General features: G+C 54.4%; 63 protein-coding genes and 1 riboswitch (2 of these 64 running past the window's edge). Of the genes, 54 read left to right on the top strand and 9 right to left on the bottom strand.

Going from position 1 to position 55499, the window contains the following annotated elements; translation table 11 throughout:
* Positions 1-656, bottom strand: partial view of a LysR family transcriptional regulator gene (locus J2Z18_RS08065; protein ID WP_007132016.1) — the 5' portion only. It extends 247 nt beyond the left edge of the window; the window shows 656 of its 903 coding nt (coding positions 1-656); it begins with the start codon at positions 654-656; the stop codon falls past the left edge of the window.
* A gap of 410 nt (positions 657-1066) precedes the next feature.
* Here J2Z18_RS08065 and J2Z18_RS08060 point away from each other — a divergent pair, with 410 nt between their 5' ends.
* Together J2Z18_RS08060 and J2Z18_RS08055 are read left to right on the top strand one after the other, a co-directional pair.
* The gene (locus J2Z18_RS08060; RefSeq protein WP_007132017.1) at positions 1067-1525 is read left to right on the top strand and encodes a chemotaxis protein CheX; all 459 of its coding nucleotides are present in this window, start codon (positions 1067-1069) and stop codon (positions 1523-1525) included.
* 100 nt (positions 1526-1625) lie between these two features.
* On the top strand, positions 1626-2399 hold the full coding sequence (locus J2Z18_RS08055) for an SDR family NAD(P)-dependent oxidoreductase (protein WP_210094552.1): 774 nt from the start codon (positions 1626-1628) through the stop codon (positions 2397-2399).
* Between the two features lie 8 nt (positions 2400-2407).
* Here J2Z18_RS08055 and J2Z18_RS08050 read toward each other — a convergent pair whose 3' ends face one another.
* Positions 2408-3241: a nucleotidyltransferase domain-containing protein gene (locus J2Z18_RS08050; RefSeq protein WP_007132019.1), complete on the bottom strand. Its 834-nt coding sequence runs from the start codon at positions 3239-3241 to the stop codon at positions 2408-2410.
* A gap of 192 nt (positions 3242-3433) precedes the next feature.
* Here J2Z18_RS08050 and J2Z18_RS08045 point away from each other — a divergent pair, with 192 nt between their 5' ends.
* The 3 genes from J2Z18_RS08045 (at position 3434) to J2Z18_RS08035 (ending at position 6892) form a co-directional block, all read left to right on the top strand.
* Positions 3434-4777: a DEAD/DEAH box helicase gene (locus J2Z18_RS08045; RefSeq protein WP_007132020.1), complete on the top strand. Its 1344-nt coding sequence runs from the start codon at positions 3434-3436 to the stop codon at positions 4775-4777.
* 145 nt (positions 4778-4922) lie between these two features.
* The gene (locus J2Z18_RS08040; protein ID WP_007132021.1) at positions 4923-5675 is read left to right on the top strand and encodes an ABC transporter ATP-binding protein; all 753 of its coding nucleotides are present in this window, start codon (positions 4923-4925) and stop codon (positions 5673-5675) included.
* Positions 5672-6892 (top strand): ABC transporter permease, encoded by a 1221-nt coding sequence (locus J2Z18_RS08035; protein ID WP_210094551.1) that lies wholly within the window; start codon positions 5672-5674, stop codon positions 6890-6892. Before J2Z18_RS08040 ends, J2Z18_RS08035 begins: the two co-directional genes overlap by 4 nt.
* Positions 6893-7077: 185 nt before the next feature.
* On the opposite strand, the gene J2Z18_RS08030 is transcribed toward J2Z18_RS08035, so the two are convergent.
* The 3 genes from J2Z18_RS08030 to J2Z18_RS08020 form a co-directional block, all read right to left on the bottom strand.
* Entirely contained in the window at positions 7078-7203 is a 126-nt protein-coding gene (locus tag J2Z18_RS08030; RefSeq protein WP_077568058.1) for a sporulation protein YjcZ, read from the bottom strand.
* 132 nt (positions 7204-7335) lie between these two features.
* A complete protein-coding gene (locus J2Z18_RS08025) occupies positions 7336-8634 on the bottom strand; it encodes an aminotransferase class I/II-fold pyridoxal phosphate-dependent enzyme (RefSeq protein WP_007132023.1) in 1299 nt (432 codons plus the stop codon).
* 127 nt (positions 8635-8761) lie between these two features.
* Positions 8762-9376 (bottom strand): pyridoxamine 5'-phosphate oxidase family protein, encoded by a 615-nt coding sequence (locus J2Z18_RS08020; RefSeq protein WP_007132024.1) that lies wholly within the window; start codon positions 9374-9376, stop codon positions 8762-8764.
* Positions 9377-9499: 123 nt separating this feature from the next.
* Between J2Z18_RS08020 and pdxR the strand changes: the two genes are divergently transcribed.
* The 4 genes from pdxR to J2Z18_RS08005 all read left to right on the top strand — a co-directional run bounded on the left by pdxR (position 9500) and on the right by J2Z18_RS08005 (position 13299).
* Positions 9500-10996, top strand: a complete 1497-nt coding sequence (gene pdxR, locus J2Z18_RS08015; protein WP_210094550.1) for a MocR-like pyridoxine biosynthesis transcription factor PdxR — start codon at positions 9500-9502, stop codon at positions 10994-10996.
* Between the two features lie 23 nt (positions 10997-11019).
* Positions 11020-11805, top strand: coding sequence for a helix-turn-helix domain-containing protein (locus J2Z18_RS08010; RefSeq protein ID WP_007132026.1), 786 nt, complete (start codon positions 11020-11022; stop codon positions 11803-11805).
* Positions 11806-11941: 136 nt separating this feature from the next.
* Positions 11942-12064, top strand: coding sequence for a hypothetical protein (locus J2Z18_RS30760; protein WP_260842860.1), 123 nt, complete (start codon positions 11942-11944; stop codon positions 12062-12064).
* A 383-nt stretch (positions 12065-12447) separates the two neighbouring features.
* Positions 12448-13299: an SDR family oxidoreductase gene (locus tag J2Z18_RS08005; protein WP_210094549.1), complete on the top strand. Its 852-nt coding sequence runs from the start codon at positions 12448-12450 to the stop codon at positions 13297-13299.
* 79 nt (positions 13300-13378) lie between these two features.
* Here the strand turns inward: J2Z18_RS08005 and asd are convergent, their stop codons facing one another.
* Entirely contained in the window at positions 13379-14224 is an 846-nt protein-coding gene (gene asd / locus J2Z18_RS08000; protein WP_210094548.1) for an archaetidylserine decarboxylase, read from the bottom strand.
* Positions 14225-14391: 167 nt separating this feature from the next.
* A riboswitch (TPP riboswitch) is annotated at positions 14392-14504 on the top strand.
* A gap of 107 nt (positions 14505-14611) precedes the next feature.
* Between asd and J2Z18_RS07995 the strand changes: the two genes are divergently transcribed.
* From J2Z18_RS07995 to J2Z18_RS07950, 10 genes are all read left to right on the top strand, one after another.
* The gene (locus J2Z18_RS07995) at positions 14612-15232 is read left to right on the top strand and encodes an ECF transporter S component (protein ID WP_232239292.1); all 621 of its coding nucleotides are present in this window, start codon (positions 14612-14614) and stop codon (positions 15230-15232) included.
* On the top strand, positions 15225-17021 hold the full coding sequence (locus J2Z18_RS07990) for an ABC transporter ATP-binding protein (protein WP_210094547.1): 1797 nt from the start codon (positions 15225-15227) through the stop codon (positions 17019-17021). Before J2Z18_RS07995 ends, J2Z18_RS07990 begins: the two co-directional genes overlap by 8 nt.
* Positions 17018-17824 carry an energy-coupling factor transporter transmembrane component T family protein gene (locus J2Z18_RS07985; RefSeq protein WP_210094546.1) on the top strand — a complete coding sequence of 269 codons (807 nt, stop codon included), beginning with the start codon at positions 17018-17020 and terminating at the stop codon, positions 17822-17824. The genes J2Z18_RS07990 and J2Z18_RS07985 overlap by 4 nt, the downstream gene beginning before the upstream one ends.
* 471 nt (positions 17825-18295) lie before the next feature.
* Positions 18296-18865 carry a TetR/AcrR family transcriptional regulator gene (locus J2Z18_RS07980; protein ID WP_210094545.1) on the top strand — a complete coding sequence of 190 codons (570 nt, stop codon included), beginning with the start codon at positions 18296-18298 and terminating at the stop codon, positions 18863-18865.
* A 4-nt stretch (positions 18866-18869) separates the two neighbouring features.
* The gene (locus J2Z18_RS07975; protein ID WP_007132033.1) at positions 18870-19238 is read left to right on the top strand and encodes a DMT family transporter; all 369 of its coding nucleotides are present in this window, start codon (positions 18870-18872) and stop codon (positions 19236-19238) included.
* Positions 19239-19363: 125 nt separating this feature from the next.
* On the top strand, positions 19364-19960 hold the full coding sequence (locus J2Z18_RS07970; RefSeq protein ID WP_210094544.1) for a LysE family translocator: 597 nt from the start codon (positions 19364-19366) through the stop codon (positions 19958-19960).
* A gap of 6 nt (positions 19961-19966) precedes the next feature.
* Positions 19967-20809, top strand: coding sequence for an AraC family transcriptional regulator (locus J2Z18_RS07965; protein WP_245255886.1), 843 nt, complete (start codon positions 19967-19969; stop codon positions 20807-20809).
* Positions 20810-21075: 266 nt separating this feature from the next.
* The gene (locus J2Z18_RS07960) at positions 21076-21813 is read left to right on the top strand and encodes a hypothetical protein (RefSeq protein ID WP_210094543.1); all 738 of its coding nucleotides are present in this window, start codon (positions 21076-21078) and stop codon (positions 21811-21813) included.
* Between the two features lie 414 nt (positions 21814-22227).
* Positions 22228-22647 (top strand): YvaD family protein, encoded by a 420-nt coding sequence (locus J2Z18_RS07955; protein ID WP_210094542.1) that lies wholly within the window; start codon positions 22228-22230, stop codon positions 22645-22647.
* Positions 22644-23204, top strand: a complete 561-nt coding sequence (locus J2Z18_RS07950) for a TetR/AcrR family transcriptional regulator (protein ID WP_210094541.1) — start codon at positions 22644-22646, stop codon at positions 23202-23204. Before J2Z18_RS07955 ends, J2Z18_RS07950 begins: the two co-directional genes overlap by 4 nt.
* Positions 23205-23384: 180 nt before the next feature.
* Here J2Z18_RS07950 and J2Z18_RS07945 read toward each other — a convergent pair whose 3' ends face one another.
* A complete protein-coding gene (locus tag J2Z18_RS07945; RefSeq protein ID WP_210094540.1) occupies positions 23385-23810 on the bottom strand; it encodes an ImmA/IrrE family metallo-endopeptidase in 426 nt (141 codons plus the stop codon).
* Between the two features lie 76 nt (positions 23811-23886).
* Entirely contained in the window at positions 23887-24327 is a 441-nt protein-coding gene (gene relB / locus J2Z18_RS07940; protein WP_245255885.1) for a type II toxin-antitoxin system RelB family anti-toxin, read from the bottom strand.
* A gap of 277 nt (positions 24328-24604) precedes the next feature.
* Between relB and J2Z18_RS07935 the strand changes: the two genes are divergently transcribed.
* The 35 genes from J2Z18_RS07935 (at position 24605) to J2Z18_RS07770 (ending at position 55051) form a co-directional block, all read left to right on the top strand.
* Positions 24605-25114 carry an ArpU family phage packaging/lysis transcriptional regulator gene (locus J2Z18_RS07935; protein ID WP_210094538.1) on the top strand — a complete coding sequence of 170 codons (510 nt, stop codon included), beginning with the start codon at positions 24605-24607 and terminating at the stop codon, positions 25112-25114.
* An 822-nt stretch (positions 25115-25936) separates the two neighbouring features.
* Positions 25937-26791 carry a hypothetical protein gene (locus J2Z18_RS07930; protein WP_210094592.1) on the top strand — a complete coding sequence of 285 codons (855 nt, stop codon included), beginning with the start codon at positions 25937-25939 and terminating at the stop codon, positions 26789-26791.
* Between the two features lie 12 nt (positions 26792-26803).
* Positions 26804-27013, top strand: coding sequence for a YqzN/YkzM domain-containing protein (locus J2Z18_RS07925; protein ID WP_210094537.1), 210 nt, complete (start codon positions 26804-26806; stop codon positions 27011-27013).
* A gap of 2 nt (positions 27014-27015) precedes the next feature.
* Positions 27016-28485 (top strand): phage tail sheath family protein, encoded by a 1470-nt coding sequence (locus J2Z18_RS07920; protein ID WP_210094536.1) that lies wholly within the window; start codon positions 27016-27018, stop codon positions 28483-28485.
* 154 nt (positions 28486-28639) lie between these two features.
* Positions 28640-29047, top strand: coding sequence for a phage tail tube protein (locus J2Z18_RS07915; protein ID WP_007132045.1), 408 nt, complete (start codon positions 28640-28642; stop codon positions 29045-29047).
* 174 nt (positions 29048-29221) lie between these two features.
* Complete coding sequence (locus tag J2Z18_RS07910) at positions 29222-29656, top strand: phage tail assembly chaperone (protein WP_210094535.1); 435 nt, start codon at positions 29222-29224, stop codon at positions 29654-29656.
* A 23-nt stretch (positions 29657-29679) separates the two neighbouring features.
* Positions 29680-29814, top strand: a complete 135-nt coding sequence (locus J2Z18_RS30755; protein ID WP_260842859.1) for a hypothetical protein — start codon at positions 29680-29682, stop codon at positions 29812-29814.
* 14 nt (positions 29815-29828) lie between these two features.
* Positions 29829-31610, top strand: a complete 1782-nt coding sequence (locus J2Z18_RS07905) for a hypothetical protein (protein WP_210094534.1) — start codon at positions 29829-29831, stop codon at positions 31608-31610.
* A gap of 64 nt (positions 31611-31674) precedes the next feature.
* Entirely contained in the window at positions 31675-32310 is a 636-nt protein-coding gene (locus J2Z18_RS07900) for a LysM peptidoglycan-binding domain-containing protein (protein WP_210094533.1), read from the top strand.
* The gene (locus tag J2Z18_RS07895) at positions 32307-33284 is read left to right on the top strand and encodes an XkdQ/YqbQ family protein (protein WP_210094532.1); all 978 of its coding nucleotides are present in this window, start codon (positions 32307-32309) and stop codon (positions 33282-33284) included. Before J2Z18_RS07900 ends, J2Z18_RS07895 begins: the two co-directional genes overlap by 4 nt.
* Positions 33277-33666 (top strand): hypothetical protein, encoded by a 390-nt coding sequence (locus J2Z18_RS07890; protein ID WP_007132050.1) that lies wholly within the window; start codon positions 33277-33279, stop codon positions 33664-33666. The genes J2Z18_RS07895 and J2Z18_RS07890 overlap by 8 nt, the downstream gene beginning before the upstream one ends.
* Positions 33659-34120 (top strand): DUF2634 domain-containing protein, encoded by a 462-nt coding sequence (locus J2Z18_RS07885; protein ID WP_007132051.1) that lies wholly within the window; start codon positions 33659-33661, stop codon positions 34118-34120. Before J2Z18_RS07890 ends, J2Z18_RS07885 begins: the two co-directional genes overlap by 8 nt.
* Complete coding sequence (locus tag J2Z18_RS07880) at positions 34120-35274, top strand: baseplate J/gp47 family protein (RefSeq protein ID WP_210094531.1); 1155 nt, start codon at positions 34120-34122, stop codon at positions 35272-35274. Before J2Z18_RS07885 ends, J2Z18_RS07880 begins: the two co-directional genes overlap by 1 nt.
* Positions 35267-35833 (top strand): YmfQ family protein, encoded by a 567-nt coding sequence (locus J2Z18_RS07875; protein WP_210094530.1) that lies wholly within the window; start codon positions 35267-35269, stop codon positions 35831-35833. The genes J2Z18_RS07880 and J2Z18_RS07875 overlap by 8 nt, the downstream gene beginning before the upstream one ends.
* 1 nt (position 35834) lies before the next feature.
* Positions 35835-36791, top strand: a complete 957-nt coding sequence (locus tag J2Z18_RS07870) for a phage tail protein (RefSeq protein WP_245255884.1) — start codon at positions 35835-35837, stop codon at positions 36789-36791.
* Between the two features lie 34 nt (positions 36792-36825).
* Entirely contained in the window at positions 36826-37263 is a 438-nt protein-coding gene (locus tag J2Z18_RS07865) for a phage tail terminator family protein (protein WP_210094529.1), read from the top strand.
* Positions 37260-37433 (top strand): hypothetical protein, encoded by a 174-nt coding sequence (locus J2Z18_RS07860; protein WP_210094528.1) that lies wholly within the window; start codon positions 37260-37262, stop codon positions 37431-37433. Before J2Z18_RS07865 ends, J2Z18_RS07860 begins: the two co-directional genes overlap by 4 nt.
* Positions 37434-38753, top strand: coding sequence for a phage tail sheath family protein (locus J2Z18_RS07855; protein ID WP_099478488.1), 1320 nt, complete (start codon positions 37434-37436; stop codon positions 38751-38753).
* Between the two features lies 1 nt (position 38754).
* On the top strand, positions 38755-39213 hold the full coding sequence (locus tag J2Z18_RS07850; RefSeq protein ID WP_007132058.1) for a phage tail tube protein: 459 nt from the start codon (positions 38755-38757) through the stop codon (positions 39211-39213).
* Between the two features lie 27 nt (positions 39214-39240).
* Positions 39241-39663, top strand: a complete 423-nt coding sequence (locus tag J2Z18_RS07845) for a phage tail assembly chaperone (protein WP_007132059.1) — start codon at positions 39241-39243, stop codon at positions 39661-39663.
* Positions 39664-39857: 194 nt separating this feature from the next.
* Positions 39858-41696 carry a phage tail family protein gene (locus J2Z18_RS07840; protein ID WP_210094527.1) on the top strand — a complete coding sequence of 613 codons (1839 nt, stop codon included), beginning with the start codon at positions 39858-39860 and terminating at the stop codon, positions 41694-41696.
* A 1-nt stretch (position 41697) separates the two neighbouring features.
* Positions 41698-42414 carry a LysM peptidoglycan-binding domain-containing protein gene (locus tag J2Z18_RS07835; protein ID WP_210094526.1) on the top strand — a complete coding sequence of 239 codons (717 nt, stop codon included), beginning with the start codon at positions 41698-41700 and terminating at the stop codon, positions 42412-42414.
* A gap of 13 nt (positions 42415-42427) precedes the next feature.
* A complete protein-coding gene (locus J2Z18_RS07830; RefSeq protein WP_210094525.1) occupies positions 42428-43393 on the top strand; it encodes an XkdQ/YqbQ family protein in 966 nt (321 codons plus the stop codon).
* Between the two features lie 6 nt (positions 43394-43399).
* Entirely contained in the window at positions 43400-43696 is a 297-nt protein-coding gene (locus J2Z18_RS07825) for a DUF2577 domain-containing protein (protein ID WP_210094590.1), read from the top strand.
* The gene (locus tag J2Z18_RS07820; protein ID WP_210094524.1) at positions 43693-44106 is read left to right on the top strand and encodes a DUF2634 domain-containing protein; all 414 of its coding nucleotides are present in this window, start codon (positions 43693-43695) and stop codon (positions 44104-44106) included. Before J2Z18_RS07825 ends, J2Z18_RS07820 begins: the two co-directional genes overlap by 4 nt.
* On the top strand, positions 44099-45157 hold the full coding sequence (locus J2Z18_RS07815) for a baseplate J/gp47 family protein (RefSeq protein WP_210094523.1): 1059 nt from the start codon (positions 44099-44101) through the stop codon (positions 45155-45157). Before J2Z18_RS07820 ends, J2Z18_RS07815 begins: the two co-directional genes overlap by 8 nt.
* The gene (locus J2Z18_RS07810; protein WP_210094522.1) at positions 45154-45699 is read left to right on the top strand and encodes a YmfQ family protein; all 546 of its coding nucleotides are present in this window, start codon (positions 45154-45156) and stop codon (positions 45697-45699) included. The genes J2Z18_RS07815 and J2Z18_RS07810 overlap by 4 nt, the downstream gene beginning before the upstream one ends.
* Positions 45700-48315 (top strand): hypothetical protein, encoded by a 2616-nt coding sequence (locus J2Z18_RS07805; protein WP_210094521.1) that lies wholly within the window; start codon positions 45700-45702, stop codon positions 48313-48315.
* 12 nt (positions 48316-48327) lie between these two features.
* Positions 48328-48951, top strand: coding sequence for a hypothetical protein (locus J2Z18_RS07800; protein ID WP_210094520.1), 624 nt, complete (start codon positions 48328-48330; stop codon positions 48949-48951).
* Complete coding sequence (locus tag J2Z18_RS07795; protein ID WP_210094519.1) at positions 48932-49069, top strand: XkdX family protein; 138 nt, start codon at positions 48932-48934, stop codon at positions 49067-49069. The genes J2Z18_RS07800 and J2Z18_RS07795 overlap by 20 nt, the downstream gene beginning before the upstream one ends.
* A gap of 502 nt (positions 49070-49571) precedes the next feature.
* A complete protein-coding gene (locus J2Z18_RS07790; protein WP_210094518.1) occupies positions 49572-50024 on the top strand; it encodes a phage holin family protein in 453 nt (150 codons plus the stop codon).
* Positions 50011-50796: a glycoside hydrolase family 73 protein gene (locus J2Z18_RS07785; protein ID WP_210094517.1), complete on the top strand. Its 786-nt coding sequence runs from the start codon at positions 50011-50013 to the stop codon at positions 50794-50796. The genes J2Z18_RS07790 and J2Z18_RS07785 overlap by 14 nt, the downstream gene beginning before the upstream one ends.
* A gap of 574 nt (positions 50797-51370) precedes the next feature.
* Complete coding sequence (locus J2Z18_RS07780; protein ID WP_210094516.1) at positions 51371-52786, top strand: deoxyguanosinetriphosphate triphosphohydrolase family protein; 1416 nt, start codon at positions 51371-51373, stop codon at positions 52784-52786.
* Positions 52787-52854: 68 nt separating this feature from the next.
* Positions 52855-53976 (top strand): MsnO8 family LLM class oxidoreductase, encoded by a 1122-nt coding sequence (locus J2Z18_RS07775; RefSeq protein ID WP_210094515.1) that lies wholly within the window; start codon positions 52855-52857, stop codon positions 53974-53976.
* Between the two features lie 97 nt (positions 53977-54073).
* Positions 54074-55051 carry a TRM11 family SAM-dependent methyltransferase gene (locus J2Z18_RS07770; RefSeq protein WP_276824930.1) on the top strand — a complete coding sequence of 326 codons (978 nt, stop codon included), beginning with the start codon at positions 54074-54076 and terminating at the stop codon, positions 55049-55051.
* A 180-nt stretch (positions 55052-55231) separates the two neighbouring features.
* Here the strand turns inward: J2Z18_RS07770 and J2Z18_RS07765 are convergent, their stop codons facing one another.
* Positions 55232-55499 carry the 3' portion of an MGMT family protein gene (locus tag J2Z18_RS07765; RefSeq protein ID WP_028405877.1) on the bottom strand. 44 nt of this gene lie beyond the right edge of the window, so only the last 268 of its 312 coding nucleotides appear in the window; its start codon lies off the right edge, out of view; the stop codon is at positions 55232-55234.

Below are 55499 nucleotides of genomic sequence, written 5' to 3'. Positions count from 1 at the left end.
TCCATGACCACCTGAGGATCGATGCCGTGCTTCTTCATGACGTCGTCGGCGAAACGGCGGCCAACGGTATCGCGCGATAGCAAAATAAGAGGCGTGCTGCCAAGCACATCGATGCTTGCTTTGGATAGTTTGGCCAGCGGGTGCTGAGGGGATACAACTAATTCAAACGTATCGTAGTACAGGATGGATGTGCTGAGGTTGGGATTGCGTTCGATCAAATAACCGATTCCGATGTCGATGAGACCATTCTCCACGCTATGGTAGATTTGTGAGGATGCCATGGATTGAATGGTTGTTTTAATGTGGGGGAACTGATCCTGGAAGTAGGAAAGAACCCGGGGCAGAATCTGAATGGCGATGGAAGTGGTCGTACCTAATTGAATATGCCCTTGAGGCGTCTGGTCTAGATCCGACAGCCGCTGCTTCAGCTCGTCCACGATGCTCAGAATTTGCTCGGCATGCTCCACGAACACCTGTCCACGGTCGGTTAACGTTACCGGTTGGCTCCGGTCTACCAGCACGGTTTTGAACTCTTCCTCCAAGCTCTTGATCTGAGCCGATACGGCCGGTTGTGTCAGATTAAGAAGCTCTCCGGCTTTGCGAAAGCTCATCGTTTTGGAGATGGTAATTAGCGTTTCCAATTGGCTGATGTTCATAGCCTTCCTCCTTACTTGATATGATTCTTCCGCTCGTAAATCCACGTGCAGCCCGCTTTATTTAAATTATAGGGTATTCTGCCTGAAGGAGCAATTGAGGCAGCATTCCGCTTGTGTCAGCTAAAAAGTTTCGAAATCCGGACATTTATTATTAAAAGATTGCGAATGCATCCGATAATAGTAAAGTAGACATAGCTTCAGGTGAGACCAAAGTACCTTTTAAGCGAATGGATGACCGAATGCGAAATCGACGTTATTACGATAGCTCCAAAGTTGGAAGAGCTGTTGGAATAGGGGGTTGTCGCTAATTTGTGATGATTTATTAAAGGGTATCCATTATAATGTTTAAATAAATCGTTGGGACTTTGGGACCCTGACCAACAACCCAGTGAAAGGGGCGAAAGTAAGGAATGAAAGCGGAAGTCATCAATCCTTTTTTAGAGTCCGCACGACATGTGATCGAGCAAGTCATACAGGTTTCACCTTCCACGGGGAATCTTGGGGTCAAGGAGATCGGATTTATCGAGAATCATATCTGGATCCAAATCGGAATGACAGGGCAAATGAACGGGGATATCGTATTTGGGATCCAGGAGAAGGTAGCGCTGCATATGGTATCGGCCATGATGGGCGGATATGTCATTACCGAAATGGACGAGATGGGACAGAGTGCGATATCAGAGCTGGGCAATATGATTAGCGGCAATGCCAGCATGATTTTGTCCAACCAAGGAGTAAGCGTTGATATTACGCCGCCGCGGGTGATTAAATCGGATCATGCCTCCGGCCTGTTTCAGAAAAAGGCGCTGTGCATTCCCCTCATGATGGAAGGCATCGGCGAACTGGATATTCAAGTCATGATTTCGTAAAATAAGACCAAGTGAGCCGCCGGGCTCCTGCAGAGCAATGCCGGGAAGCCGGCAGGCACTGGTAGGGAGCTCTAGCGGCAAAGGAAGGGATAACGAAATCATGCTCAAAAATAAAGTGATCGCGGTGACGGGCGCTTCCAGCGGCATCGGGGCCCTGATAGCCCAGCGGCTGTCCGACGAAGGCGCGGTCGTTATACTGGCCGGACGTTCGATGGAGCGTCTGCGGGAAGCCGGCAGCCGCTTGAAAGGACCCCATGAGCTGGTCGTCATGGACGTACAAGACCCCCATCAGGTGGATTCGGTGTTGAAAGAGGCATCCCGGAAGCACGGCAGAATCGATGTGCTGGTGAACAATGCCGGATACGGCAAGTTCGAGGCATTCCTGGATATGCCTGCCTCTGAATTTGAAGATATGATGGACGTCAATTATATGGGGATTGTACGGTGCACCCAGGCAGTCCTGCCGGGGATGCTGGAGCGAGGCGACGGGCAGATCGTCAATATCGCCTCGATGGCAGGGAAGATCGGTACTGCCAAATCCACTGCCTACTCTGCCACGAAGCATGCCGTATTGGGACTTAGCAATGCTCTGCGGCAGGAGCTGCGGCATACAGGCATCACCGTCTCGACCGTCAATCCGGGACCGATTGATACGCCGTTCTTCTCCTTGGCCGATCCTTCGGGCGGATACGTCAAAAATGTCGGCTGGCTTATGATGAAGCCGGAATATGTAGCCGAACAGGTCGTCAAGCTCATTATCAAACGCAAGGAAGAGCTCAATCTGCCAAGATTGGCCGCTGTCGGCATTCACTTATATCAGCTGTTTCCGAGATTTGCGGATCGTGTATCCCATCGGTGGATGAATCAGAAATAATCAACAGCCTACAGGCTTTCCGTCTCCGCGAGAATGTCGCGCAGCAGGCGGAGAGCTTGTTTCGTCTGCCCGGCATCCGCCGAGAGCAGGGTGATCGCCTGGTCCAGCCGTTCCTTGTAGCGATCCGGCTTGAGCGGGAAGGACTCGATCATGGCCACCGCGCGCTTCTCGTTAATGCAGTAGGTCTCATTCTTGGCGAACAGCACTTGATTCAAGCAGGCAATGCACCGGTAGACGTGGCCGGCAACGTAGGTGATGTCGTCTTTGGACGCGTTATCGTCCGCAAACATCAGGGAGAAGGATGCCTCGAAGGTGAAAAATCCGACGATGGCGCTCTTCAAAGCTTGAGGATAAGGCTTCGTCTTCGCCTGAAGCGTCTGAATGCGGTTATCCTTATCGGACAAAATGCGGCAAACAGACAGCTCACCCATATACATCACATTAAGGTAAGCGTGCGGATGCCCGGTCTGGTAATGGGCTGAAACCGATCCCTTCGTGCATTCCTCCACGATTCTGGACACGCGGTGAATATCGCGGAATAAGAAATCCACGTGGTACCCCTCGATCACTAACCAGCCGCCCCCGTTAACCCAGGCACCCCATTCCCCGAGCGAAGTGATAATGCCCTCGCGATGCTCGTCATCCAATTTTTTCGCCGCCTTCGCGATATGCTCGACCTGGAATCCCTCGGATTCATCATAATAAATGCCGATATCGATATCCGAATCCGGCCTTGCTGTCCCTTTGGCTCTGGATCCGCCAAGCACGACGCCGACAACGCCGGGCAGATGACGGAGTTCTTTCGTGATGTTATCAAGCAGTGCTTCGACCTTTGCAGTCATGGTAAATCTCCCCCCAGTCATATCCTTTTAATTCATTTTACACTAAAATCGGCAAATAACAGGTGGTTATGATAAAGCGAAGATTTTCTTCCCAAATGCTTGTCCGAAAGGTTGTATTTGGTGAGCGCCCGGTTTTGGCATATAATGAGAAGGAACGAATGAGACCCGATAAAATAAAGGATGGACGATCATATGACTTCAACTACGTTTCATACATTGGGAATAGCAGAGGATTTAACGGCAAGGCTCTCGGAATTCGGCATTGTGGCGCCGTCACCGGTTCAGGCCGAAGCCATTCCTCCGATCCTTGCGGGCAAGGACGTGCTTGCAACGTCCCAGACGGGAACCGGCAAGACGCTGGCTTACCTGCTTCCGATCCTTCAGGGCATCGACCCGGAGGTAAAGGCAGCACAGAAGCTGATTGTCGCTCCAACCCAGGAGCTGGCGATCCAGATCGTTAGAGAGGGCGAGCGTTATGGGGAGGCTCGCGGCATCGGCGTCATCGGATTAATCGGCGGCGCGGCGGCCAAGCGACAGATCGAGAAGCTGAAGCAGCATCCTCAGCTGATCGTCGGAACGCCGGGACGCATCCGGGAGCTGATCGAAATTCGCAAGCTCAAAATGCACCAGGTAACCACCATCGTCATTGACGAGGTGGATCAGGTGTTTCAGTCAGGCGGTGCGAGCGATGTGGAACGGATCCTGCGCAGCGCGCTGCGCGACCGTCAGCTCGTATTCCTATCGGCAACGGTCGGTCCTGAGACGGCCGAGCTGGCTAAGAAGGAAATGGATCAGCCGGTTGAGATCGGGATCGATCCGGAGCGCCGGACGCCGTCCGGTCTGGAGCATTATTATTTCGTATCCGAAGAACGGGACAAACTGGACATGCTTCGCCGGATCGTCCGCCATTACGATCCCGAACGGGCGCTCGTCTTTGTGAACGCCACGGAGGATCTGGCCGAGGTGGAAGCCAAGCTGAATTATCTCGGCTTGAATGCAGCCGCCTTGTACGGAGACGCCGACAAGCTGACTCGGAGCCGGGTCCTGAACGCATTCAGGGAAGGGCGGACGAAGCTGCTTGTAGCAAGTGACGTTGCTGCCCGTGGGCTGGATATCGAAGGTCTCGGCATGGTCATCAACTATGATCCGCCGATTGATGCCGAGCACTATACCCATCGTGCAGGACGGACAGGACGGATGGGGCGTAAGGGGCTTGCGATTACCCTTGTGACTGACCGGCAAACCTTCATTATGCGTAAGTTCAACCGCGAGCTGGGCATTTCGATCGAAGAGAGAGTCCTATACGGCGGGAAAATTCGCACGCCACGCTCCGCTTCGGAGCGGGACAGTGCCGGTCGTGGTTCCCATGCCGGCAATCGAGCGAACAAGCCGGCTGCCCGGAAGCCGGCGTCGATCAGCTCGAAGGGACGGGCAGGCAACGGCAAAGCGAACGGAGAACGTCCGAGCGAGAGGGAGCGCGACCGCAAGAACAAGGGTGCGCCGAAATGGCTGAAGAATAAACCGCCGCGGGGCTGACCTGCGGCACGGCTTATATTTATCCAATACGAATCCGTAGAATCGGCTTAGAGCCGGGCCAGGCCCGGTATCCTCAACTGGACGCACAAGCGCTCTGACCGAGGCAGGGTTCGGTGTTTTTTTAAGTAGAAGAGGTGATGTGGTAATGAGTGAGCAGCCGGTGTTGTCTGTTCAAGGATTAAGCGGCGGGTACAGCATAAACCGTCCGGTTCTGCATGATATCACGTTCCAGGTGCAGCCGGGGGAGATGGTCGGTCTGATCGGATTGAACGGGGCGGGGAAGAGCACGACGATGAAGCATATCCTCGGACTGATGAATCCGCAGAAGGGAGAGATTGAGGTCCAGGGCAAGCGCCGGACGGAGGACTCCGAGGCGTATCACAGTGCACTGGGCTTTGTTCCCGAATCCCCGCTTCTGTACGATGAGTTGACGGTACGCGAGCACTTGGAATTTACGGCCCGTTCCTACGGCGTTTCCCGCGAGGATTATGAATCGAGGGGGGAGCAGCTGGCGAGGCTGTTCCGGATGGAGGAGAAGATGGACAGCCTGTCAACGCATCTGTCCAAAGGGATGCGTCAAAAGGTGATGATCATGTGCGCATTCGTGGCCAGACCTTCCCTTTATATTATCGATGAGCCCTTCCTCGGGCTGGATCCGCTGGGGATCCGCTCCCTGCTCGATTTCATGCTGGAGCTAAAGGCTTCAGGCTCTTCCATCCTGTTAAGCTCGCATATCCTCTCCACCATCGAGAATTATTGCGACCGGTTTGTGGTGCTGCACCGCGGCAGCATTATTGCCCAAGGAACACTGGAGGAAATGCGGGAGCAAGCGGGAAGACCGGGCCTTCCGCTGGAGGAGCTGTTTAATGTATTGGTTCAAGGCGGTAGCGGCATATGAACTTGCGCGAGCTGTATGATAAACGGCGCGGCCAGTTCTGGGGCGATATCCTGCCCTATCTGGGTTATGTCATACAAAGCGGGGTCGCCGTCGTTACGCTGTTCTTGCTGATCGCGTTCGCGGCGTGGTATACGGCCTTTCTGCAGCATATTCCGCAGGGGCTCCCGATTCGCTGGATCATGCTGGTTATTTTGCTCCCGATCGTCATTAACAGCAGCGTACGCACGTATCTGCGCTCGGCGGACACCGTTTTTCTGCTGCCGCAGGAATCCCGAATGAGCACTTATTTTCGCAAAGGCTGGATTAGCGGTGTCGTGTACAAAATCATCGGTTTAGGCATCGTGCTCCTTATCTTATGGCCTCTGTACATACGCAGTGATACATCACCTAAGACGCTTCTGGTCACATTCCTGGTGCTGGTTGCCCTCAAGCTGCTCGCCAGTTACGGAAGCTGGAGGGAGCAGCTGATGGTGTCCCGTACCGCGGCAGGCGCTTACCGTTTACTGCGGTGGGCCGTTTCGGCGCTCGGCATTGCCGCTTGGCTGTGGCATCCGTCCGGGCGAAGCCTGATTTTTATTGCGCTGCTCGGTCTCGCGTATGGATTCGCTGTGCGCTTTCCTGTCCGGCACCTTGTCGCCTGGGAGCGGTTAATCGCCATTGAACGCAGACAGGCCGGACGGGTCATGCTGGTGCTGAGCTGGTTCGTGAATGTGCCGCAGCGCGAACAGCGCGTGCACGCCAGGAAATGGCTGTCGGGATGGGGAAGGGGCGTTCCATGGGGCAAGGACGAGGCCTACCGGTATTTGCTCGTCAAGAGCTTTGCCCGCAGCGATATCTTGGGCATTCTGGTGCGGGTCGGGCTACTGGGAGTGCTGCTCGTATGGCTCACCCGGGAGGACTGGGCTTCGGCAGCCGTATATTGGATCGGGCTCTTGATCATCGGACTGCAGCTGTCCGCCCTGCGCAAGCTTCATCCTGAATCATTCTGGCTGCATATTTACCCGCTCCCCGAGGGGACAAGGCGGGAGAGCGAGAACAAGCTGATCTTTCAGGTGCAGCTGTTCTGGGTCGTGCTGCTGTGGCTGCCGTTGATCCCGGCCGTTCCCGGAACGCCGGATCGGACGCTTCTCACGCTGGCAGGAGGGATCGCGCTGGTTCTTTTGTCCCGCTGGAACGCCGTGCGAAAGAACCGGCGAGCCGACGATGATGATGAATAGATAGGCGAAGATGATGATAAAGAGATAGACGAAGATGATGATAAATAGAGGAAGGCCGGGATGCATCCATCCCGGCCTTCCTCTATTGCTTTCGTATGAATAGTAGCCGTATCAGCAGCAGAAGCCGCAGTGTCCTTCGGGGTCGGACGACCTGTCATTATCCGTGCCGCCAGCTAGGAAGTGGCTTAGACCCAGAAAGAACGAGTGATGATAACGAGCAGGATAAAGAGAACCAGAATGGCTCCTACTCCGTATCCACCGCCATATCCGCCGTATCCGCCGCATCCTCTTACATCTTCAACTGCACCCATGTTCATTCCCCTTTCACTTAGTTGAATTGTAGTACATGGTATTGTATGTTGCAGGGGGGCTATGTGTATGGGCGAGCGTTTATTTATCACAGAAAGATGATCTGATGCAAAGCGGGACAAGGGTCTATCGGCTTAAGCCTGCTGCAAATCCTGAATTCCTTGGTAGATCAGGTCGAACAGATCCTCCAGGTACTCCTCTTCAATGCAGGAGAATGCAATCCGGAGATCCTCTTCGCCCAGGGCAATCGTCCCGACGCCGTATTGGCGGATCAGATGGGACCGAAGCGCTTCAGCCGATACCGTCTTCAGCTTCAGGCACATGAAGTATCCCGAGTTAAACGGATAGTATTCCCAGACATCACCGTATTTGCCGCTGTCGAGAATGGCCTTTACTTTATTGGCGCGTCCCTTCATGATGCTGAACTTCTCTTGCTTCTGCTCCTCGAATTCCGGAGCCTTCAGCGCTTCGAGGACGAACGATTGCGAAGGATGCGGACCGCTGGAGATGGTTGCCCGGATGATGCCGAGGGTCTTCTGCTCAAGTACATCCAGCACATCCTGGTTCTCCGAGGCGAAGGTGATGAAGCCTACGCGGAAGCCCCACACATATTCTTCCTTCGTAGCGCCGTCGACTTTCACAGGCAGGATTCGCGGATGGAGGCCGGCAAGATGACCGAACAGCGATTCCGTTAAGGAGTTCTCGAAGAACAGTCCGAAGTATGCGTCATCGGTCACGACGACAACATTGATGCCGGCTTCGGCGGCTTCCGTAATCGCGGATACGATGGCTGCGCCTTCCTCGGCTCCCGGCGTGTAGCCTGTCGGGTTGTTCGGGAAGTTCAGCAGAACGATCGCTTTGCCTTTATCCTTCTGGTTCAGAAGAGCCTCGCGAAGTCCCTCCGCATTAAACTTCATATTTTCAGTGAAAAGAGGATAGGTTACATGAACGCCATGGCGGCGGATGCCGAAAGTCAGCTCGTAATTCTCCCAGTTCTTGTCCGGATAAATGACCGCATCGCCCTCATCGGCGAACAGGTCGGCCACGATGCTGAGACCATGAGTCAGGGCATTGGTGACGATCGGATTGCTGAAGCTCTTTCCCTCCAAGGACGGATTCTCACGGAGCATCTTGTTCCGCCATACGGAGCGCAGCTCGGGCTTGCCTGCCGGCGGGGCATAAGGATACAGATCCTTCGGCTGGAAAGCCGAAAGCTTATCCTGAATCACGCCAAGATGCATCGGGATGCCGCCTTCGGTGGCGATGCCGATCGTTGCGTTATATTTCTTCGCTTGGGCGGATGCCTCCGCCGACTGACTCAGAATTCCTTCCTTCGGGAAGTATATTTCTTTGCCGAGCGTGGAGAGCATGTCATACACATGCGGGTTGCCTGCTAACAGTTTCTCGTTCAATTGTCCAGCCAATGGGTTCATGAAATGGTTCCTTCCTTCCGAGTACTTTTGGTTAAGGTAAGAGGCGAATGCATGAAAGCTTCTTACATTTTCATTGCCTTTCATTATACCATCAGACCCGGGAACCGTCACGGATAAATGCCCAGACTTAACGCGGTCCAGGGTAATATTTACAGATGTGCGCAGCCGTCTCGCCGTCCCGGGTCCGGCCGCGTTCCTCAAGCCGTCCGATCATGTCCTGCAGCCGGTCAGGCTTCAAATTTTGGCCGAATTTGAATTTGGCGCTCATCCGCTTCGGAACGAGCTTGATTACCGCTACACCCTTGAGCCGGGAAGCATAGGCGCGGTCTCCGGCGTCGATGGTACGGTAGCCGCCCTCGGGCTGGAGCTTGCGCATCATGGCTTCCATCGCTAATGCTTTTTCCTCAAGATCATGGACGAGGACGGCTTCTCCTGCTGCCGTTACGCTCTTGAAGTAGGCCGTAGCGGGACATGCCATTTCCGGATCCGAGAAATAGGAAGGGATCAAAGCATACTCATCGGCCACCGTAAAGCTGACGGCGGGAGTGCGGCGCAAGTGCTCCATTTTCTCGCCCAGCCGGCTGCCGTGAAAGTAGAAGCTCCCCTGTACATAAACAAAATTCAGCGGCGTAACCCGCGGCAGCCCGTGTTCATCCACGGTTCCAAGAAAGCCGAAGCTCATTCCGTTCAGGAAGTCTTCGATCTCCTTCGGATCCTCGATTGCAAATTCGTCTCTTCTCATGGTATTACGCTCTCCCTCCATCGCATTGTGATGAGTATCAGCATACGACGAACATTGACAAGGAAAAAGCGCCAATTTACATTAATTTATATAGTCCAATTTAAAATAAGGGAGGTCCCTTCGGTGGAGCTTGGGCTTCCGTTCGAGACATACGTCGAGCAGTATAAATATAAATATTTGGCGCTTTATCATGCCATTCGCGCTGCGATTCACAGCGGCAGACTGCCGGAAGGGACGCGCCTGCCCGCTACCCGGGAGCTTGCCAAGCTTTACGGCATATCCAGAGGCTCCGCTGCGCAAAGCTATGACATGCTGATGGCGGAAGGTTATGTCGTCTCAAGGCAGGGAAGCGGCACTTATGTCGCCGAGGGGATCACGGTGCCTGAGCAGCCGCCTCCTGTCGAAGCGGTCCCGCTGCTGTCGGCCTGGGGCCGGCGGCTTGCGGAGCTCCGGGACGAATCCGCCGAGGCCCGCCGGTCGGAGCTGGCTCCGCCTGAAGGAACCATATCCTTTGCCGATGCGCGCATGCCGATGGAGGATTTTCCGTATGACGAATGGCGAAGCGCGTTGAACTATGCCGGCGGGAGCGGAGGGAAGGAGCTGTCCTCCGGCGCTCCGCCTGCAGGCGCGATGGAGCTTCGGCGGGCGATTGCCGGACATCTTCGGTTTACGCGGGGCATCCAGGCGAAGCCGGAGCATATCATAATCTTCAGCGGGTCGATGCAGGGCATCGTCCTGCTCTTCCAGCTCCTGCTGGACCCCGGCGACCGCGCGGTGATCGAGGATCCCGGCTACGACGGGATCCGCCGGGGCGTGTCCGCTACCGGCGGGATTCCGCTGCCGGCTCCGGTTGATGCTTCCGGGCTTGTCCCCGCCGACTGGGACGCCAGGCTTCTGGTCGTTAGTCCGAGCCGGCAGTACCCTACGGGAGCCGTGCTTCCGCTAGAGAGGCGGCGGGCGCTGCTGAACTGGGCGAGAACCCGCCAGGCTTACATTATCGAGGATGACTACGACAGCGAGCTTCGCTGGGGAGGCAAGCCGATCGAGCCATTGAAGATGCTCGATGACGAGGGAAGGGTGATCTTCGTCGGCTCCTTCTCCAAGACGATGTTCACCGGTCTGCGAATCGGTTATGCGGTGCTCCCTCCGAGTCTTACGAATGCCGTCGTCAGGGCCAAGTCGCTGTATGATCCGATCTCGCCCGGCGTGCTGGAGCAGCGGGCGTTGGCACGGTTCATCGCCAGCGGCGGTTACGGGCGGCATCTCCGGCGGATGACCCGGCGCTACGGCGCGAGGTATCAAACGCTCCGCGAAGCGATGGACGCTCATGCAGGCGGCTTATTCCGGCTCCGGCCCTGCGACGCGGGGCTTCATGTATATGCCGACTGGCTGCAATCGCCCGCCGAGTATCACGCGTTTCGCCAAGCCGCACGCAATCGCGGCGTGCTGTTTCGCGATGCGACCGTTTACAGCTGCACGCCTGGTCCGCCCGGCGCATGCTTTGGATTTTCCCAGTTGGAGCGGGCAAATATCGAAGCAGGCGTTCTCCGTTTGGCATCGGCATGGGCGGACATGCAAAAAAACGGAAAACCGGGTATGATGGAGAGAGAATATTTTTAAAAGAGATGAGGGGGAATGACGTGATGCTGAATGCATCGCCGTCTTCTTTTGTAATAATGCCCGCGCTCGCGAAGATCGTCTGCGAGCCGGGCTGGAAGTGGCAGAAACGCGAGCGGCCCATGCAGAACTACGATTTGTTTTATGTATGGAGCGGTGAAGGTACGCTGGAACTGAATGATAAGCCGTATGAGATCGGTAAAGGAAGCTGCTTCCTGTTCCGTCCGGGCGACCATACCAGCGCGACGCATAATCCGCAGAAGCCGCTCGTTTTAACATATATACATTTTGACGTGAAGGAACCGGTTACGGACATTCCGGCCCCGTACCGGCAGCTGGGCGAGACGATGGATTTCGAATATTTGCTGGCCCGGTATGTCCGGTTGTATCTGGACAAGCCTTACGGGGCGGAAGAAGAGGGCCAGCTTATCCTGAAGCAGCTCATGATTCATCTGCTGCGGTCCGACCTGAATGAGCCTGTCGTAAAAAAAGCCAGCAACCAGCTGATGGAGGCGATCCACGAAATCGCCAATTATGTGCGCCAGCACCCGGGGATTCCGCATCGCGTGGAGGATTTGGCGGCAAGAGCCGGACTGTCCCCGCGTTATTTCTCGATCAAATTCAAGGAGCTGATCGGTACGCCGGTCCAATCCTATATTATCCAGATGCGGATCGAGCGGGCGCAGCATCTGCTGGTGCACCAGGGAATGAATGTCACGGAAGTGGCCGACGCCCTCGGGTATCGCGACATTTTCTTTTTCAGCCGGCAATTCAAGCAGTATACCGGAAAGAGTCCGTCCGAAATCAGGTGATTCCCCCGCTCCCTACCGTTCACGCATGCTCTTCGCGAAGCGGAAGGGGCCTCGGGGTTTCAACGTAAGCAATTTAGGGTAATCCTCGCTTACGGTATATAGAGAGCAAGTGAGCTTTGAAAGGGGGTGTACGGGAATGAGCCCAAGAAGACGGGTGCGCGGGCGGTTTTTCAGTCGCGGCGGCGGCAGTATTTTTCGAAATCGGCTGCGCCGCATGAAGTCGACCATAAACCAAGGGCATCTTGATGTATGGTTTTGATGGAGCCTGAGTATTTTGTCCGGGGATAACAGGCGTGACCCCGATTTTATATACGATGATCCAAAGCTAGCAGCCCAGCCGGGTGATCTTCAAGTGCCTTGTACATACCTGGTTGGTGAGAAGCACCATGTTGGAATTATTTTATAAGTTAAACGTAAAAGGGAGTCCGGGAGGGCTCTCTTTTTACATGGGACTTGCGTGATGCCCCTTGGCTTTATGCTCGAGCTCTAAGTTTCACGATTGAGCTTGGGACCGACCCCGTGTATGATCAGTTTACGGATATTCGGAAGCGGTTTATAAGAGGTTTTCGAGTTGCGGCAAGGTATAAGGCCAAGCAGGGAACTGGCGACTGCATGATTGAAAAAGCTGGGGGGATGGAGTTTATGAAAGCGGCGAATCAAAAGACAGCCCTGGTGACAGGCGCATCCAGCGGCTTCGGACTGCTGATCAGCATCGAGCTGGCGAAAGGCGGGTATGATGTCGCAGCCGGGATGCGAAGGCCGGAGGCAGCCGGGGAGCTCCTGCAGCAGGCGGCGAAGTTCGGTGTGGCCGAGCGGATTCGCGTGATCGAGCTGGATATTTGCAGCGAAGAGCAGGTACAGGCAGCTGCACGCTCCGTGGAGCAGGAGCTCGGGCGCCTGGATGTGCTGGTGAATAACGCAGGCATCGCGGTCGGCGGATTCGTGGAAGAGGTGCCGCTCAGCGAGTGGAGACGACAGCTCGAGACCAATGTGATCGGAACCGTCTCCGTGACGCAAAGCATGCTGCCGTTGATGCGGCGGACCGGTAAATCCAAAATGATTCTGATCAGCAGCATCAGCGGCGTTGTCGGCTTTCCGGGCTACGGCCCGTATGCCGCTTCCAAATTTGCCGTTGAAGGCCTTGGTGAAAGTCTCGCCATGGAATTGATGCCTCTAGGCATCGATGTGGTGCTGGTGCAGCCCGGCGCTTACGGCACGCCGATCTGGAGGAAGAGCTTCGGGGAGTTGAAGGTGAGGGAGGGTTCGCCATACAGCGGGATGCTGAAGCGGGTATTGGCCTACTCCGAACGGACCGCTAAAAAGAGCGGGGATCCGCTCGAGGTTGCAAGGTTGGTGGCTCGAATCGCCGGTATGAAGCATCCGAGCTTCCGGTACCGGCTTCCCCGCAGCACCCGGCTGACCGGGCGGATCAAGGCATGGCTGCCCGACCGCTTCTTTCAGCGGCTGATCGTCCGGCTATTGGGAAGAGAATAAGGTCTAACATTGTCCTTGTTCGATAGGGACGCAACGGGAGTCATTGCGGTCATGAATGAAGGCATCCGCAAGGACGTTCTTATTTTTCCGTACACAGCTCCTGCTCCAAGCACGCATCCCGCTTCTGCTTCTTGTCTGCGGGCGGATGGAGGATGCCGAGCAGCTCGCCCATTTTAACCGTCGTCCCGAGGGTGAGATCTCCCCGGGGGGTAAAGGTGCCGCTCTCGGTCAACAGCACGACGGTTGAGCCGAATTCGAAGTATGCAAGCTCATCCCCGATCTGCCATTTCGTCACGCTCTCGTCGGCATAACGGATGCTGCTTACGTTCAAAGCCCCGACCTTGACCACGGCAACCTCACCGAAGTCATGCTTGATATAGGTAATGAGCCTTTCGTTGCGGCTGAGCACCGACCGGATATGGGTCATGGCAAAATCGTTGACGGGATACACCTTGCCCTTGAGGTGCTCCCGCTCGATCTGCACGCCGGTAACGGGGGCGTGAATGCGATGGTAATCCGTCGGGCTTAAATATAAGACGAACGCGTAACCGTTCACATAATTCTCGATTCTCGGAGACTGCGCAAGCAGCTCTTCAATGGTGTAATCCTGTCCCTTGACGTTGAGGATGGTGCCGGTATTGATGGTGCCCATGGCGGTAATCGTCGCATCAACCGGGCTCACCATCGCGTCGGCGGTCGTATCTATGGCCCGCAGGCCGAGCTTTAACCGGCGGGAGAAGAATTCATTGAGCGAGCGGTATTCATGCAGCTCTTTCTCCGCTTCATGCGCCGGGATTTGATATATCCGAATAAATGCAGGGATCAGATAACGGCTCAACCGGCTGTGGGAGAACTGCCCCACCAAATGGGACAACCACTTTCGGGAGGAGAGCTCAGTCATCAGACGCAGCAATCGTTTGGCCATGTTATTCTCCTTTTTTGTGCAAAGACCTAAGCTATCGATGATGCTTGAAAAGCAATCACTCTGATATTGACATAGAATCGGCTGGAAATCAACAAACGGGCCTTGAAGAAAAAAAGACCCTTGCCAAATCAAGAAAGGCTGTGTATTTTAAAGTTAACATAAAACCGAATAGGGAATACGGGTGCTTGAGTGAATCAGGCTGAGATTGCAGCTGCTATCCGCTGTTGACCGTTAATCTGAACTGGGTAATGCCAGCGTAGAGAATATCCGACCCTGCTTATACTAGGGCCTAATTTCCGTCTGCGCGTTTTCCAGACGGTTTTTTGTTGTGATTTTCTTCCATTTTCAAAAAAAGCGATGGAGAGGGGAAGTTGTACGATGGAAACGATGAGGCAAGGCATAATGGGGGCTCAGCCGAGAAAAGGGCTTAGACTGAGCGATATTTTGGTGACGGTGCTTGTATCGCTGGTGCTGGGCGTGGTGTATCACTTTTGGGGATCGGTATACAACCTGCTGAAGCCGCTCTTTTTCGAAGCGGACGAATTGCTGTACGGCATGTGGTTCGCCGCGGCGACGCTGGCCTATCTGCTGATCCGGAAACCTGGCGTGGCGATCATTGCAGAGGTTGCGGCCGCGCATGTCGAAGTGCTGTTCGGCAGCGGGTGGGGGCTTACGCTGCTGATGTACGGCTTGATTCAAGGCTTGGGTGCCGAGCTCGTATTTGCCGCAACCCGTTACCGCAGCTCTTCCGCCTTCACGGTGGCTCTGGCGGGGGCTGCTGCCGCCGTCGGCTCGATGCTGCTTGATTTCTTCTACAGCTACACGGACGATCTTCAGACCTGGATGTTCCTGGCGAAATACGGCATGCGGATCTTTAGCGGCGCCGTCATTGCAGGCCTCCTGATGCTCGTCCTCGCCAAAGCGCTGGAGCGTACCGGCGTAACCTCCCTGCTGCGCCCGGCATCGCAAAAAGACTATGAGGCGCTGGACGATTCGCGCCATGTCTAAAATGCAAAGGGGCGTACACTTCGTAAACACGGTGGATGCGCCTAATGATCCACAGGGGGAACCGGCGCTTTATGTAGAAGGGCTGCGCCTTAAATACCCGGGCGAGGAGCGGCTGATGTTTAAAGATCTTTCGTTCTCCGCCGCCCGCGGAGAAAAGGTGCTGCTGCTGGGTCCAAGCGGCTGCGGCAAATCGACGCTTCTTCAGGTGCTGAGCGGGATGATTCCCCGGGCGACGGAGGTGCCGATGAAATGCGAGGCGCAGAAGTATCCCGCTTCATGGGGATATGTGTTCCAGGATCCGGACACCCAGTTCTGCATGCCGTTCGTCGACGAGGAGCTGGCATTCGTCCTGGAAAACCAATGCATTCCACGGGAGCAGATGGAAGAGCGGATGCAGGCAGCGCTGCAAGCCGTCGGCTTGGAGCTGGAGTCGCTCCATGTCAAAATCGCGCATTTATCGCAAGGGATGAAGCAGCGTCTTGCGCTCGCTTCCGCCTTGCTGCTGGAGCCGGAGGTGCTGTTCCTGGATGAGCCGTCGGCGCTGCTCGATCCGGAGGGCCGTGAACAAATCTGGACGGCGGTGAAGGCCGTGTCCGCAGGGCGTACCTTGATTATTGTGGAGCACCGGATTGAAGAGATGGCTGAATATGCAGACCGGGTCGTGCTTTTCAGCCCGGATGGGACGATTCTGGGCGAAGGCACGCCAGCCGACGTATTCGCCCGCTATTCGCGGGAGCTGAAGGAATTCGGCATCTGGTATCCCGGCGTATGGGACGATTATGCAGTGTCCCCATCCGGCATGGAGGTGTTTGCACCGCTCGGAACATCCTCCGGCGGATCCCGCCAGGATGACTCCTTCGCCCGGGATTTGGGAAAAGCCGCTCGGCTACAGAACCGGGAAGGACTCCATCCCGTTGAGGAGTCCGGACGGCTTACCGGAACGGATTTTACGTCGGCAGAACAGAGCAAGCCTGCCGTTCAACTGGCTGAGTTCTCAGGCAAGCGTTGGGACAAAGCCGTTATTACCGTCCAAGGGGCGGAGGTGTATCCAGGCGATTTTATTGCGATTGTCGGGCCGAACGGAGCGGGGAAGAGCTCGCTGCTTCTGAGCCTGATGGGGCTGCTGAATGCGGAAGGCATGTACCTCCTCGGCGGGGAGGAGGTTCCGTTAGGGAAAGGAAGACGAAACCGCAAACAAAGGGAGCGGATGCTCCGCCGAATCGGATTCGTATTTCAGAATCCCGAGCTGCAATTCGTGACGGAGCGCGTTACGGATGAGGTGGCGTACTCCTTGCTGGTGGACGGCATGTCCGCGGGTGAGGCGGCTGAGCAGGCCCGCCGGACGCTAGAGCGATTCGGACTAGACGGCAAGGAGAGCCGGCATCCATACCAGCTATCCACGGGCCAGAAACGCCGCCTCAGCGTGGCCACAGCCATGGCCAGACAGCCGGCGGTGCTGCTGCTGGATGAGCCTACGTTTGGCCAGGATGCACGGAATACCTTTGCGATTCTGGAGATGTGCGAACGGCTGCGCCAGGCCGGGACGGCGATCGTGATGGTTACCCACGAGATGCGAATCGCCGAGCAGGCGGCCACCCATATTTGGGAGATCCGTCAAGGGCAGCTGGTCTCCAGGATGGCATCGCCCAGGCTGGCGGCAAGGAGAGCTCCCGGCTTCCAGGAGAACGGCTATCCGCCAATGAGGGCGGAGGACGAAGCCAAGGAATTTGGCGCCCGTGAGGACAACAAGGAATCTTCCGGCAGACCGTACGCGGAGGTGAGGTCATGAATATATGGAATCCGGTCCGCATCACGTGGCTGCACCGGGCAAATCCGGTGGTGAAGCTGTTTCTCGTCTGCTCCCTGTTCCTGATGACGGTGCTGACGCATGACATTGACTTTGTGGCGTATCAGGCGCTGATCTTTATGCTATGTCTCCTGGCGCTGTCCGGTGTCCGCACATGGAAGATGCTGCTGTTCTTCATTCCGTTTCTGCTCGCGTTCATCTCTTCCTCATCCTCCATGATGCTGTTCGGGAAGGGAGACACGGTTTGGTGGGAATGGGGTCTGTTCAAGGTATCGAAGGAAAGCTTCTATCGTGGATTGCACCTCGGGTTTAAAGGAATCGCCTTCGCCTGCGAAGGGCTTCTGCTCGTGACGACGACGTCGTCGGTCGATTTGTTCTATAGCCTGATGCAAAAGCTGAAGCTTGCTCCCAAGTACGCCTACAGCTTTATGGCTTCCATCCGTCTTCTGCCGATGGTGTGGGAGGAATATGTGATCCGCCGGCAAGCGCTGAAGGTGCGGGGAGTGGTCCCGATCCGCGGTGTCCGCGGGGCGGTGAACCGGGCAGGGATGTATGTGGTGCCGCTTCTGGCACAGAGCATCCGCCGGGCGCACCGGGTTGCTGCGGCGATGGAAGCCAAGCGGTTTGACGGTGACCGGGGACGGCGCAGAACTTATTTTTACCCTTCGCGCTACTCCCGCTATGATCTGCTCACTATCGCACTTTTAGCGGCGGCAGCATATGGCGCTTATGCGGCTGCGGGGCATTTTCCATGGTTCGGCATCGGGGATGTGCGCTTTGATTAAATTCGAGGGCATTTTGCGTGAAAGTTCGTAATTTCACGTAAGATGCCCTTTTTGCGTTTGGCTGGCGCTGCATGGGAACAGTGAAAAAAGAGATGGATTTTTCGTTCGAATGGTATATAATACGGTTGGTACCAATATGTTATTGTTGGTACCAACCTTGCATACCTGGATCGGTATGCGTTCCACTTGGAGGCTGCACCCATTAGAGGTGCCAACAACACAGAACAGCACATAACACTCTTTTGAGGTGACAAGAACAAAAACGACAAGTTACGGCATTGAGGTGACAAGAACAGAAGAGACCAAGCACACGTTGAGGGATAAGAACAGGAAAGATAAAGCACACGTTGAGGGATAAGAACAGGAAAGACAAAGCACGCCTTGAGCGGACGACAACCCGGTCAGGGGCAAAGCTGAAGTGAAGCGCCGTATCCAAGTGGCTCAACGTAAGAAGAACAAGGAGGCTCGAATATGCGGGAGCGTATTTTGAAAGAAACGATACGTTTGATCCAGCAGAAGGGATTTGCCTTTACCGTCAGTGATCTGGCGCAGGGACTTGCGATCAGCAAGCGGACCATTTATGAGCATTTTTCCTCCAAGGAAGAGATCGTCGAGTCGATCGTTGATAGCTTGATTCAGCATATCCAGCAGCGGGAGCGGGAAATTGCGGAAGATGGACAGCTGGGCGTTCTGGAGAAAATCCATCAAATCCTGATCTGTTTGCCGCAAGAGCTTGAGAAGATGGATATGCGCCTTTTGACGGATCTCAAAAAGTTTCATTATAACCAATGGGAGAAGCTCGATACCTTTTTCAGAGAAGAGTGGGGCATCGTCAGCAAGCTGATGGAGCAGGGGATGGCTGAGGGCGTCATCAAGCCGATCTCGCTTCCGTTGTTTATCGATCTGTATCTGGGCGCAATCCAGCAAATGTACGACTCCCGGGCAACGGTGAAGCATCAGATGCCGCTTGGGGAGCTGCTGAAGTCGATCATGGATATCCTGCTGTTCGGCATCGCCGCGGGGCAGGGAAAGGAGAAATGAAATGATGCACTGGTTCTATTTAGCTCTGGCGATCTTGTTTGAAGTAGCCGGCACCATTAATATGAAAATGTCGGAGGGATTTACGAAGCTGCTGCCGAGCGTGCTGCTGGTCGTTTTTTATGTATGCAGCCTGAGCTTTCTGACGCTGAGCCTGAAGCAGATCGAAATTTCGGTGGCGTACGCGATCTGGTCCGGCCTCGGCATTATGATCATCACGCTGATCGGATATTCGTTCTTTTCGGAACAAATTAACGGTTTGAAGATATTCTCGATTCTGCTGATCATCGCAGGGGTTGTGCTGCTGAACCTGTCGGGCGGCGCCCATGCGCAGGAACAGCCGAAGGCGGAGCAAACGGACGTTCAGGCGGGTTGAAAAAGGCCTTGGATCCGGCCAGTGGAATACTCGGGCAGCTCTCTTGAATGCGCAATAATGTACTATACCCTTTTCGACCGGCCGCTCTATAATGCAAGGGAATTCCTTGTAAGGAGCTGCAGGTCATGAATTTTTCTTCGTTCTTTATTTATTGCTTTATCGTTGCGTTCTCTCCGGGGCCGTCGAATATCGTCATTCTGGCATCGGTCCAGCAGTCGGGGATCAAACGAACGCTCCGCTATATCGCCGGGGCATCGATCGCTTTTTTCCTGTTGATTGCCCTATCTGTCGTCCTCGGCGAGACGCTGTCCTCCGGAATGCCGTTCATTCTGCCGGTGCTGCGGGTAGTAGGCTGTCTCTTCATGCTGTATCTGGCGTACCAGGTATATCATATGGACGTTTCCAACGCGTCGACAAACCAGACGGCTTCCTTCACATCGGGGTTTTTGATGCAGTTTCTGAATCCGAAGGTCGTGTTGTTTACCCTTACGGTCATTCCAAGCTATGTCATGCCCTATTATACCGAGGGGCCGGTCATTTCCGTCTTCGTTGTCGCTGTCTCGCTGATCGGGATGGCTGCGTATATGACCTGGGCGGTGTGCGGCAATCTGTTTCAGGGTGTTTTGCAAAAATACCGGAGAACGACCAACACGGTTTTGGCTTTGTTCCTGCTGTATTCGGCCATCGTCGTGTCGGACCTACCGAATCTTCTGAGGGGGTGATGGAAGATGGAGCGGTTTATCTATAAAAAAGCGTGCGGCATCACGGCGCTGTCCGCGAGCTTTACCGATTTTAAATATAAGAAGCATTACCACGAGGAGTACGCCCTCGGCGTCACCCTGCGCGGAATTCAGAAGTATTCCCTCGACGGAAGCCAGCAAGCTTCCTATCAAAGCGGCGTGATGCTGTTTCATCCGGAGCAGAGCCATGACGGCTGGTCGCAGGAGCGCACGGGCATTGATTATGTGATGATCTACATTCATCCGCAGCTGTTTCATGAGCTGATCCAGAAGAGGGACATCATCCGCTTCCATACGCCGATCGTGTATCATGCCGGCCTAAGGCAGAGCATTCTGAATGTAACGAGGGCGATATTCACCGGCAAGCCGGAGGCGCTGTGCAGCGAGCTGCTGCTGCGGCTGGCGGGGCATTTTAATGAAGATATACTGAGGTTTGAATGTAAGCGGGACAGCGGATTTGCCAAGAAGGCGAAGGCGCTGATGCAGGAGCATCTGGATCATGTGCTGCGATTGGATGAAATCAGCTTGGCTTTCGGCATGTCCAAATATCAGTTCATCCGTTCCTTTAAAGCGAACACCGGCATGTCGCCTTACCAATATTACTTAAACTGCAAGGTGGAGCGGGCCAAGCATCTCATCGAGGATAGCCGCGACGTATATCTCGCCGTTTCACAATGCGGATTTACGGATCTTGCGCATTTGAACCGGCATTTCAAAAATGTGTACGGCACGACGGCCTATGATTACATGTCCATTTGGAGCGATAATCTGTTTCTTGTCCGCATGGACAATATGCAGGGGAAAGAGGCGGTTAGCATCGGCGGCAGATGAGCGAATGAGCGGATGAGGGACCGATCGGGGCTTTAGACCTTTGCTCGTCCGACCTAATGATCAAGTTAATGGGAGCAACTCTCAGGAGACCCGCGTGTCGGTTCGCCCTAGGGTTGCTTCTTTGGGCTGCGGGGAGGTAACGGCCGCATCGCTGCCTTGCTTGCTTCAAAGGGTTTGGAGATCCGGCGAATCGGTGTTAATCTGTAGTTGAATCTAATCAGGATAAGCATGCAGCTGCATGAACAGAGATGGAAGGAATTATGGCCATGGAATACCTATATGAACCGGCACCGCGCAGTTTCGAGGATTTTGCCAGCGGCCGGGTGCTTTACAACGCTCGAGGCACAACCTCGTTTCCCGTAAGACTGGCAAGCGAGCTGGCTCAGCGATGCTTTCACCTTCTGGAACAAAAGGGGGCTGAGGGCCCCTACACGTTATATGATCCCTGCTGCGGAGGCGCGTATTTGCTGACCGTGGTCGGGCTGCTTCATGGACGGCGGCTGGGCCGGATCATCGGCTCGGACATTCAGCCCGATGTGCTCCCCATCGCGGGAAAAAACCTGTCCCTGCTGCGCAAGGAGGGGCTCGAGCAGCGAGCCGAACAGATCAAGTCGCTGTATGAACAATACGGAAAGCCGTCCCATCGGGATGCGCTGCAAAGCGCAACTCGCCTGAAGGAGCTGATCGCCGAATCCGCGATCGAAGAAGCGGCATGCTTCCAGAGCGATATTACGGATCCGAAGGGGGGGCTGGACCGAGCCAGAGGAACTCACATCGTTATGACGGATCTCCCTTACGGGGACTTGGTCAGCTGGAGCGGCGGAAGCGGAGAGCCGGTTCAGCGCTTTTTCGATCAGCTTCACCCGATTCTCGATCCCGCCTGCTCGGTGGTCGCAGTCATTTCCGACAAAGGCCAGAAATTAAAGCATGACCGTTTCAGAAGGCTCCAGTATATGAAGATTGGCAAGCGGCAGGCCGCGATCTTTGAACCGCTGGGGAATTGACGCGCTGAGCCGGTCGGCCGGATTGAGGGCTAGACATAGGGCAACAGGTCCAGGCGAAAGTATAAACGGCTAAGAGGGAGGGCAACAGCCCGTCAGCGGAACCATAATCCGCTAAGAGACGGCTCCCGTTTGCCGGTTTTAATACAGGCAAAATAGGGCCAGTTAGAGAGGGCCAAGCCCGGCCAAAAACTCTAAACAACTAAAAAGACGGCTTCCGTTTGTCGGTTACATACCGGCAGAGCGGAGGCTGTTTTTGTATGCAGTCAGTCGGTTGTTATAAAGCCATGCCTAAATCGCTCTTGATTATGAGAAGAAGGTGGGGTAAGATGGAAAACAAATAAACCAAATTGTTTTCCGTGATTTCTGCGTGAGGACTGAGAATGGATAATAGATCATGGACAAAGGAGGATGGGGATGAACCGAACATTAAAATCACTGATGCTCGCTACCGATATCGGATTTATTATATACTGGCTGCTCATCGGCTTGAGCCTGATTCCGAGGGAGTATCTGTATCAGGATTATGACAATCCGCTGCTGGTGGCGTGGAACTTATCGTTCCTTCCGCTGGATCTGCTGATCTCCGGAACCGGCTTATGGAGCATGTATCTCTACAGGAAAGGCCATTTTAAATGGCGGCCGTGGTGTCTGGTTTCACTCGTGCTAACGTTTTGCTCAGGGCTGCAGGCCATTGCATTTTGGAGCATCCGGCTTGATTTCGATCTCTTCTGGTGGCTGCCGAATCTGTTCCTGATGCTGTATCCGCTCTTCTTCCTGCCGAGGCTGATCGGAAGCGGACATTCTGTGAACGAGAAGGAGTCGGTGGCGCTATGAAGGACAAAATCGCCGAGGCCGCCGTTCAGGAGATTGCCCAGCGGGGCCTGAAGTTCTCCATTCGGGATGTTGCAGGCCGTCTCGGGATCAGCACGAAGACCCTGTATCAGCATTTTGAATCCAAGGAGGAATTGGTCGACCATATCGTGGTCCAGTCCATCGGGAATATGATGGCGGAGGAGGAGAAGCTGATGAAGGACGATTCGATTCCTTTAACGGATAAGCTATTCCTGGCATTAACGCTCCTTCCGCAAGGCGTCGCCTTCCACGATATTCGCGTGATGAAGGAATTGGAGCTCCGGTACCCGGAGCAGTGGAGGCAAATCGATGCCTACATGAATACAGGCTGGGAGAATATCCGGCTGATTATTCACGAGGGGGCTGCTGCAGGCATCTTTCGTCCTTTTGATGTCGAGCTGTTCATTCAGGTATATGTAGGGGCATTATATCAGCTGATCGACCAGTATGCTTCCGGTGGCCGGCTGACGCTGCAGCAAGCACTGGAGCAGATGGTCGGCTTCTTGATGGAAGGCATCCGTTCGCCCGCTAACCGGTAAGTCCCCTCCTGTATTCCGCCAAGCATACAAACGCCACGCAGATGTGGAGAATTGCGGCTGCTGTGCAGCCGCTTTTGGCTTTTCTACGAATGCGCCACTCACAGATTCGCGTGTCTGCCTCCCGTACATGATTGGATCATGATAGGTTAAAGGTTTCACTGAATCGGAACGTATGTTCGATTAGAGTCTAAAAAATAAAAGCATTTCCTGTGGAATGCCTGCCCGAAGGTAGAACTCATGCAGCGACTCTCCCGGGCCAATGGTCAAATCCGCCGTCAACAACGCAACCGCAAACCGATTCGCCTGACGTTCCAGCTTGCCTGGGCTGAAGTAGGAATGCTCCTCAAGGAAAAATCGGCTGATTCCCTTATGGAGCCGATCGTGACCGAGCTCATGGGCGCAGACGAAGCGCTGCCACTGCGGCGGCAGTTGACTATGAATGACGATAAACCTGCGTCTTAATTTGCGGAAGTACAGCCCCTTCGTTGTCTTGCCGAGGTCCGTGTACCGGACATGAATGCCGAGCGAAGCCGCAATTTCGAAGGGACAGTTGGTATGATGTTTTCTGACAAGCTGACGGATTAACGGTTGTAAAAGATCATCCATGCCGGTTCACCTGCAATATCGAGATTGTTATGGGTTGTCGTAGGGTTGTAATCGCTATGTACTCCTTCATGACATGCTATTTTTTCCGTTTGTTCATCTGCTTGGCTTCCCAGAATAAGCCGGTCAGCACATCCTTGATGCGCTGCTTGTCCTCCTGGTTTAACGGGATTCCGTCGAACATCAGCTCTCCGTCGTCCTCCAGCATTTTTTTGAAATCCCGTTTATCTTTGGCCGTGGCCCAGTCGGGAACGGTCAGGTCCTCATGCAGGGAAAGCTCCGAGTCCAAATAGCCGGCTTTGCTCATCAGTTCTTCATAGGGAATCTCAAGCGCGTCGGCGATTTTGCGAAGCGTCTGCGGCTTTGGAATGCCGCGCAGCCCGTTCTCGATTCTCGAGATTTGCGATCCGCTGATGTCAGCGGCTTGTGCGAGTTGATTGATGCTTAAGCCTTTGTCTTCCCTGATCTGCTTCAAGTATGCTCCAAATCTGTGATCCACGCTCCGGCCACTCCTCACCATAATCCATCTGTAACCTCTGTTTATAGTATAAACCCATTCGCCACCTTTGCCAACAGGTAAAATAAAAACAAAGGAATATTGCCAAAAGGCAAGAATTAGAGAGCGATAAGGCCCATTTCTGGAATTTAGCCGCCCATTTGAACGTTTACGAAGATCTCCAGATAGTGGTATTATTACGAAAAATACGAACAAATATACGAACAGTCGGCATGGCCTTGATTTTCTGCCAAATGGCAAAGGAAAGCCAGGATAAACCATCAATGGGGAGTGAAACGGTATGAATCATATGTTACCTGAATTGGATCGCAGAAAAACCCAATACGCGATTGAGGCGGTATTCGAGAAGTATCGAATTTATAAAACGATAACGTTTGAAATGAGGGAAGCGAGCGTGACGGCCTCTTACACCGAGCGGTTCCACGGACCGACGAATGTGACCTCGGATCAGACGGCAAAGGTAGCGATATATAATGTAGACATGCCTGCGGCAAGGAAGCACTACTGCGAAACGATCGAATCGATCGTGGAGCGGCTGGGAGAACGCGAGCAGCTGCTGATAAGGGAACGGTACATGAAGCAGGACGATGTGTACGACTACAAGGTGTACAACCATATTTTTGACCCGCCGGTCAGCAAAGACACGTATGTAAAAATCCGCACCCGAGCTTTTTATAAAATGGCGCTGGTTCTTGCCGATCTGGGCCTGTTATCGCTGGATACCCTCGTAAAGCCCTTAACCCGGCTGAAAAAGAATGAAGGGGCGCAGGCGGTAGGCGCCGTGCGATAAACGCGGCCCATGATCGGGGGAGTTCCGACGCGGGAATGCGGATCATGCAAGGTTGATTGGCTGGGCGATTGCTTGGAGGTTTTTTTAGTCAAGAGATGGATGACTTTTAGACAATGGATGGATGACTCTTATACAATAGATGGATGGCTGCGGGACTAAACCGACTCTGCTGAGGGTCGGTTTTTTTCGATACGTCCTGTGCGTTGACAAGGAGCTTGTTGAGAATATGAACGGAATAGACCCATGTCCCGCTCCCGAGCGCTGAATAGAACGGGGAGATTGACTAAACACGCTCACAGGCTGACGGCTCTTCAAAGCCAGGGCCCATACATAGGATGAGAGCTCCTAGCATTTCAGTAAACCGTAAACTGCATATAGAGTGTTTAGACGATGCTGCTAACGGGTCGCTGGTGCAAAGAAACGATATTAAATTAGGCAGTGAAAAAGTTTGCTACAGTGATTGGTGATGGTTATAGCCGTCGTTTAAATAAGGCGGTGACAGCATTATCGAAGGTATCGTCTTTTTACCGCCGCAAATCATCCCAAACTTCGCCGAATGTTCGCCGGTTCCCCGTCTTCGCTTGGTGCGAACCGGTGTAAGATTATAGCATCGGGAATGAAGCGAAAGGGCAGCACCGTTAACCTCACACAGGAAATGTGAACCGGCCATAGAGCCGGTTTTTTTATGCGGACAAGCTCCCTGGCCTCATTCCCGTTTTATTACAACACAGGAAGGAGGGGCCGTATGAATAGGCAAACGAACGATTTGATCGGCAAGCCGTTCTTTCAACGGATGCCGGATGAGCCTCGGCTGTGTTTTCGATGAGAGAGGCGATCAAACAGGCCGTTATGGAATTGGTGCCGGAGCTTGCGGGACGAATTTATGACGTGCATCCGCCCGAAATCGCTGTAGATGATTTTTTTGCGGTTCTGCTGCTTGGCGAGGATGTATGGAAATCACCCTGGGCCGGTTACCGGCAGGTGATTAGGCTGAAGCTGTACGCGGGCGAGGCTATCGTCTCCCGTCAGCTGGATTCGCAGGCGGAGCGGCTCATACAGGGACTGCATCGCAAGCGGGTAACAGGTCTGGAGAACCGCGCCTTCAAGCTTCATTATCTCGGCGTTCCGGAGGCGGATCAATGGGATTCCGGCCTGGGCCGCATGATCCGGGTTATCCGTTTCGGCGTTTATGTCCCGGAGGCGTCAGCCAGCGGCGGGGACTCCGGAAGCATCGGCGAACCGGATGAATGGCTTTCCGCGCTGATCGCGTGGACTTCGAAGCAGCTCGGAAGCAGCTGGAGCGTTTACCGGACGTCATGGCCGGCGGATCGGGAAGATCATGCCGTGCTGTGGCGATTGTCAGGGTGCGAGACGAAGATGGCGGGAGCCTCCGTCTACGAAATCAGCAAGAGCTTCACAGGTCATGTGGCATCTACTTCTTCTGAGCATGAACAGCTTACAGCATTTTCGCTGGTGGAGTCGCTCGGCTCCCAGGCTCAGCTACCGCTTGATTCCGAGGCTCGCCAGTATTTGACCGTCGCCGGTATTACCGGCAATTTGGAGGCCGATGCGATCTTGAACGGTCAGCTCAAGCTGACGCTCATCCAACGGCAAATGCGTTCGGCGCAGGAAGCCGCAAGGATTCGCCGCGTTCATGTTCAACCGATTTTAAATTAAGGGGGACTCGAGATGTCGGGTAAGAAATCAACCAAGACGGAAGGGAACAGCGGCAGCGAACCGCGTTACACATTGGCTGAGTTGACGGCTCATGCCAAGGAGCGGTTCAGCGTCCGGCCGGAAGTCATTGCCGGCGCAATGTACGGAGCAGCGGGCGAGCTGTTTACTGTGGCCGAGGTGCAGGATCAAATCAAACATTTTATGAAAGCGAAGGTGGATTAATCATGGCGGGAGGAACATGGGAGAGCACGAATAAACCGGTATTGCCGGGTTTGTATATGAATTTTAAAGCGGCGGCAGCCTCAGCGATTCAGGGCGGCGCACGCGGAACGGTCATCGTTCCCGTTAAAGCGAACTGGGGGCCGGTACGCGAGTTTGTCGAGATCGGAAGCGAGCATGCGATCGGCGAGTCGTTCTCCGCAGATCAAGATAATGGAGCAACCGCTTATCGGACGCTGTATCTGGCGATGCTGGGCGGTCCGAAAAAGCTGCTCGCGTACCGTCTTGCAGACAGTACGGCTTCGGCTGCATCCGTTACGCTGCAAAATGGCGAAGCGACGCCGTCCGATGTGCTGCAGCTTCAGGCTAAATACCCGGGCAGCCGCGGAAACGGCTTCTCGGTAACGATTCAGCCGTCGCTGATGGATCCGGCCGCTCGGGAGCTTCGGCTGTATGAAGGGGCCAAGCTGCTCGGCACCTATGTTGGCGCGGACGGTACGGCCGCATCGATCGCTGCGAAGGTGAATGAGGATGATGAGAACGTCTGGGTGAGCGCAACCGTGCTCGGCGATGGCAGCGCAGTGCCTGCCGACGTCAACGGCGCGGCATTCACCGGCGGAACCAGCGGCAACAGCGGAATTACCAATGCGGATTATCTTGAGTTTCAAGAAGCCGCCCAAGGCCAGCAATTCGATGTCGTGGCGCTGGACTACGCGGCCGACATGTCCTTGCTTCAGAGCTTTGCCGCTTGGGTGAAGCGTCTCCGCCAGGAAGGCCGCGGGGTTATGGCCGTATTCGGCGGAAGCGCGGCCGACGATGTGGCCAAGGATGCGCCGAAGACTGCTGCTGCCCGTTCGCTTGCGCTAAACCACGAAGGCGTTGTGAACGTCGGCACCGGCGTACGCTTGTCCGGCGTCGATTACAGCTCCGCGCAGACGGCCGCCTATGTGGCCGGTTTGATTGCAGGTCAGCGGCTGAACCAGTCCGCTACATACGCGGTGACGCCGTTTGAGGATGTCACCCGCCGCTGGAGCCGCTCGGAACAGGAGCTTGCGGTTCAAAACGGCGTTTTCCTGCTGATTTTTGACGGACGTCAGGTGAAAGCCCTGCGCGGCATCAATACGCTCGTGAATCCGGCGGAGGGCCAGAACAATGCGTGGAAGAAAATCCGTTCGATCCGCGTCATGGACGCCATTCATGCCGATCTGCAGGCGGCCGCCGAAGGCACGTACATCGGCAAGGTGAATAACACCGAGGAAGGAAGGCTTGCCCTGATCGGCGCCGTGAAAGAATATTTGGGCCAGCTGTCGCTGAGCAACGTCATCGAGCCGGACGGCTATGACGTCATTCTGGATCCTGCCTATTACGGCGATTCCGCCGTGAAGCAGCCGGAGCCGGATCAAGTGTTCCTGCAATGGAACGTGAAGCTGACCGATGTGATGGAGCAGCTGTTCGGCACGTTTTACGTGCAGTAAAGGAAGATGGCCTCCGGTAACCTAAAGAGCCGCGTCGCACGAGCTTAGGACGATTCGGGACGAAACGGGTGGGATCAGTCCGGACGGTTCGGCTTACTGTACCGTGAGGTCCAATCAATATCCAATCATTCAAAAATGCTGAGGAGGAATATCTATGTTGGATGCATCAAGAGTCATTATGGGAACGTATGGCCAGGCCTATATCGACGGGGTATGGCAGACGCATATTAACAAGCTGGAAGCGAGCGTGGAGCTTGAGAAGCGCGAGCTGAAGCTGGTCGGCAACGACTGGACGGTGCATAAGAGCGGGAGCAAAAAAGGCACCGGCACGATGAGCGGCTATAAGGTCACATCGGACATGATCGCCCGCGGCTTTACGAAGTTCGATATTATTTCCAAGCTGGACGATCCCGAATCGTACGGTCACGAGCGCGTGCGCCTGATCCGCTGCATGCCGGACAAGATCCAGCTCGCGAACTGGACTGCGGGTGAAGAAGTGCAGGAGGAGACATCGTTCACCTTTGAGGGGTACGAGCTGCTCGACCCGATTTCGGCGGATTAATGATTTTATCGTAAAAGTGAAAAAAAGATACATGCAGCATCGATCGATGATTCATGCCGTGAATGTTGGGAGATGCTGCTTTTTTTATGGGAAAAGAGATGAATGGTTCACACCTTGAATAATCGATGGAGTGAACGATTGAAAGGCTAAAGAATCGCGAAAGGGGACGACGATATGAGCTTGAACGAGCATTTGAGCGAAGAGCAAATTTTGGACAGCCTGTTCGAGGCGGCGGAGAAGCTGCCGGAGGAAACGGTGCGCATCAAGCGGCTCGATATGCAGATCGTGCTGCACGGTTTGACTTCGAGCAAGGTGGACAGCATCCGCGAGCGCTGCACGGTCCGCCGGAACGTGAAAGGCGTGGTGGATGAGAAGGTGGATACGGAGACGTTCAACGCGCTCCTGATTTCGGAAGCGACCGGGAGCTTGTCCGTCAAAGGGCTGACGCTGAACGGCTGGGGCGATCCGCGCATCACCAGCCGCTTGAAGCTGTCGGGCGGAGAGCAGGCGGTCCGCCGGATGCTGCTGGCCGGGGAGCTGGATGCCGTCGGCGATAAGGTGCTTGAGCTGTCCGGCTTCGGAGTCGAGATCGCCGACCTAAAAAACTGATCGGCTCCGGGGGAATGACTACGATGCTGTACCACTTATGGGCCCGGCATCACCTTCGCCCCGGAGAGTTTTGGCGGCTGCCGCGAGGCGAGCGCTTATTGCTGCTCGCTTTTTCCCAGGAGGAAATGGACCGGCTCGCTGATCAGAGCGAAATGTGAGGAGGTGAATCGATATGGCTGAAGCCATGAACTACCGGATGAATCTAGTCATTGATCCGAAAAACGTCATCAAGGCGAACCGCGAGCTGCGCGCCATGGAGCGCTACTTCGAACGCATCCAGGGCCGGGTGCTGCGAATCGGCAGAACCCGCATGGCACCGGAAATCGTGCTGAAGGACCGCGCCTCCAAAGGCCTGGACAACCTGCTGGCCAAGATCAACCGCGTGAAATCGCAGGTGATCAATGCTTCGGGGAACGTGAATATGAACGTGAATGTCAAGCATTCCGCCAAGCCGCTTAACTTTGATCCCTTAGTAAAGGCACTTAAAGAAAATACAGTTGCCTTGAAGGGCCTTGCCGACGCGCTTGCGAAACTGCAGCTTGGCGGCGGGGGCGGAGCTCAGAAGCCGAAATCCAAGCTTGATCATGCCATCGATATGTTTGGCGCAATGAAAACATTCGGCGGCGGTGCTAAAAGCGTAGGCGAGCTGCGCGATAAGACGAAAAAGGTAGGCGATGCCTGGCTTGGAAATGATACTAAAGCGAACAAAGACTCCTCCAATTCGGAGAGCTCCTACCCCAAAGAATCCAGAGTGGAGCGAGGGAGAAGGCAGCGAAAGGGAAGGGGATTTAGAACGATCGCTGCCGCGGGGGATTTGATTGAAACCGTAGGTAATGCAGGTACGGGGATTCTCGGAGGAGCCAGAGACTTCTGGAAAAGCGGAAGTGCGCTTTTTGGCGGTGGCAGCGGCGGTGGTGGCAGTAGCGCCCCTGCGACCAGCGGGATAAGCGCAGGAAGCAGTGCGGCTGCACAAGCAGTGGCGAATCCTGGCAGCAGGGCTGCCGCGACACCGGCCGATAAAATAGCGGACACTGGCAGTACGGGATCTGGAGCGGCTAAAGGCACGGACAACGGGGCAGCTTCGCAAGCGGCGAAAGCAGCAGATCCAAAGGTTGCTGCTTCCAAGGTGTCAGCAGGAGCAGCTCCAAGCAAGCTTGCTTCCGGCTTTTTAAAGGGAGCAGGCAAGCGAATTTTGGGGCCTTTAGGCTTCTTAGCTGACGTTAACGATATTGCGGCGGCCAAGCCCGGAAAAGAGCGTAATCAAGCGATCGGCTCTGCCGTTGGCGGTGGTATAGGCGCAACGATCGGCGGCGCGATCGGGTCCGTTATCCCGGTGGCCGGCACCTTGGTCGGTTCGACCGTCGGCGGCGCTGTCGGAAGCTTCGTGGGCGAAAAAATCGGCGGTGCAATTAACGGGATCACGAAAACGTTCAAATCGGGCGGGGATAAGGTATCGAAATGGTTCTCCAACACGTTCTCTTTCGGAAAAAAGAAAAAGGACGTTGTTGCCGAGGCCAAACCGGTTCCGAAGCCGGCAGCACCAGCCGTTTCTGCCCCAAGCTCCATGATTGCCAATCCGGCACCAGCAATACCTGCAGGTCCGGCAACCCCACGCCCGCCATCCGCCCCAGTCCTTCCATACTCCGGATCATCGTTTGGCCCACCGGCCATTGATCCCGCCCGGAGCCAGGCGTATGCCGCCGGCAAGCAGATGTCGCCGCAGATGGTTCAGATCAGTCCGGAGCAAATGAGCGCGCTGACGGGATATTTGCGGGATTCCAAAACGGAGGCGACAACCAACTATAATCTTCCGCCTGGAGCGGTGCAGGTTACGGTGCGTGAGGAGCATCCGGTGGATGTGGAGGGATTGATTCTGCAGGTCGGGCAGCGCCTGAGAGCGGAGTTGATGAAAGCATCCCAGAACCGGAAGCCGGCTGCGTCTATGCCATATTAACGGTTGGAGGCACTAGGCAGGCAAGAAACTTTAGCAGCATTTTAACGGAAAGGAGGGGCCGGCGATGGAGTTTATTTTGAAGAACGGCAAGGGGAAGGAATTTATATTTCCGGTTAATCCCGAGGAAGTGACCATTTCACGGCAAAAGGGCTTTGAAACGGCAACGATTCTAACCTTTGGCGAGTTTGATTTTCCGCAGGGAAACAAAATCAAGGAAATATCCTTCTCTTCTTTTTTTCCAAAAGAGTTCGACGAATCATACTGCAAAGGAAGCCGGGATTCGCACCCGAAACCGCAAACGGCCATGAATACGCTCAATGAGTTCCTGGTGTCCAAAACGCCGATTCAGTTTATCATTACCGAAACCGCGGTCAATGTACCGGTGTTCGTGGCTTCCCATCAAACGACGTTTCGCGGCGGGGAGCAGGGGGATGTGTATTTCGACCTGACCCTCCGGACGTGGAGTGAGATGAAAGTAGCGAAAACCGCCGGCGCATCGGGCATCAACAAAAAGCCGCGGGCCGACATGAAGGAGAAGAGCAAGACTTACACGGTCAAGCCGGGGGACTCCCTCTCCAAAATCGCCAAGCTGGAGCTCGGGGACAGCTCGAAATGGAACCAGATCTATACACTGAACCGGCAAGCGATCGGCAACAATCCAAATGCCATTAAACCCGGTCAAAAGCTGGTGCTGCCATGAGTTATAAAGTGATTTTGCAGGACAAATACGATTTGTCGCCTCTGGTGGAAGCTATCAACTTAAGGGATTCGCTGGAGCAGGTCGCCTATCAAGGCACGGTGAACCTGGTGGTGACGCCGGACTTGCCGCCGATTTCGCCCGGGATGGCGATTCGGATCAGCGGTATTCCCTATGGGAAGAAGGATTATGTTCCCCTGCTCCATCCGGCTGTGGTTTGGGAAGCGGAGACTACGAACAACGGCGTGAAGCGGATGACGCTGACGATCTATGACCGGACGGTCTATCTGGATAAATCCGAGGATGAATATTTGTTCCCGGCAAAACAGACGGCAACGCAGCGCTTCAAAAAGTACGCGGCCGACTGGAACATCAAGCTCGCCCATCTGCCCGATACCGAAAAACAGCTCGGACGCTCCGTTTACCGGACGCAGTCGATCTATGCCAGCATGTTCGCGGATTTGCGGGAAACGGCCAAGGCCGGCGGCAAGCTGTACCATCCGCGCATGATCCCTTCGGGACTTGAGCTGTATGAGCTGGGGTCAAACCGCGAGGTATATGTCTTAGAGACGTTAACCGATACGATTCAGCAGCGGACGCTCGAAGGGGCGGCGACCAAAGTCAAGGTGCTGGCAACATCGGCCAGCGAGACCGGGAAGGAGGTCCCTTCGAAGGTAATGGCCATCGAAGAGAAGGATATCGCCAAATACGGGCAGCTGCAGGCGATCATCCAGGACGATGAGGTGAAATCCGCCGCGGCCGCGCGTCAGCTGGCCCGAAGCAGGCTCCGAGGGATCCGGGAGACGATTACGGTAAACGCTCCTGATATCAACACGATTCGCGCAGGAGATGCCGTCATGCTCGGTTCGTCGAAGCTGCTTGTGATTTCGGTCAGCCGGGAGCTCGGCAATCCGGGAAGCATGATGCTGGAGCTTGGGAGCTATGATGATGTAAAAAGGAGGTTTTATCTTGAGTAAAGACCCCTATGGACAATTGGCATCCTCCTTGCTGTCTTCCTTCCATAAGCAGACCCGCCAAGCGATCGGCGGAGTGGGAGCCGTACTCGGCACGATAACCTCGACCGGACTCAAGCTGGATGATTTCAAGCATGAGCTGCAAGAGTATATGGTTGCCGAGCTTCCGGGCCAATTGTCGCTGCCTCGCCGAACCGTAGAAGGAACGATCAGCGGAGATGGCGGCAAGACGGCCGTCTCTTTGGAATTGGAGGAAACGGAAGTGGAGGAGGCACAGTGGAAGCTGAACCAAGGATTACGCCCCGGCGATCGAGTGCTGGCGGTTCGCGTCAACGGCGGCCATGACGTCGTCGTGGTGTGCAAGGTGGTGAGCGGCCATGGCTAATTTGTTTCCCGAAACGGAGGACATGATCTGGACCGATTCAGTTGGGCCTGAAACGTCCGAAGATCACGGGGCCGTGTTCGGGCGGAGCTGGCGGTTTGATTTTGAAGCAGGAGAATTTGTCATGACCCCAACCCGCAAATTGGTTGCCGCGGATGAGAAGGATGCATGGGTTATCTGGTGTGAAAAAACGATTCGAACCCCGCGCTACCGGCATTTGATCTATTCACGCGGCTATGGCAGTGAATTGGAGGAGCTGATCGGCAAGGGGCATGGCCGTCCGCTATTGGAGAGCGAAATCCGGCGGATGGTATCTGAAGCGCTGCTGGCGGATGCCCGCACGGAGAGCGTGGATCAATTCCAGTTTGAATGGGAAGGGGAAGCCTGCCGTTTCAGCTGCCGCATCACGAGCGTACGGGATGAGACGGAAATGATAGAAAGCGTGGTGATGACCTGATGGCCGATGTGCCGATGTATTTGCAGGAACAGACGGAAGAGAACATTTTGAACCGCATGTTGGCAAAAGTGCCTTCGGATATCGATAAATCCGAGGGCTCTTTTATTTGGGATGCGCAGGCGCCGGTGGCGTTCATGCTGTCCGAAGCGGCCCTGTGGGCGCAGGAGCTGCTTCGCCGAGGGTTTGCCAGCACGGCGGCCAGCGACTCCCCGGATATCCGCTCAGCCGAGCTGGATCTTCGGACCGCCGAGCATGGCGTGACAAGACGCGAGGCGGTAGCTTCATCGGGAAGTGTCGTGTTTACGGGGAAACCGGGCACGAACGTCCCGAAGGGAACGTATGTGGCAACGCCGGCCGACGAGACGACCGGGGAGTCTTCGGTAGAGTATGTCACGACTGCGAGTGTTACATTGGGACCGGACGGTACCGGAACGGCTCCGATCCGTGCCGTAACTCCAGGGAAGAGCGGCAATGTGCCGGCAGGGGTCATCCAGCTGATGATGACCTCCGTCAGCGGCGTCACGTCCGTGACGAATCCCGAGCCGACGCGAAGCGGCACTGATATTGAGACGGATCAGTCGCTATTGGAACGTTTTTACGCAAAGGTCAGAAGCCAGGGGACCAGCGGCAACAAAGCGCAGTATATGCAGTGGGCCAGCGAAATCCCCGGCGTCGGCGGCGTGGAGGTCGCCCCGCTGTGGGCCGGACCGGGGACGGTCGGCCTCTATCTGCTGGACACGGATAAGCGGGCGGCTAGCCAGGAGATCGTGGATGCCGTCCAGCAGCATATCGACCCAACGCAGGATGGACAAGGGGAGGGGACGGCCCCGGCAGGTCCTATCGTCACCGTCATGCCGGCCGAGGAAGTCGAGATTCATATCTCGGTCAAGGTGCAGCGCACCCAGGAGCAGCCGTCCACGATTGAGGAAATCCGGGCGCTGATCGAGGAAGGGGTCCGGGCTTACCTGCAGCAAATCGCGTTTAACCGGAAGGATCCGCTTGTCCGGTATACACGTATTGCAGCCGTGCTGCTGGATATCCCGATCATCGTCGACTATTCGGAGCTGACGATTAACGGCCATGCCGAGCAGCAAAACATCGAAATCGGCTCCGGCCAGGTGGCGGTGCTGGGGACGGTGAGCGTAAGTGAATAAGGCGAGGATCAACAGCTTGCGGGGACGCGAGCTGTTTTCATATCTGCCGGCTTACTACGAGACGTCCCGCGTCATGCAGTCGGACATGGAGGCCAAGGGGAGCGAGCTGGATGCGCTGTATCAAGCGCTCAATGAAGCCGCGGACCAGTTCTTCGTCCGTACCGCGACTTGGGGGCTCGACCGCTGGGAGGAGGAGCTCGGCATCCCGACGGACCGGGCGAAGCCGATGGAGCAGCGGCGGGCTGTGCTGGAGTCGAAGCTGCGCGGAGCCGGAACCTTCTCGGGCCGGCTTGTTAAGAATGTCGCAGAAGCTTACGACGGCGGGGCGGTCGAGGTTACGTTTCAACCGGGGGAATGGCGATTTACCGTCCAGTTCGTCGACACGCTCGGCATTCCGCCGAACCTGGAGGATCTGAAGGCGGCGATCGAGGAGATCAAGCCGGCGCATTTGGCGGTGGAGTATGCGTTCAATTACCTGCTCATCCGCGACATCCATGAGGTCATGACCTTGGACGAGCTGGGACAGATGCCTTTAAACAAATTTGCAGGAGGTGCCTGAATTGGCCAGTAACACACCGAATTTAGGACTGTTGAAAAAAGACCCGATGACGGATGGCAACGAGACATTCAACATCGAGACGATGCTGAACGAGAACTGGGACAAGATTGATACTGCCGTCGGTCAGGTACGGGAGGGTTTGGAAAATGTGAATGTCGACATTCCGGACGCATCTCTGACGGAGAAGGGGATCGTGCAGCTGTCGAGTGCCACCAACGGCACGCGGGAGAATGTGGCTGCGACGGAGAAGGCGGTGAAGGCGGCGTATGACGAGGCGCTCGCGGGAAAGCAGCTTGGAGTTGAGCAGAAAGCGAATGTGGTTGCCGCGCTCAATTCCATCGGCGTCTCGGCATCCACGAGTGAAACATGGGCGCAGTTGGTAGCTAAGATGGCAGGAGTCATTCGAGCGACAGGGAATGCGAATCCAGCCGATGTTCTGGCTGGAAAGACATTTAGTAATGCAAGTGGGAATGGATTGACGGGGACAATGCCGAATCGAGGGGCAGGGGGGAGTGTAATCCCCGGAACGATTAACCAAACAAAGGCAGAAGGATATTATTCATCGGCAATTACGATTTTAGGAGATCCGAATCTCATCCCAGGAAATATTCGCGCAGGCGTTAATATTTTCGGGATAAATGGTGAGCTAGTTGAGGGCAAAAGGACTTTTTCAGTTTCGGGTGTACAAGTGGTTTCGAGTGGACCAGTTGTATACGATGTAGGATTTCGACCAGGTGTATTAATGTATTTACATAAATACGAAGATATACCAGGTAAAATTTCAAATCTTACAAGGGTGGTGGGATTCTATATGCCAAATGGATCATTTTACACTGCTTCAGGCCCTTCCTCTGTAGGAGTTTCAGAATTTTTCGGTAATAGTGTCTCCATATATATGAGTGCTACTCAACCCGGAATTCGAGAGAATACCTATGATATTTTAGTGTACGAAAGATAATACTTACAGATCAAAACCAACGAAAGGAGCCCCCATGCTAACCCAACACATCACGGATGCACTAGCATCCCGACTAAACAGCTCCTTCCCCGGCATCCCCCTGATTTCCAGGGAGGATGCCGTTCCTATACCAGAACCACCTTACTTCCAAACTGAGCTGGCGCTAGCCGAATTCGAGCCGATATCGCAACGACGATATGCGGCTCGTTTTCGTTTCCGCATCTTTTATAAGCCTGCGGCGGGGCAGCCCGTGGCGGGGATCATGGACGAGATGCTGGAGAGCTTGACGGAGCTCGAAGTGGAAGGCCGACCATGCCGGGCGGCGGCGGTCGCATGGGAGCGGCCGGAGAGGGAAGGAGCTGCGGCGGAAGAAGGATACTTCCGCGCAGAGTATGTTATTCAGGTATCTTCGGATTCAGCCGAATCCGTTCCAAAGATGCAAACCTTACAACAAGGAGGCGGTTTGAAATGAGCAAGAAACAGGCAACACCGGCGTTTACGAAACACCAGCTGGTACAGTCCCAGCAATTCAGCAACCGGGAGAAGGATGTGCTGAACGCCATACTGGCAGAAGAGACGACGTACACGGTCCAGCAAGCGAAAGAACAGCTTACCACATTTTTGAAAAAGGAGGTCATTTAAATGGCCGGAGGAACATGGACAACACCTAACAAAGTAAGACCTGGGGTATACACCCAAATCACATCGCAGGAGCAGCCGATCGGACGCGTCGGCGAACGTGGGATCGCCGCGCTGGGACTCTCGCTTCCATGGGGAGAGCCGCATAAGCTCCTCGCCATCAACCCAGGCAGCAATCTGCTGGAGGTATTGGGCTACGATATCACATCCCCTCAGCTGCTGCTGGTAAAAGAAACGCTCAAGCGGGCAGGAACGCTTCTGCTGTACCGCCTGAACAGCGGCGTTCAAGCTGCAGGAGCCGTAGCAGGGCTTAGCGTGACCGCTCGGCATGGCGGGGAGCGCGGCAACGATATCCGCATCGTGATCGAGAACGCGGTCGATGATGCGGGCAAGTTCGTCGTCAGCACCCTGCTGAGCGGCAAAGCCGTGGACAAGCAGCTCGTTACGAACGCCGAGGAACTGCAGCCGAATCTGTATGTAACCTTCGCGCCGGATACCGGCGATTTGGCCGCAACGGCAGGATTTGCACTGACAGGCGGCGCGAACGGGACCGTGACGAACCAAGATCATGTCGATTTTCTGGCTGCGCTTGAGGTTCAAGACTTCCAGACGGTGGGGTTGGCTTCGGACGACGCTACCCTCAAATCGCTGTATACGGCGTTCATCAAGCGCTTGCGCGAGCAGGAAGGCAAGAAGGTGCAGGCCGTGCTTCCGGATTATCCGGCGGCGGATTACGAAGGCATTATCAGCGTGAAAAACGGCGTTGTCCTCACCGACGGCACCATCGTGGACAAGATTAAGGCGGTTGCCTGGGTGACGGGCGCCACGGCTGCTGCAGCCGTTAATGAGTCTCTGACGTATGCGGCTTATGATGAAGCGGTTGATACCGATATTCGTCTGAGCCATACGGAAATTGAAGAAGCTTTGACGAAGGGCGAATTCCTGTTCAGCTACAGCGGCGGTAAAGCCGTGGTAGAGCAGGACATTAACAGCTTTACGTCGATCGAGCCGGCCAAGGCGCGCCATTTTTCCAAAAACCGGGTGGTCCGCGTTCTGGACGGCATTGCGAACGATCTGAAGCTGATCTTCGAGCAATCCTACATCGGCAAAGTCGACAACAATGTGGACGGCCGAACGCTGTTCTGGGCAGAGTGCGCTGCGTATTTCGCTTCCCTGCAGAATATCGGGGCGATTCAGAACTTCAACGCGAATGAGGATATTGTGGTGACGCCAGGTACCGAGGGTGACGTGCTGTTCGTCGATATCAAGGTTCAACCGGTCGATGCAATTGAAAAAGTATACATGAAAGTGAAGGTGGTCTAAGATGGCATTTTTACGTGCAAGCGATACGATTTCGGGACAAGAGGGCAAGGCATTCGTCAAGATTGGCGACCGTATGGAGGAAATGTTTTATATCAAAACGCTGGAAGCTACGGTGGAGAAAGAGAAGGCTGAGCTGAAAACGATGGGCCAGCGCGCCGTCCAGCATAAGGCGATCGGCTGGAAGGGCAGCGGCACGATGACCATCTATTATGTCACCTCGCTGTTCCGCGAGCTGATGATGGAATATATCCAGACCGGACAGGACGCTTATTTCATGATCGAGGTCCGCAACGAGGATCCGGGCTCGTCCACCGGACGGCAGACGGTCATCCTGGAGGGGGTCAACCTCGACAGCGTCATCATGGCTTCCCTGGATACCGAAGCGGAGGCGCTGGAGGAAGAAGTGGCGTTTACGTTTGAGAACGTGCGGATCGAAACCCCGTTCAACCCATTGGCCTAATACGAACAAACAAGAGGAGGAAGGAAAATGAGCGATTTTAGCATGTTTTTTGCAGGTCAGTCGCCTGCGGAGATCACGGAGGAATTCGTGGTCTCCATTCGTTTCAAGGATGCGGAGGGCAAGCCCGTTCCGTGGAAGCTGCGCAGCATTACGGAGGAGGAGAACCAGGAGTGCCGCCGTGCCGCCACCCGCAAGGTGAAGGGCAAGAACGGCGTGTATACGCCGGAGATCGATCCCAATGACTACATGGCGAAGCTGATGGTGACGAGCGTCATTTACCCGGATTTGAAAAACAGCGAGCTCCAAAAATCGTACGGCGTGCTTGGCGCGGAGTCCCTGCTGCGCAAAATGCTGCTACCGGGCGAGTTTGCGGCGCTCGGGGAGCGCGTGCAGGCCCTTAACGGCTTTGACCGCGATATGAACGAGCTGGTGGATGAAGTAAAAAACTAATCAACGAGGGCGACGGCGACGCGAACTATGCGTACTACGCCCTCCACGAACTGCACATTCTTCCTCATGAGCTCATGGCGATGACGGTCCGGGAACGGGCCGCCATCTATGCCATGATCTCGATGCGGGTGGAGAAGGAGAAGAGGGAGCGGATCCGGAAGCGAAGATAGATTTTAGAAGAAGGGGGTGAGGGAATGGCGAGTGTGGGAAACCCTGCATTTTTTCTTAATCCAGCCCTAATCAGCCGAGTTACGGGACTTGTAAACGGTATGAATCAGGCTTTTAATCAGGTGAATAGTGCGATCACCGCTTCGACGAGCGCTATGCAGAATTTGAACAACCAAATTGTTAACGGTGCCCAGCAGGCAAGCCAGCTGAGCCAAGTAATGAATTCGATGAAAAAAGCGTATTCCCATATGCAGTTCGTAGTAGAGACCGTGATTGTTCCAGCGGCGGAAGATCAGGCGCTTAAGGATCTTTTCAAGATCAGGGTCGGCAATCCCGAGATCGGTACGGCGATGTTTGAAACATTCAAAAAGGATGCTCTATCTGCCGGTTTGGACGTCAAAGAATCATTGAATAATGCATTAACGTTCATGTCCATGACCAAAAATTCAGATCAGATTTCAGAGCTGAATAACTTTGCGGCAAGGCTTAGCAAGCTGTCTCCCGGGGAAAGCAGCTCAACAGACGCAGCATCGGCCATTATGAGCGCCATGCGGGGAGATACCGATGCATTGGCTGAACAATTTTTAATCCCTGAAGTCCACATGGATTCTTTCAAAAATGAGATTGAAGCGTCAAAAGGAAATTTTGACGCATTTCTCGTTTCCATGGATCAACTGCTCCAGAAAGCGGGAATGACCCAAGAAGGGTTGAACACTATGATGGATTCACCGGTAAATCAATGGCAGGCGCTGCTTGGGAACGTGAACAATTCATTTTCTCAGATGGGGACAGGTGCTCTGGAGTCGCTCTCCCCAATTCTTGATATGCTGAATGCGGCATTTGCATCAGGAAGTTTTGAGCCTTTTATTTTGATCATTTCGATGGGGCTGACCTTAATAGCACAGCTATTTTTATGGGTAGCTCAGATCGTGCCGCCGGCATGGGAATTCCTGAAGAATGCCATCTCATCCGTCGGATTTGTACTCTATCCGTTAATAGCTGGGATTTTATTATTGCTCAGCATTTTTACAATTGGAAAAGTCTTGACTACCGTATATTCGACGGTCGTTAATATCCTGTCTACAGCCTTTAAAGGTTTATGGGCCGTAATGAACGCGAATCCAATCATGCGGATTATTTCGTTGATTATTGGCATTGTCACGGTTATTTTGACTTTAATGTCGGCTTCGCAAGGCGTTAAACAAGCGTTTAGCAATGCTTTCGGATTTATTGTCGACTTGGCTCAGAATACGGTGAATACCGTTATCAAAATTATCAATGGCATCTTAAACTCGGTTAACAAAGTTACCGGGTTCTTCGCGAATCTGCTTGGGGTAGAAGCTAAAAAAATCGAATTAATTGAATTTCAGGCTGATTATTCTGGCTTTAAAGAAGCCGGTCAGGATGCCATCGAGGAATTCTCCATGGATAACCTCAAGAAGAAATTCATGCCGGAGCTTGATATGGGGCCAAGTTACGAGGACCTCCTCAAACAAAACAACGCCGGCAAAACCGGCTACGACGTCGCTTATCCTAAAGCTGCGCCGGCTCCAGCCATGCCCGCCACGCCTATGCCCGCGATGCCTGCCATGCCGGCGGCACCGGTGCCGGTTGCCCCTGCGGGTGGCAGCATTGATTCCATCGGCCAGGTGAACAACACGGTTGATGTAGCGAGCGAGGATCTCAAAGTGATGCGCGATTTGGCCGAAGTGAACGCGATCAGCAACATGATCACGTTAACGCCGACCGTGCAGATGACGACAGGGGATATTAATTCCGGCGCAGATCTCGATACGATTATGTCCCGAATTAACCGGACGCTGGAGGAGCAGTTCGTATCCAGCGCGGAGGGGGTGTATCTGTAGCATGAGCGATTATGGGCTGTTTCTGAGTTTTAATAATCAACAGGAAGTATTCCGCTTTCCGGTCAATCCGGAACGGATCGAGGTCAAGGACGGCAGCGAGGGGAAATCCTACACCGTGGCCGGACTTGGCGAGATCAACGCGATCCTGTATCCGAAGCTGACCGAAATATCGTTTGAAAGCTTTTTTCCGGGACGAACGTATCCTTTCGTCAATACAAGCAAGGACAAGCTGAAGCTCCCCATCGATTATGTAAACACCATCAAGGGATGGATGGAGAGCCGAAGACCAGTGCGATTTGTCATGACGGGTCTGGTCCCCGATCCGCTCAGCGGTACGGACAGCGGGAATGTGGTACGGGCGATGAAATCCTTCGGCATCAACATGGCGGCCTCCATCGAGAGCTTCAGCTGGAACACGATGTCCGGTTCGCCGGAGGATATAGAATTTTCGATCACCCTCAAGCGCTATGTATTCTATGGCGCCCGCAAGGTTGTGCCGGCCAAGGACAGCAAGGCGGCCGCGGTGAAGACCAAGGAGCGTCCGGATGACCGGAAGAAGCCGAACTCGTATACCGTAGCTAAGGGGGACACGCTCTGGAGCATCGCCCAAAAGCTGCTCGGCAGCGGCTCCCGCCATACCGAAATCCAAAAGCTGAACGGCATCAAGGATCATGAGGTCCGAAAGCTCGCCGTCAGCCGGGTGTTGAAAATCCCTTAAAGGAGGTGACGGCATGATCGAGCTGATGATAGACCGGAAGAACGGAAGCGTGTGGGATCTCGGGCAGGTCGTCACCGACATCACATGGAAGACAAGCCGTCAGGCGAAGCCGGCCAGTCTGGATATTCGCTTCGTGAACGACGGTTTGGCGCAGAGCCAGCAATTCCAGATTGAGAACGGCGACATCGTCCGGTTCCGCAAGGATGATAAGGACTTGTTTTACGGTTATGTTTTCTCCAAAGAGTGGGGCATGGATGCCGAGGTGAAGCTCATGGCCTACGACCAGCTGCGCTACCTGTCCAGCAACGACACCTACCGGTTTACGAACGCCAAGGTGGAGGACATTATCCGCAAGATCGCCAAGGACTTCAATCTGAAGACAGGGACGCTGGCCGATACGGGACATGTCATTCCGGCGATGCTGGAGGCCGACAAGAAGCTGATCGATATTATCTGCAAAGCGCTGGATGCGACGCTGATGGCAACCAAGCAGTACTATATGTTTTACGACGAGTTCGGAAAGCTGACGCTCAAGAACATCAAGGACATGCTGCTGATGCTGGCCGTTGGGGAAGACAGCCTGATGACGGATTTTTCCTATAAAAAGAGCATCGACAACGAGACGTACAATCGAATTAAGGTGGTTCGCGATAACAAGCAGACCGGGAAGCGGGACGTCTACCTCTATCAGCACGGAGAGAACATCGCCCAGTGGGGCCTTCTCCAGCTGTACGAGGTTGCCGATGAGAACATGAATCCGGCGCAGCTGAAGCAGCTTGCCCAAAATTTACTGGAGCTGAAGAACAGGGAGCTGCAGACGCTCTCCATCGAGGCGATCGGCGATCTGCGCGTCCGGGCAGGGAACACGATTTACGTCAATCTCCCCGGCGAAGGCTTGAAGCCTTATCTCATCGATGAGTGCTCGCACAAGTTCTCGGACGGAACGCATACGATGTCGCTGAATATGAAGGTGGTGTAAGTCATGATGCTGGATATTATCAAAAAAGCGAGCCTGAGCGCCGTGGGAAGCACGAATCCCGTAGCGGTGCTGTATGGCACGGTAACATCGGTGAATCCTCTGGAGGTGAACGTGGATCAGCGTTTCAGCCTGACGGAGGATTTTTTAGTGATCGGAGAGTCCATGACGGAGTACAAACTGAATATTGACGGTCAGGAAGTATTGATCCGCAAAGGGCTTGAGATCGGGGATACGGTGCTGCTGCTCCGTTACCAGGGCGGACAGACGTATCTTGTGCTGGATCGGCTGGTGAAGCCGTCATGATTCCGCAGGGAGGCACGATTCAACCGGATACCGAAGTGGTGGAGAGTCTGGACCAGCCGAGCTTGACCTACCGATTGAACCTGGAAGAGGGGACGTTGTCCGGTCAAATTGATGGACTGGAGGCGATCAAGCAGGCCGTTGCCAAGGTGCTCCAAACCCGCCGCTTCGAGCACCTGATCTACAGCAGCGACTACGGCCATGAGCTATATGATGTCATCGGGCGTGACCCGCTGTGGGCGTATGCCGAGATTGAGCGCCATATCAAGGAAGCGCTGCTTCAGGACGACCGGATTCTGTCGGTCGACGACATGAATATTTCTTTTGCCGGGGAGACGGCAATGGCGGAATTTACGGTCCGAACTGTGTATGGGTCGTTTGCGATGACGAAGGAGGTGAGGGAGGATGTATGAGGATCAGACCTATGAAGCGATCCTGGAACGGATGCTGGGCCGGGTGCCGGATGGACTGGACAAAAGAGAGGGAAGCATTATCTTCGATGCGCTTGCCCCAGCCGCCGCGGAGCTTGCGCAAGCTTACATTGAGCTGAGCTCCTCCATGAACTTCAAGTTTGCTGCCACGGCTTCCGGTGAGTTTTTGGACCGGAGCATCGCCTGGTCGGGACTGACGCGTAAGCAGGCCACGAAAGCGCGGCTGCGCGGACGTTTTATAGGAGAACAAAATTTACCGGCGGAGGTTCCGATAGGGAGCCGTTTTTCGCTGGATGCGTTAAACTACACGGTCATCGACCGGCTGGACGCGGGCGAATATATGCTGGAATGCGAAACGGTCGGCAAAGAGGGCAATCGGCGGTTTGGCACGCTGCTGCCGCTTGAGTATATCGAAGGCTTGGTGAAGGCGGAGCTGCTCGAATTGCTGGCGCCTGGGGAAGATACCGAGTCCGATGAGGCGTTGTATGATCGTTACCGGGAAAAAATCTCCCGACCCGTCACCAGCGCGAATCGAAATCAATATGAGCTGTGGGCGCGGGAGCAGGCCGGCGTTGGCAAAGCTAAAGCCTTTCCGCTATGGGACGGGCCGGGAACGGTCAAAGTCGTTCTGCTGGACAATGAGATGAGATCGCCCGCGCCATCTATTGTAGAAGCTGTGCAGCAGTACATCGATCCCACGATGGACGGGATGGGCGAGGGAGCTGCTCCAGTCGGATCCGTTGTGACGGTGACCGGGGCGGTTGAAGTACCTGTCAACATTGAAGTGCAGGTTACACTCCTGGATGGTGCGGGCTTGGACGGCGTCCAGCAAGCGATTGAGCAGGGCGTTCGGCAGTATTTGAAGGACCTCGCCATGACGGATCCACTGGTCCGGTATAACCGGATTGCCAACGTCATCCTGGATATTCCCGAAGTGATCGACTACGAGGTGCTGACCGTCAATGGAGGGACCGAGAGCGTCTTGATTGAACCGGAAGCGGTCGCCGTACTGGGGACGGTGACGGTGCGATGAGCAAGGCAGAGGTCTGGATGGGATATCTCCCGTCCTTTTATCACGGCATCCGGGACATGAAAGCCATCGCCAATGCGGAAGGAGCTGAGCTGGACAAGCTGGATGAGAGTCTGGTGGATCTGATCGATCAGTACTATCCGGAGACCGCGACCTGGGCGCTGTCCCGGTATGAGCAGGACCTGAGCATCCCGGTGAGCCCGTCCAAGCCGCTCGAGCAGCGGCGCTCGGTCGTCATTTCGAAGATGCGGGGAAGCGGCAAGGTGTCCGCTAGCATGCTCAAAAATGTCGCCCAAGCCTACGAGCGGGGCAGCATCGAGGTTTCTGTTCAGCCGGCCGAGTACAAGGTGACGATTCATTTCAGGGATACCCTCGGCATTCCGCCGAATCTGAGTGATCTTCAATCGGCGATTGAAGCGATCAAGCCCGCGCACATGGCCGTCGACTATGCGCTGCGTTACCTTACGATCGCCGAGGTGGAGGGCATGACGGTGGAGCAGTTATCGGCTACGACGCAAGACAGATTGTTGGGAGGAGGAGCATAAATGACGAATCCGGTAACACCGAATATCGGGTTGAACAAAATCGATCGGACGTCGCCGGCAACGACGTATTTCGATCTGGAGAAATATATCGACCAGAACGCGGACACGGTCGACCGCTTTGCCGGCGAAGCGAGCCAGGCCATCGAGGCGCTGCAGCAACGCCTGGACACCGAGGCGCGCCGGGAGGTCGTCCTGCAGCCGGGGCTGCAGATCGTGAACGCGGAGCGAAGCGCGCCCTTTTCGCTGAGCGGGATTAAGGGGCGGACGTTGGTGAATTTGTTGGGGCGGGATGGTAATTGCGAAAGTATCGACGGATGGTTGGAAAATACGTCGACTATAGCCTTAGATTCAGACAACAAAGTATACGGTTCTAATAGTCTTAAAGTGACTGTTGCTAGTGGGGGGAACGGTCAGGGGACAGTATGGCGACAAATAACGTCCCTTATAGATAAAACTAAATACTATGTTGCCATAGTAGATGTAAAATCGGATGCTGGCGGAAGAATTATTATTGAAATGGGTGGCGGTAAAAGTAATATCGACGGAAATCCAATTACGAATAAAGAAGAGTTTTCCCCTTCCTTTGTACGCTTAAAACCATCTGATCTGGAAGGTGCAGATTACATTGTATTACATGGGCTTATTAAAAGGTCGGTAGGCGATATAGCTTACTTTGATGGATTTCGTATTTACGAAGTTACACAATCAGAGTATGATTTGATCGGCACGATGACAGCTTCCCAAATAGCCGCGAAATATCCGTATGTGGACAGCATTCAGCCTGTGCGAAATCCGTATGCGATCCGTTACGGGGAGAATCTGCTTCCGCCGTTTTACGAATGGTTTGATTCCCCAATGGGTGGAAAGTACGAATACTCAACAACCGATAACACATTATCATTTGTTGGAGAAGCCGACAAGTCTCATTACAAATATTTAGATGTTCCATTAATGAGAAACGCTGTTTATCGATTAAGTGCTGAGCATAACGGCTATCTTTCAGTTACGGATCCTATTCGTAATACCATACTGGTTCCTAATACTTCTGAACAATTCAAAACGTTTAATTCTGGTGAGACGGAAGTCGCGAGAATTTATTTATCAAATGTTAGTGATGTTGGGCAGGCAGGCAAGTTCACATTTAAAAATCCGATGCTCACGCTCGGCTCCACGCCCAAACCATTCAAACCACGAGAAGACCTCATACTTGCACTGCAAACGGAATTATACGCTGATCCGCTGACAGGTGCGAAAGCTGACGAGATATTTGAGAAGGACGGGAAATACTTCAAACTGGCGAGGTGGAAAAGGGTTGACTTGGATGGCGAATTACCATATGAACTATGGGGGGCTGGCCTTGGCTTTAAGTGGATTAATGCATTGTTGCCAAGCCATTCTGCTGCAGATGGTTCTGGTTTATTGACCAAGTTTCAAGGCAAAATCATAAAGGAGACAGATTACTTTACCGTCAGCAGTATGGCTGATAATTTAAATCTTGGGTCTTCAGGATCCAATGGGGTTATTGATAACTTTCAAATTTCGATCTCAAATGCAGACAGCGGATGGGGTGACAACTACACGCCGACAACATATGAAATTAAGGCGTATTTTATGGGGTACAAAATGTATCCTGCTGGCGGAAGCGGTAGCGATATTTACACGGGTACGGGAACTAAGGCGTGGGTGTATCGAACGCCTTCAGGTTTAGACGGCTGGCAGGATGTTGGAACTACACTACCATCAATTCCTGCTCCCACGAACGTATATTGGCAGCCGTACAAACTCATATACCAACTCGAAACACCTACAGTCGAGCCGATTGTATTCGAAGGCATGCTGACGTTAAGTGAAGGCACCAATCAGGTCGAAGTAGGGACGGAGATTGTGGTTCGAGAGAGTGTAAAACCTTACAATGAGGTCAGGGATACAGGGAATAGAAAGTACAACATAAATAACGGATCGTGGCCTGTTCCAGAGAGTCATTTTACAAAAAAAGCTTATAGGGTACTGGCAGTATACCGAGAGGGTAAGTATGATCCCAGATGGGTTAAGTATTCATACTCAACTACATCACTAGGAGCTATGGCCCAGTTGCTGAATGTTCAGCAAGACGATGAGAAATATGCATATTCTGCGACATATCTGACGCTCGATAACTCCCCTGTCGTTCCTATCATCGGATCATACTCTGTCAATGAAAAGGCCATCATGAAGGACTTAACCGATACAGTGCAGCAGAATACATCCGCTGTGTCCGTACTAATTAATAAGAAGTTGGATAATGATATACCGGGATGGATTACGCCGACGTTATTGAATGGATGGGAACAATACGATTCAACATCTTATCTCGTTGGTTTCAAAAAGATAGGGAAGATTGTGATTTTAACAGGAACGATAAAGAATGGGGTTAGCGGCCACATTTGTGTTTTACCGGAAGGTTATCGTCCCCAAAAAATAGTTTCTGGGTTGGCAATATCTCGTAACGAAAACCAGTCATCAGCTGCTTCTAATGCCATCGAGGTTAGAAATGATGGAAGAGTTTATATAGGGATAGGTGATCAAGCATTAAATGCTGCGCTACAATTTACTGTTATTTTCGAAGCAGAACAATAAAGGAGGTATCCCATGAAAGCTGTACCTAAAGTAAATATTGACGGCCTCTATCTGGAGGACGAACTTGTGGACGATACCTTTACCGGTGTCGTCCCTTTTTATTCCCCGGCTCTACCCATTACCAATGGACCGGAGCATCTAGATACAGTTACCAATGCCTCCAATCCTAGCACCGTAGATGAACCTGTCGACCGGGAACCGGCAGGCTATATCGTCGGCATCCCAGTTCCACCCGGTTTCTTCCACCCACGCTTCGATCTTGAGGCGTGGCGGCAATACGAGGACTCGATCCAAGCAGCGGAAGCCGCCTATCAGGAGGCGATGAGGGCATGGAACTCCACTCCAGAGGAGGAGCGGGGCAACCGGCCGGTCTTGAACATTCCACCGATGCCCGCCCTATGGATCGAGGGGCTAACCCCCGAGGAGATTGAGCGAATCACTGCACCCCAGCCGCAAGCCCCAAGCGAGTTGGACTGGCTGGGCACAGAGCTGGTAGCACGGGAATTGGAGATGCTGGAGATTCGCCGGCAAAACGAAACACTCGGCGCGCAAGTCGTAGGTCTGGAGCTACGGCTGCTGTCGCTTGAAGGCAATCCATCCGAAGGAGGGGAGTTGCATGTTAGAGAACGATTTTGAACGCTTGAAATATTACTACGAAAAAAGGTGGGCGCAAAAGCCCCAGCTTCGACAGTACGTAGCGTTTGGCGTCATTACGCCAGAGGAGTACGAAGGCATTACAGGCGAGGCTTTCTGACCTCTCAAGAGCGATCAGAATCCAAAACCTTCAACGGAGAAGGCGGAATGCTGCTGAAGAAGCGGAGCGTTCGCCTTTGTCCCCGGATTTTAACCATGCTAATAAATCTTGATTAATAATCCGGGGACAACAGCGATCGGAAGCAGGATCCGCATGCGCAGTGCTGATAAGTCAACAAAGGTGAGGCAGAATCTGCATTCGCAGTGCTGATAAGCCAACAAAGGTGAGGCAGAATCTGCATGCGCAGTGCTGATAAGCCAACAAAGGTGAGGCAGGCTCCGCATACGCAGTGCTGAAACGCCAACAAAGGTGAGGCAGGCTCCGCATACGCAGTGCAGATACGCCAACATAGATGAGGCAGATCCGCATGCGCAGCGCTGATACGCCAACAAAGATGAGGCAGAATCCGCAAGCGCAGTGCAGACTAAGCCAACACAAGTTTCAAGCCCTCGGCCCGCCGAGGGCTTTTTCACCCCTTCAACCATAAAAAGGAGGAACGATTATGTATGAGCACATCGGTCAACTGTTTAAGATGCTGGTGGCTGGGACGGGTGCCGTAACCGGATATGTCTGGGGCGGCTGGTCGCTGCCGCTGCATTTGCTGCTGTGGTTCGTGGTGATCGACTGGCTGACCGGCTGGGGGGCGGCCTGGATGAATGGCGAGCTGCAGAGCCGGAGGGGCTACGCCGGCATCGCCCGGAAAATCACGATTTTTCTCATCATCGCGTTAATGCACCTGGTTGACCGGGTGCTCGGCGAGATGAACTATTTTCAAAACACGGTCATCTTCTTCTACCTGGCCAATGAGCTGTTGTCCATTCTTGAGAATGTTGGGCGGATGGGCGTACCGATTCCGCAATCGCTGCGTAATGTGGTACAGGTCTTCCAGATCAAATCGGAGGAGGGTGAGAAGAAAACCGCCGTGAAAGGAGACAAAAAGGATGAAGCCTCATGAGTTTATCGCCAAGCTTGCTCCAATTGCGACCGAGGACATGAGAAAATACGGCGTTCCCGCTTCGTTGACGCTGGCGCAAGCGATTTTGGAGTCAAACTGGGGGACGAGCGGGTTGACGCAAAAGGCCAATAATCTGTTCGGCATCAAAGGAACGGGTCCAGCTGGCAGCGTGACAATGCCGACAACGGAGTACCGGGGGAACACGCCATATACCGTCCAGGCCCAATTCCGCAAGTACAACGGCTGGCACGAATCGGTGGACGACCATACGAGACTGATTTTGAACGGAACGAGAGACAAGCCGAAGCGCTATCACGGGGTTTTATGGGCGGACTACAAGACGGCGGCCACGGAGATCTGGAAAGGCGGCTATGCGACAGATCCCAAGTATCCGCAGAAGCTGATCTCGATCATGGAGCAATATTCGCTCCACCGTTATGATCTGCCTAGTCCCGAGGAGGAGGAACGCATGAAAATCGAACAGTTAACGGCCGAGCTGCAGAAAACCCAAGGAGAACTGCGGCAGCTGGCTAACCAATACGCTTCGGCTTTGAACACGCTGAGCGAGCAGGGGAACACAATCAAGCAGTTGCACGCTAGGCTGAAGAAGCTGGAAGCCCAGCAGCCTGATCAGGTTCCGGCGTGGGCAGAGGATGCCGTGAAAGCGGCCAAGAAGGCGGAAGCGCTGAACGATCCTGACGGCAGCTACGATTTTTACCGGATGCTCACTATCCTGCACCGCATGGGGATATTTAGCGATCCGAAGAAGTGATCCCATCCCTGATGAGGATCGAGCTTGAGCGGCTTAAGAAGCGATACGAGGATGCTGTAATGCCATTGTGGATAGCTGCCCCTCCTGTCATGACGATGGGGGAGGCGGCTATTAAATCTTTTGAGGAGAGTTGGTTTTAGGCGCCGTAGCATAAGGAAGCACTCGAGACACAGGCGAAATCCTTCCTAATAAATTCGATACCCTGCCTGCCAATATACATACGTTCCTCTCTACCCATCCGTTATCCTACAACCTTCCCCCTAATGACCGTAGCCCGTTCAATATATTGAATATCCTGTACAAAAATTCCTTTGAGTTCCATTGGTTCCATAATCCTCCATACCCCATTCCTTACTCATTAAAAGAGTCCGTTTCGCTCCTTCAAGTTCAAAAAGACAAATAGCCCTCCTTTATGTAAGTTTATCTAACCTTCCTGAACGGGATATTTAGTTATTTTTGTAAATTTGGTCGCTCCGAGGAGATAGTATTTTTCTTTCCGATGCCGGATGGCATATAATCGGAAGTACATATCGCGTTAGAACGACTACAAATAGATAAACAGGAGTGAGGAAACATGACGCTGAAGGAGCTTAGAGAGCATCGCCAATATCCGGAGCAGACGAAGTCCGATGCCTCCCGCGCGGTGTACGAACGGGATTATTCCCGTTTGATCCATTCGCCGACGTTCCGACGGCTTCAAGGGAAATCGCAAGTGTTCGGCGCAGGAACCGGCGATTACTACCGGACACGGCTGACGCATTCGTTGGAAGTGGCGCAGATTGCCAGGGAGGCCGCAAGGAGCCTTGCCCGCAGCTACCCAGAAGTGCTGCCGGAAGCGGCAGAGAATGCAGGGCTGATGATTGACCCCGAGGTGGTGGAATGCGCGGCGATTGCCCATGATTTTGGACACCCCCCCTTCGGGCATAAAGGAGAGGAAGTGCTCCAGGGCATACTGGAAAAGCTGATTGATCGGAAGACCGAGGAGGCGCTGACGCGCCAGCCGGGAACCCCGACGCCGGAGCAGGCGGCACAGGTGCAGCAGGCAATGCGGCGGAAATATGAGCATTTTGAAGGCAATGCGCATAATTTCCGGCTAATTATGTTTTTGGAAAAAAGGGAAAACGTAAACGGGCTCAACCTGTCCGACGCGGTGCTGCTGGGGATCAACAAGTATCCCTTTTCCGGCTTGGACAATCCGAAGGGGATGTACCGGCACGAATGGGAGTATATCTCGCACATCCGGAAGGAGTGGGGGATTCCCGGCACCCAGCGGACGCTGGAGGCGCAGCTGATGGATTTATGCGATGACATCGCCTATTCCGCCCATGATCTGGAGGATGGGATTAAGGCCGGCAAGATCGAGGTGCATGAGCATTTTCTTCGGGACAGCCATCTGAACAAGCTGATCGTGCAGAAAATCATGACCTTGGAAGACGAGGTGTGGAAGGGCTGGACCAAGGAGCGAATCCATCCGAAGGTGGAGTCGGTGCTGGACGAGTTCCTGCGCGTCTGGAACGAGAAAATGCCGACCTGCGAGAATGACTACTCCCGCACCCGGCGCGAGGTAAAAGCTTATTGGGTCAGCCTCTTCGTCGGCAGCCTTGGTGTCATCCCGAACGGGAATTGGAAGAAGGTCACCTTCGTAAAAGACGGGGCCGAGGACGAGGACATGCTGCGGACGGTTAGTGTGCTGAAGAGCTTTGCCTGGGTGACGATGATTCGCGATCTTCGGGTGCAGCGGCTGCAGAAGCGCAGCGAGTGGATCATCAAGCGGCTGTGGGACGCCTTTCTCGATCCTGTAGCTTCGCAAGCCATTATTCCGTCCGACTGGCTCCAGCGCTATGAGGCCGACCAGAAGCGGGAGAATCCTATCTGGACGTGGGAGCATATGGTTATCGATTATATTGCGGGCATGACCGATGCCTTTGCGGAAAAAATATACAATGAGCTGTACGGGCTGAAGGTGGGATCCATCTACGACCTGGATTAAAATCGGATCGTGCGGCAACCCGGATTAATGAAGGGAAAGCGACGGCTAAGCCCTTGGAGGTGGACTTATTGAATCAATCATTGAAGCTTGGCGTCCTCGATCTCGTTCCGCGTCTTGGGGAAAGCACGTTTGAAGACGCCTTGCAGCAGGCTGCGGAATTAGCACGCTGCGCCGAAGCATGGGGCTATCATCGGTATTGGGCGGCGGAGCACCACGATCTGGAGCATTTGTCCTGTGCTTCTCCCGAAATATTGCTGTCCCATATCGGGGCGCGGACCGAGCGCATCCGGCTTGGCTCCGGCGCCGTTCTGCTGCCGCATTACAGCCCACTCAAAGTTGCGGAAAACTTCCGCATGCTCGCAGCATTATACCCCGGCCGCATTGATCTTGGCGTCGGTCGGGCTCCCGGCGGCTCGGCCCATACGAGCATGGCGCTAAGCGGCAACTTCCTCGGCCATGTCGCCGATCTGCCGAACCGGATCCGGGCGCTGACCGAGCTGATGGAGGACCGTTACCGGTATGAGGACGTGCCGGTTGCAGCTAAGCCGGTGCCGGCGATTGCCCCTGCGCTTTGGATGCTGGGGACAAATACGAAGAGTGCCGGCTATGCGGCCGAGTTCGGGACGGGCTACGTCTTCGGGCAGTTCATGAGCGATACGGACGGCGCCGAGGTGCTTCGATCCTATCGGGAAGCATTCAGGCCGTCGGCTCAGCTGGAGAAGCCGCAAACGATCGTGGCCGTGAGCGTTATTTGCGCGGAAACAGAGGAGCTTGCCCGTGAAATGGCTGCGGATGCCGCACGTCTAGGGCAGCAACGCAGCGGGCAGCCAGAGCAAGAGAGCGTTACTCGGCCTGGGCAAAACGGGAATGATGAATTCGGAATGCCAGGAACAACGGTAACTGGCAACGCAACAGCGCACAGTAGCGACAGCGGGGCAGCAGATGCTGATGGCCCGGAAGCGAACACAGCAGTTGATGGCCGGGTTGGTCCGATACCCCAGCGGGCCATGGAAGACATTTCGGGTGCCGTAGGATCCTTTCCTCGGATTCTAACGGGTACCGCTGAAAGCGTAAAATCGGTGCTGAAGGAAATGGCCGAGAAGTATGCGTGCGAGGAATTTCTCATCGTCACCCCGGTGGCCGATTATGCCGCGCGGCTGAAGTCGTACCGGCTCTTGATGGGGATGTAGGCATTACGGATTCTTGAATGCCGCTAAGCATTACCATGGGGGCTGATTTTCAAGAAACAAGCGGTTAAACATATATAATAGAAGAGATGATATTGTGATACGAAAAACGAACGATCGAAAGAATGAATCGGGGATATTCCCGGCGGTGGATAAGCCGACCTATATCTACATCTTCGCTTCCCATGAGACGGAGCAGGAGCTGTGCAGAATGGAGCTGCGGGCGCTGTTCGGACACGAGCCGGATGGCGCAGACTGGTTGGAAAGCGATACCTGGATTGACCCGGACCGAAGCCCGTTCCTGACGGCTTGCGTCGAGGTTATAGCGACAGACAGCTCCATCGAGCGGCTTGCGGAACGAGCAGCGGACATCCCTCTTAACGGTGGAACTTTTAAGGTAATCGCTCTGCAGGCAGGGAATCATCATTCCTACGAAGAACTCAGGGCTATGGAGCGGATTGTAGGTGGAAGCATGAAGGGCCGGGCTGACATGAAGACGCCCGAGCACCGGTTCGGCCTGTTGTCCGTTCAAGGAAGCTGGAAGCTCGGACTGCTCCATCTTCCGCCGCGTGCCTGGCACCAGCATAAACAGAAGCCGCAAAATTACTCGACCGGCCTCACTTCACGGCTCGCGCGCGCTCTTGTCAATATAGCTGCGCCGGATCCACGTGCCAAGCTGCTTGACCCATGCTGCGGGATGGGCAATGTGCTGATCGAGGCGCTGTCGATGGGCATCCGCTGCGAGGGCTGTGACATCAATCCGCTTGCGGTGCGGGGAGCCAGAGTCAATCTGGCTCATTACGGGTACGATGACAGCATCATAGCCATACGGGACATGAACACGCTGCAAGGGCATTATGAGACCGCGGTTTTGGATCTTCCCTACAATGTGTGCTCGGTATTTCCGGAAGAGGAACAACGTCGTATGCTGAACAGCCTGCGCCGCCTGGCAGACCGGGCGGTAATCGTGAGCACCGAGCCGCTGGCAGAGCAGCTGGAGGAGGCTGGATGGCAGGTGCTCGGCAGCTGCACGACCCGCAAAGGAACCTTCGTCCGAAGCATCTGGCTGTGCGAGTAGCCAGTCACCGAAGTGAAGGACCCTTACAGGCGTTGTGCTAAAGGGCAAGGGTCCTTGTACCAATCATTTAGCTGTAGCCGCGTCATCGACCGGCAGAGCTGGTTGAGCTGCGGCGGCGGGACTAAGGCTGCTTGGAAGGGGAGCGGCGGCATCCCATTCTTCGGGAACGAAACGACACTGCTATTCCTCGGGAACGTAGCGGTATTTATCCAAATCGATCATGCCGCGATGGTTCACGCTGACCCCTTCTCCTTGAAGATACAGCTCCTGCATCATCCTGGACTCGTCATCCTGGATTGCAATTTCTCCCTTGGCATTGACGACCCGGTGCCACGGCAGCTTATGGATGCGGCTGAGGGAGTGAAGGATGCGGACGACCTGCCGCGCGCCTCTCGGACTGCCAGCCAATTGTGCCACTTGCCCGTAGGTCATGACATGGCCTTCGGGA

This window comes from Paenibacillus lactis (assembly GCF_017873605.1).
Taxonomy (GTDB): domain Bacteria; phylum Bacillota; class Bacilli; order Paenibacillales; family Paenibacillaceae; genus Paenibacillus_AQ; species Paenibacillus_AQ lactis.
The sequence above is the reverse complement of the archived record's forward strand: the minus strand, read 5'-3'. Positions and strand labels throughout refer to the sequence as shown.

Bases quoted from the DNA above. Each gene is read 5' to 3' on its own strand.
- J2Z18_RS07845 (WP_007132059.1), top strand. From the start codon at position 39,241: ATGAGCGATTTTAGCATGTTTTTTGCAGGTCAGTCGCCTGCGGAGATC.
- J2Z18_RS07830 (WP_210094525.1), top strand. From the start codon at position 42,428: ATGATCGAGCTGATGATAGACCGGAAGAACGGAAGCGTGTGGGATCTC.
- J2Z18_RS07970 (WP_210094544.1), top strand. From the start codon at position 19,364: ATGAATTTTTCTTCGTTCTTTATTTATTGCTTTATCGTTGCGTTCTCT.
- J2Z18_RS07960 (WP_210094543.1), top strand. From the start codon at position 21,076: ATGGAATACCTATATGAACCGGCACCGCGCAGTTTCGAGGATTTTGCC.
- J2Z18_RS07975 (WP_007132033.1), top strand. From the start codon at position 18,870: ATGCACTGGTTCTATTTAGCTCTGGCGATCTTGTTTGAAGTAGCCGGC.
- J2Z18_RS07895 (WP_210094532.1), top strand. From the start codon at position 32,307: ATGAGTTATAAAGTGATTTTGCAGGACAAATACGATTTGTCGCCTCTG.
- J2Z18_RS30760 (WP_260842860.1), top strand. From the start codon at position 11,942: ATGAGCCCAAGAAGACGGGTGCGCGGGCGGTTTTTCAGTCGCGGCGGC.
- J2Z18_RS07820 (WP_210094524.1), top strand. From the start codon at position 43,693: ATGATTCCGCAGGGAGGCACGATTCAACCGGATACCGAAGTGGTGGAG.
- J2Z18_RS07785 (WP_210094517.1), top strand. From the start codon at position 50,011: ATGAAGCCTCATGAGTTTATCGCCAAGCTTGCTCCAATTGCGACCGAG.
- J2Z18_RS07850 (WP_007132058.1), top strand. From the start codon at position 38,755: ATGGCATTTTTACGTGCAAGCGATACGATTTCGGGACAAGAGGGCAAG.
- J2Z18_RS07945 (WP_210094540.1), bottom strand. From the start codon at position 23,810: ATGGATGATCTTTTACAACCGTTAATCCGTCAGCTTGTCAGAAAACAT.
- J2Z18_RS07950 (WP_210094541.1), top strand. From the start codon at position 22,644: ATGAAGGACAAAATCGCCGAGGCCGCCGTTCAGGAGATTGCCCAGCGG.
- J2Z18_RS07840 (WP_210094527.1), top strand. From the start codon at position 39,858: ATGGCGAGTGTGGGAAACCCTGCATTTTTTCTTAATCCAGCCCTAATC.
- J2Z18_RS07780 (WP_210094516.1), top strand. From the start codon at position 51,371: ATGACGCTGAAGGAGCTTAGAGAGCATCGCCAATATCCGGAGCAGACG.
- J2Z18_RS07815 (WP_210094523.1), top strand. From the start codon at position 44,099: ATGTATGAGGATCAGACCTATGAAGCGATCCTGGAACGGATGCTGGGC.
- J2Z18_RS08030 (WP_077568058.1), bottom strand. From the start codon at position 7,203: ATGGGTGCAGTTGAAGATGTAAGAGGATGCGGCGGATACGGCGGATAT.
- J2Z18_RS07885 (WP_007132051.1), top strand. From the start codon at position 33,659: ATGGCTAATTTGTTTCCCGAAACGGAGGACATGATCTGGACCGATTCA.
- J2Z18_RS07980 (WP_210094545.1), top strand. From the start codon at position 18,296: ATGCGGGAGCGTATTTTGAAAGAAACGATACGTTTGATCCAGCAGAAG.
- J2Z18_RS07910 (WP_210094535.1), top strand. From the start codon at position 29,222: ATGAGCTTGAACGAGCATTTGAGCGAAGAGCAAATTTTGGACAGCCTG.
- J2Z18_RS30755 (WP_260842859.1), top strand. From the start codon at position 29,680: ATGCTGTACCACTTATGGGCCCGGCATCACCTTCGCCCCGGAGAGTTT.
- J2Z18_RS07795 (WP_210094519.1), top strand. From the start codon at position 48,932: ATGTTAGAGAACGATTTTGAACGCTTGAAATATTACTACGAAAAAAGG.
- J2Z18_RS08010 (WP_007132026.1), top strand. From the start codon at position 11,020: ATGCTGAATGCATCGCCGTCTTCTTTTGTAATAATGCCCGCGCTCGCG.
- J2Z18_RS07930 (WP_210094592.1), top strand. From the start codon at position 25,937: ATGAGAGAGGCGATCAAACAGGCCGTTATGGAATTGGTGCCGGAGCTT.
- J2Z18_RS08025 (WP_007132023.1), bottom strand. From the start codon at position 8,634: ATGAACCCATTGGCTGGACAATTGAACGAGAAACTGTTAGCAGGCAAC.
- J2Z18_RS08005 (WP_210094549.1), top strand. From the start codon at position 12,448: ATGAAAGCGGCGAATCAAAAGACAGCCCTGGTGACAGGCGCATCCAGC.
- J2Z18_RS07925 (WP_210094537.1), top strand. From the start codon at position 26,804: ATGTCGGGTAAGAAATCAACCAAGACGGAAGGGAACAGCGGCAGCGAA.
- J2Z18_RS07915 (WP_007132045.1), top strand. From the start codon at position 28,640: ATGTTGGATGCATCAAGAGTCATTATGGGAACGTATGGCCAGGCCTAT.
- asd (WP_210094548.1), bottom strand. From the start codon at position 14,224: ATGGCCAAACGATTGCTGCGTCTGATGACTGAGCTCTCCTCCCGAAAG.
- J2Z18_RS07800 (WP_210094520.1), top strand. From the start codon at position 48,328: ATGAAAGCTGTACCTAAAGTAAATATTGACGGCCTCTATCTGGAGGAC.
- J2Z18_RS08055 (WP_210094552.1), top strand. From the start codon at position 1,626: ATGCTCAAAAATAAAGTGATCGCGGTGACGGGCGCTTCCAGCGGCATC.
- J2Z18_RS07860 (WP_210094528.1), top strand. From the start codon at position 37,260: ATGAGCAAGAAACAGGCAACACCGGCGTTTACGAAACACCAGCTGGTA.
- J2Z18_RS07985 (WP_210094546.1), top strand. From the start codon at position 17,018: ATGAATATATGGAATCCGGTCCGCATCACGTGGCTGCACCGGGCAAAT.
- J2Z18_RS07990 (WP_210094547.1), top strand. From the start codon at position 15,225: ATGTCTAAAATGCAAAGGGGCGTACACTTCGTAAACACGGTGGATGCG.
- J2Z18_RS07965 (WP_245255886.1), top strand. From the start codon at position 19,967: ATGGAGCGGTTTATCTATAAAAAAGCGTGCGGCATCACGGCGCTGTCC.
- J2Z18_RS07995 (WP_232239292.1), top strand. From the start codon at position 14,612: ATGAGGCAAGGCATAATGGGGGCTCAGCCGAGAAAAGGGCTTAGACTG.
- J2Z18_RS07855 (WP_099478488.1), top strand. From the start codon at position 37,434: ATGGCCGGAGGAACATGGACAACACCTAACAAAGTAAGACCTGGGGTA.
- J2Z18_RS07865 (WP_210094529.1), top strand. From the start codon at position 36,826: ATGCTAACCCAACACATCACGGATGCACTAGCATCCCGACTAAACAGC.
- J2Z18_RS08050 (WP_007132019.1), bottom strand. From the start codon at position 3,241: ATGACTGCAAAGGTCGAAGCACTGCTTGATAACATCACGAAAGAACTC.
- J2Z18_RS07835 (WP_210094526.1), top strand. From the start codon at position 41,698: ATGAGCGATTATGGGCTGTTTCTGAGTTTTAATAATCAACAGGAAGTA.
- J2Z18_RS07955 (WP_210094542.1), top strand. From the start codon at position 22,228: ATGAACCGAACATTAAAATCACTGATGCTCGCTACCGATATCGGATTT.
- J2Z18_RS07825 (WP_210094590.1), top strand. From the start codon at position 43,400: ATGCTGGATATTATCAAAAAAGCGAGCCTGAGCGCCGTGGGAAGCACG.
- J2Z18_RS07805 (WP_210094521.1), top strand. From the start codon at position 45,700: ATGACGAATCCGGTAACACCGAATATCGGGTTGAACAAAATCGATCGG.
- J2Z18_RS07935 (WP_210094538.1), top strand. From the start codon at position 24,605: ATGAATCATATGTTACCTGAATTGGATCGCAGAAAAACCCAATACGCG.
- J2Z18_RS07810 (WP_210094522.1), top strand. From the start codon at position 45,154: ATGAGCAAGGCAGAGGTCTGGATGGGATATCTCCCGTCCTTTTATCAC.
- J2Z18_RS07905 (WP_210094534.1), top strand. From the start codon at position 29,829: ATGGCTGAAGCCATGAACTACCGGATGAATCTAGTCATTGATCCGAAA.
- J2Z18_RS07790 (WP_210094518.1), top strand. From the start codon at position 49,572: ATGTATGAGCACATCGGTCAACTGTTTAAGATGCTGGTGGCTGGGACG.
- J2Z18_RS07880 (WP_210094531.1), top strand. From the start codon at position 34,120: ATGGCCGATGTGCCGATGTATTTGCAGGAACAGACGGAAGAGAACATT.
- J2Z18_RS07900 (WP_210094533.1), top strand. From the start codon at position 31,675: ATGGAGTTTATTTTGAAGAACGGCAAGGGGAAGGAATTTATATTTCCG.
- J2Z18_RS08035 (WP_210094551.1), top strand. From the start codon at position 5,672: ATGAACTTGCGCGAGCTGTATGATAAACGGCGCGGCCAGTTCTGGGGC.
- J2Z18_RS07920 (WP_210094536.1), top strand. From the start codon at position 27,016: ATGGCGGGAGGAACATGGGAGAGCACGAATAAACCGGTATTGCCGGGT.
- relB (WP_245255885.1), bottom strand. From the start codon at position 24,327: ATGGTGAGGAGTGGCCGGAGCGTGGATCACAGATTTGGAGCATACTTG.
- J2Z18_RS08020 (WP_007132024.1), bottom strand. From the start codon at position 9,376: ATGAGAAGAGACGAATTTGCAATCGAGGATCCGAAGGAGATCGAAGAC.
- J2Z18_RS08060 (WP_007132017.1), top strand. From the start codon at position 1,067: ATGAAAGCGGAAGTCATCAATCCTTTTTTAGAGTCCGCACGACATGTG.
- J2Z18_RS08040 (WP_007132021.1), top strand. From the start codon at position 4,923: ATGAGTGAGCAGCCGGTGTTGTCTGTTCAAGGATTAAGCGGCGGGTAC.
- J2Z18_RS08045 (WP_007132020.1), top strand. From the start codon at position 3,434: ATGACTTCAACTACGTTTCATACATTGGGAATAGCAGAGGATTTAACG.